Consider the following 57,671-nt stretch of genomic DNA (forward strand, 5'->3'; position numbering starts at 1 on the left):
AATAATGAATGGGTCAACAGCACTGAACTTGTGGATGCCTTATTTTTGTACAGACTGGATAATCATGATGTTACGCATGCCAATTACCTGGATCTGGTATTCAAATCCAATATCTCCAATGGAGCATCGACACTTGACATCTGTTTTATATTTGAATTCTCAGATATTGTAATATCTGCTGATGGAAAGTTTGAGATTGCTGATACCGACCTCTCTGCAAGATATGTCTGTGGTGTTAATTACAATGATTTATACGGAAAAGTTATATTGAGCAAGGAAGATTCTTATGCAATATCACAAATAATAGTCCCTTAACGATTGAATATTTTGTGATTATGTAATATAATTTTAATATTATGAAAGATTGGCCGGAGTGCCGGCAGAAAGAGGGAGCATGAATTACAGGAAAAAGATCAGACTGGGCGACGTTCTGATGAGCAGAGGACTTATCAACCAGAATCAGCTTAATATGGCACTTAAAGAGCAAAAAGAAAAGGGACGCATGCTCGGTGAGATGCTCGTTGAGCTTGGATATGTGACGCAGGAAAAGATTAATGATATCCTTTGTGAGATGCTTAATATCGAATTCATTGATCTGCAGGTTGAGGAACCGGAAGAGAATGTAAGGGATCTTATACCGGAAGAAGTTATGCGTAAGTATACACTTGTTCCAATGAGATATGACAAGAATAATGCCGGTGTTATCCAGGTTGCAATGGCCGACCCTATGAATATCCTTGCGATGGATGATATTAACATTATTACGGGCAAGCAGGTTGCACCTTATCTTGCTAATGCTTCTGACATAAGAGCATATTTTGACCGTGTATTCGGTAAGAAACAGGCACAGAATATTGCTGAGATGTATAAGAAGGAGCAGGGACTTGTTCAGGAGGAAAGCGAAGAAGAGAAGCTCCGTAAGGAAGATGTCGAGAATGCACCTATTGTACAGCTTGTTAACAGCATTATCGAACAGGCTGCAAGACAGAGGGCATCCGATATACATATCGAACCGTTTGAGGAGTCTATACGTGTCAGATACCGTGTCGACGGTGTGCTCAGGGAAGTAATTGAATATGATAAGTCCCTTCTCGGAGCCATTACTGCACGACTTAAGATTATGTCGGGAATGGATATTTCCGAAAAGCGTAAGCCTCAGGATGGTCGTATCACCATAATTGTAGATAACAGAGAGTATGATATCCGAGTTTCTAACCTGCCTACAGTATATGGCGAGAAAGTCGTTATGAGACTTGCATCCAAGGAAGGCTTCAAGAAGCAGAAGAGTGATCTTGGACTTACACCTACTGATCTTGTCAAGTTTGATAACATACTTAAGAACCCGCATGGAATTATCCTTGTAACAGGACCTACAGGTAGTGGTAAGTCTACAACACTTTATACGGCTTTAAGTTCACTTAATAGTGAAGAAGTTAATATTATAACAGTAGAAGACCCTGTCGAGGCTAATATAGATGGAATTAACCAGGTACAGGTTAATAATAAGGCAGACATGACATTTGCCAATGCACTTCGTTCAATTCTCCGACAGGATCCTGATATCATCATGATTGGTGAGATTCGAGATTCAGAAACAGCAGAGATTGCCGTAAGAGCATCTATCACAGGTCACCTTGTTGTAAGTACACTTCATACAAACAGTACTGCCAATTCTATTTCGAGACTTGCAGATATGGGTGTTGAGCCATATCTTATCGCAGACTCACTTGTTGGTATTATCGCACAGCGTCTTGTCAGACGACTGTGTGAGTGTAAGAAGCCAAGACTTGCAACTGCTGAAGAGAAGGAGGAGCTTGCGGTAGATCCTTCAGAAGATATTGTACTTTATGAGCCATGTGGATGTAAGATGTGTGATAATACGGGCTATAAGGGACGTATAGGTATCTATGAGATAATGACTATCACACCAAAGATAAAGTCGATGATAGCCAGGGGTAAGTCTGCTGATGAGATTAAGGAGCAGGCAATTGAGGAAGGCATGAGTACCCTTAAGGCGTCTGCTGCCAAGTATGTTCTTGACGGAACAACATCAATGTCAGAGATGGTTAAGGTAACATACGAGGTTGAGAAGTAATAACTGCCTGGAATAAGACTATAAATGAGCAATTAGATTATGCATAGGAATGGAGAGTAAGATAAAATGGTTGTAGATTTAGCGACAGTTGAGCAGGTGCTCAACAAAGGAAAAGATATGGGGGCATCTGATATTCATATAACAGTCGGTATTCCTCCGATGGTTCGAGTTAACGGTTCGCTTATTCCGCTTGACTATCCGGAGCTTAGTCCCGAGGATACACAGCGTATGGTGTATAGCCTTATGAATGACAAGCAGAGAGCTGCATACGAAGAGAGAGGAGAGATTGACTTTTCATTCGCACTAGGAAGCACAGGACGATTCCGTGTTAATGCATATAAGCAGAAGGGTGCGTGTGCGTGTGCTCTCCGTATTGTAGGAATGCAGATTCCAAAGCCGGAGCAGCTTGGTCTTTCAGAGGATGTTATTGAACTTTACAAGAAAAAGAGAGGTCTTATTCTTGTAACAGGGCCTACAGGTAGTGGTAAGTCTACAACACTTGCATCAATAATTGATAAGATTAATGATTCAAGGGACGCGCATATAATTACACTTGAGGATCCTATCGAGTACCTTCACAACCACAGGAAATCCATGATTAACCAGCGAGAGATCGGACTTGATACACTTTCATATGCAGCGGCACTAAGAGCTGCGCTCCGTGAAGATCCTGATGTAATCCTTGTAGGTGAGATGCGAGACCTTGAGACTATTTCAACAGCAATAACAGCTGCCGAAACAGGACATCTGGTTCTTTCAACACTGCATACAATCGGAGCGGCAGCCACAATTGACCGTATCATAGACGTATTCCCGCCTCATCAGCAGCAGCAGATAAGAGTCCAGCTTGCCATGGTTCTCGAAGCGGTTATATCTCAGCAGCTTATGCCAACTGCTGACAGAAGAGCCAGAGTTGCAGCATTTGAAGTAATGTTTGCCAATTCTGCCATCCGCAATCTTATACGTGAATCAAAGACACCACAGATTATGAGTATTATCCAGACTAACCGTAAGGATGGCATGATTACCATGGATGATGCAATATATGATCTGTATCAGAGAGGACTTGTGACAAGGGATGATGCAATTACATTTGCACAGGATTCGGCATTCATGATGCGTAAGATTCCGGGTGGAAGCATGTATTAATCTGCATACTGATGATAAAAATAAAGCTTACATATCCGGCAATATATTGCCTGAATATGTAAGCTTTTTACATTACAAATTTTCAATAGACATTGCAATTCTCAGTTGTCATACTGCTTAAGATCAACAGTAGTACCGCCTTTGACTTCAACCACATGAGTGTCGTTTATAATGAGCCATGCAGATGCAGCGGACGGGTTATAAACAAAGCTTAAGTTTGCGGCAAACTGTAGTCTGTCAAACACATCCATGTAATCAACAATCTCAATATTGGTTGCATACCATATATCATCCTGACCGCCTATGAGTGAACAGAACTCATCCATGAGATTCCAGTTGTTGTCATTCTCAAATTCATAGCTATGTCCCCATACATACATCATATAGAGATACTGTTTTTTATACAATGCCTTAAAGTTCTCGCCAAACTTCATAAGGTTATGCTTATGGTGGCACGTTGCTTTCCATTCCATGAAGTCAGACGGAAGAGAAAAGCCTGTCTCATCACCTACAGGAACAGGACCCTGTGCATCATTATTGGCGAGCTCAGTTGCATGAACCATTGCGTATGAATCACCTACAGCACGGCCATATACATAGCCGATGCTTCTGGCAATGCTTCCGATGCGCTTGCTGTATGAACCGTTAGGATATGCTATGCCACGGATAGGATAGCCCATTACGCTCTCAAGAAACTTGCGGTCCTCAAGAAGTTCCTGAACAATCTCGACAGAAGGGCATCTGTCAATAGTAGGATGCGTGAGTGTGTGTGCAGCAACCTCATGTCCTTTATATAATTCACGCCATTCTGACGGGTCAATACGCTTGCCGTCATTATATAAGCCTGAATTTAGATTGAATGTTCCTTTTATGCCATATTTATTAAAAATATCAATAAGCTTACGGTCTGCAAACTTGCCGTCATCATAACTCATTGTAAGTACTTTATGCTTTCCTCCCGGAAATGCTTTGTATATCTTTATCATGTCCAAGCGTCCTTTCAAAATTCTTTTTCATATTATATTATACAGCTAATGATTTTTCAATAGTTCATAAGCGTGAAGTATAACAGTATTTTCCTTACACAGAAAATATAATCAATTTTTGTGCAATTGCCGCGTGCATATATCGGAAGACTGGCAGTTAATGAATCGTTAATATAGATGTCTGCACTTCCGACGATATCTTTGTCATTTACGGGAGCTTTAATCGTACCCGGGAGATTGTATGTAACATTTACCACATCTGTATCGGCAATCAGCATAGAAAGACTGTCGGGTATATATGTTTCCACATATTCGGTTGTGCCGTCAGAAACGCATATATTGCGATAATCATCAATGGGAACAAAAATATCCCTGTAGTAATAAGAAGCTTTTGCATACTCGAGGATTTTGCGTGTATCTTTCCATTTATAGGTTTTGTTGCCGGGCCATCCGCAGGCAAGTACAACGCTCACAAAACGTCTTCCGTCGCTTGCGTATGCACATGTATAGCAGTAGCCGGCATTGCCGGTGAATCCGGTCTTGCCACATATTACACCATCCATCATATCAAGAAAAGCATTAGTATTGTGCACACTGCGTGTGGCGGTATTGTCCAGATTGTTAAATGAATAATTCCTGGTTCTTGTTATATGTATAAACTCTTCATTCTGTATACAGACTGCAAGTATTCTTGCAAGATCAACAGCAGATATAGAATGAGGGCCATTTTCATCCTCTGCATCAAGCCCGTTGGGTGTGACAAAATGTGCACTTGAACATCCGATTGCAGCTGCGCGTTCATTCATTGCAGCTGCAAATATCTGCACAAGTCTGCGGCTTTCTTCAGATGAACGGCTTGCTGCATCAGAGTGGTATGAACCGCCATCAAGATATGATGAAGCTATGTGCTCTGCAATTGCCACGGCACTGTCATTGTGTGACTGCAGCATAAGTGAGTAGAGAAGGTCATTCAGCCTGTAGTGTTCGCCTTTTTTGATATTAAGCTGTACATCGGGCATAGAGGCAGCATACGAAGATACGGTAACAACATCATCCGGATTACCGAGCTCTAATGCAAGCAGGCATGTCATTATTTTGGTTGTGCTTGCATTGGGAGCTGCTTCATACCCATTTTTTTCAAACAACACGCGACCGCTGTCGGCATCAATGAGTGCGGCGTAACGTGCATATAACTGTGACAGGGCAGCCGGTGTGCGGGTTGCTGCAGCGTATATACGGTATTGGAACGGTATTGTAAATGACAGAAGAGCTGCCATAATTACTATGAGTAACCTTTTAATAACGGACATCGGACATAATTTCCAATCTGTAGCATTATTTAAAACTATGTGTAAATATTTTACTTTATGTACACAAAATATAAAATAATAATAAATTGAAGATAAATTTTGAAAAATTTGTCAATTTAGTGTTTAATTTCAAAAACAAATGTGTTATAATTTTAACAGTTTAAAGGTAAGACTTATTTCAAGGAGGTATATATTCATGAATCGTTTTATTCTTAATGAGACATCTTATCACGGAGCAGGCGCAATCAGCGCAATTCCAACAGAGACCAAGGGACGTGGATTAAAGAAGGCATTTGTATGTTCTGACCCTGACCTTGTTAAGTTCGGAGTAACGAAGAAGGTTCTTGACGAACTTGACAAAGCAGGTCTTGCATATGAATTGTATTCCAACATCAAGCCTAATCCGACAATTGAGAATGTGCAGTCAGGTGTAGAGGCTTATAAGAAGGCAGAAGCTGATTACATTATTGCAATTGGCGGTGGTTCATCAATGGATACAGCTAAGGCTGTCGGAATCATAATTGCCAACCCTGAGCACGCAGATGTAATAAGTCTTGAGGGTGCAGTTGATACTAAGAATAAGGCAGTGCCTATATTTGCAGTTCCGACAACAGCAGGTACAGCTGCAGAAGTTACAATCAACTATGTAATCACAGATACTCAGAAGAATCGTAAGATGGTATGTGTTGATCCACATGATATTCCTGTAGTTGCATTTATCGACCCTGACATGATGTCATCAATGCCTAAGGGACTTACAGCCGCAACAGGAATGGATGCACTTACACATGCAATTGAAGGCTACATAACAGCAGGAGCATGGGAACTCTCAGATATGTTCCATCTTAAGGCAATCGAGATTATCTCAAGATCACTCAGAGGTGCAGTTGCCAATACACCTGAAGGACGTGAAGGAATGGCTCTCGGTCAGTATGTGGCAGGTATGGGCTTCTCTAATGTAGGTCTTGGTATCGTTCATTCAATGGCACATCCGCTTGGTGCTCTCTATGATACACCTCATGGAATCGCCAATGCCATCATTCTTCCTACTGTAATGGAATATAATGCAGAAGCAACAGGTGAGAAGTATCGTGACATTGCTAAGGCAATGGGCGTTGAAGGAACAGAGAACATGACTCAGGAAGAATATCGTAAGGCAGCTGTCGATGCTGTAAGAAAGCTTGCTGAAGATGTTGGTATTCCTAAGAATCTTAAGGATATCGTTAAGAGAGAAGATATACCTTTCCTTGCACAGTCAGCATATGATGATGCATGCCGTCCTGGTAACCCTAAGGAGACAAGTGTTGCAGATATCACTAAGCTTTACGAGTCACTTATCTGATGTGCATCTGATAATAATTGACTAATAAGATTAGCTGTGATACAATTAGGCACCATGCAGATGAGTCCTGCATGGTGCCTTTTTCAGAACATATTGGCGGTTCTGTAATTATAATCAGAGCGGCACTGCGGTGCTGCGTAATGGGAGATTAACATATGGCAACAGTAAAGCTTGGTAAGACGGGAATAGTTACGGATAAGAATGGTTTTGGTGCGCTTCCTATACAGCGTGTATCAGATGACGAAGCTGTAAGAATTCTTCAGAAGGCTTATGACGGCGGTGTTACATTCTTTGATACTGCAAGATTCTATACAGACAGTGAGCATAAGCTTGGACTTGCATTCAAGGGGATGCGCGACAAAGTTATTATTGCGACAAAGACAGCTGCAAAGAATGCAGATGAATTCCGGAAGGATATAAGAACAAGTCTTGATAATCTTCAGACAGATTATATCGACATATATCAGTTTCACAATCCGTCATTCTGCCCTAAGCCGGGAGATGGTACAGGTCTTTATGAGGCTATGCTTGAAGCAAAGCAGAATGGCATGATAAAGCATATCGGCATAACGAATCACCGCCTCAAGGTAGCTCATGAGGCAATTGATTCCGGTCTTTATGAGACATTGCAGTTTCCGTTCTGTTATCTTGCGTCGGATGAAGATATAGAACTTGTCACAAAATGCAAACAGGCAGATATGGGATTTATTGCAATGAAAGCGCTGTCAGGCGGTCTTATAACGGATTCAAGGGCTGCATATGCATTTGAAGCTGAGTTCGATAATGTTCTGCCGATATGGGGCGTCCAGAGAGAAAGTGAACTCGACGAGTTTCTTTCATATGTAACTAATCCACCTGCAATGACAGATGACATAAGAGCGTTGATTGATAATGACAGAAAGCAGCTTCAGGGAGATTTCTGCCGTGGCTGCGGATATTGCATGCCATGTCCGGCAGGAATAGAGATAAATAACTGTGCAAGAATGTCACTCCTTCTCAGACGTTCACCGTCAGAACTCCAGCTTACGCCGGAGGTGCAGGCAAAGATGATGAAGATAGAGGATTGTATGCACTGTGGCCACTGCAGGTCAATGTGCCCATATCATCTTGATACACCGGCACTGCTTGCAAAAAATCTTGAAGATTATAAAAATGTACTTTCTGGAAAAGTAAAAGTGTGTTGATATTTTTGGGGAAGTAGCATATAATATAAACATCAGGAAGTGCTTGATGATATGTTTCCTGGGGTGTTCGCCAACCCACTATTTTGAACCTACATTTATTGACAGGGATTCTTATATCTGTAATCTAATGTCAGGCCTCCGGTGACATAATTGTCACGGTGCGCATTAGCGCATCAGTCAGTGGAAGGCAGCGGATTGCATGCGGTTACCCACCTAGCTTTGCTAGGCGTCGAGATCGTGGGAAACGGCATTTTGGGAGCATTTTAAAAGAAGCTTGAGCCTTAGGGTTCGGGCTTCTTTTAGTATAGTGCATATTATGGCAGTCTGATGATTATATATATTTTATGTAATATATTTGGAAATGGGGGTATCAGATGCATACATCAGGATGGTTTCACGGAAAGAAACTTAAGCTTATAACCATGGCGGCAGTATTTGCGGCGCTTGTTGCAGTGTGTGTGCTGTTGTATTTTGTTATGTTTGCGGACAGGAAAGATAAGGGAATTACAAGAGCTGAGGCAGCCAAGCTTATAGCCGGTGCATGTGTTACGGATGATGAGATGGCAGCCTTTAATACATATGACGCTGCTTCCGGGTGGTATACGGGATATGTACAGTATGCTGTTAATAACGGATATATATCAAATGATAATCCAAATGGTTATGTTACTGAGAAGGACTTTAAAAGATTCGCTGCAAAGTGCGGTTCTGATGCAGAAGCTGTCGGAATAAGCCTTACAGGGAAAGACAATGCGGTAATTAAAAAGAATGACTTTGTAAATGCATACATACGACTTCTGAAATATATGCCTAACGGAAACAGTGTGACAAGTATAACCACAACAGTTGTAGGTACACCGTCCAATGTCGGCAACGCATCGGAATGGCAGGCATACACTGATGACGGTATAATGCATTTTGCAGGAATAGCCCTTGATTACGCTATCGACAGAAGTGCAACATTAATTGTACGTGGCAAAGAGATTCTGTGTGTGCAGAAGACGGAGGACAAGACTACTCTGCGCAATGCATGGGTGATATATGGAAACGGCAATACGCTGTCAGTATTTGTAGGCGGCGTAAAACGTGAATACAAAGTCAGTAAGCTGTCTCAGAATATTGACAATGTAATGGCCGATATTAATCTTGAACAGGGCAGGGTTACGGCAGTCAATACCAAGACGGACACGATAAGCGGCAAGGTTCTTTCTGCCGATAAGGATTACATAGAGATTGAAGGCTATGGCAAGGTGCCTCTTGATGATAGATACAGAATATACAGAACCTATGGAGAGCTTTCACTAAAAGATTATGGCGCACTCATAGTAGGTTATGACCTTTCGAATTTTATTGTGGCAGATGGGAAAATCTGCGGTGCAGCAATAACAAAGCCTCTTAATGCGGATAATGTAAGAGTACTCCTTAAGACGGACAATTTTGCTTCGCTCTATCATGCACGGGCAGAATTAACGTGCAGCAGTGCATTTACAATTGTATACGGAAGCAGGGAGGATTCTTCCGAGCGCCATGAAGCCGGCGATATAATAAATGCCGATGCATCATCGGTATATCTTACCAATGGCAGAATGAAGGTAGTTCCCGATAACGGCGGTAAGGTGATACTTAAGTCAGTCAGCCGTGCCTATGGCAATCCCGAGTACGACGGAACAATCGAGATATCCTCCGAGGAAGGCGGACTTGTAATCATTAATGAAGTTCCGATTGAACAGTATCTTAAAAGGGTTGTCCCGAGTGAGATGCCTGTAAGTTACGGAACAGAAGCGCTCAAGGTTCAGGCTGTATGTGCAAGAAGCTATGTATACAGGGAGCTTGATAATAATAATTATGTGTCACTTGGAGCACATCTTGATGACAGTACACTATATCAGGTATACAACAACGTGACTGACAGTGCTGCATCCAACGAAGCAATAGAGCAGACTGAGGGTGAGATACTTACATATAATGATGAACCTGTCCAGACCTATTATTATTCAACCTCATGTGGTGTAACAACGGATGTAAGCCTTTGGGGAAGCGAGCCGGATGATTATCCATACTTTGTATCGCAGGCGGTCGGAAGTGAGCCTGTGAATATGGATCTTACGGTTGAGGATAACTTCAGGGCATTTATCAAGAACACAAAATATAAGGATTATGACAGACGTTCAGAACTGTACAGATGGGAGCTTAATGTAACAGCCAAAGAACTTTCGGACAGCTTCAACAGCAAGCTTGCAGGAAGAATAGCCGCTTATCCGGATAAGATTCTTGTGCGCAGTGATTCGGGAGATTACATAAAGAAAAGCATATCAACGGTAGGTACAATCAACAATATAACAGTTGAGAAGCGTGTGGCAGGCGGAGCTGTCGTATCAGTGATAGTTGCGGGAAGCAATGCAACAGTAAGAATATCAGGCGAGAATAATATCAGATATATGTTCGGTGTTGCTGACGTTCCGCTTGTGACTGCTGAAGGAAACTTCAGGAATATGTCAAATCTTCCAAGCGCATTCTGTATATTTGAGCCTGCGGACAACGGTGCAGGCTTTAAGATAACAGGCGGAGGCTACGGACACGGAATTGGAATGAGCCAGAATGCAGTCTATATGATGGTAAACAGTGCTATGAGCTATTCGGATGTACTGGAATTCTTCTATCCGGGTACGAAGCTTAAGACAGCGGAATAGTGTATTAAACTAATATGTGCAAAGAAAGAGGCAGATATGTGGAATGTAAAGTATTCCATATGTCTGTTTTTTGCATATATTGTAGCAATAATTGGCATAAACTGTGCACTGCATGTCCACTTGGGAACGGAAAAGTACCACTTGGGAAAAACGTATTGTAAAAATGTCATAATAATTATATATTATTGGCGAAGGTAATAAATATGGTCTGGCCGGCAAAATCTATTTTTACCTCAAAAATTAAAATACAAATATAGAGGAGAATGACAGTATGAAAATTAGAAAATTAATTTTAAATACTTTATTTTGTTGTGCTATTACATTGTTGAGCATGTTTGTTACGGTCAGTGCATATGCCAGAGATAATTCAGATTACATTGATAGTGCAGCGGAAGAGTATGTTGCAGAAAATGGTATTACATATCAGGTTATTAATGATTCTTTTTCGGCAAAAGGCGAAATAAAAAATTATATTGTCCGTGTGGACTATTCATCATTTGATACGGCAGCAATCTGTCTCGTAAGGACAGGCAAGTCAGATGCAGAAATGACTGTAACCGATTCTTCAGGAAATAAAGTTGCAAGTCTCACATCAAATTCAACATATGCCAGAAGTTGGAAATTTGTAGACAAACCAACTGACGCAGCATTTGAAGACTATACGATTATGGTCAAATCTACAACATACAACTCAACTCAGAATAGTTTCAGAATATGTATCGGAAATAAAGCAGATACAGAGACGATGCTTAGCGGTAAAGAGAATGCGGTATGGCTTAACAGATATACAGAAAGCAGTCGAAATATGTTTATGACACATTATACACCAAATACAGGGGAAAGCTGGTACAGATTTACGGCTGGAGGCGATACTGTAATTACACTCATGTCGCATCATCCGCAGGTGAGATTTAAGTTAATTGAGAGTGGAGATTCTGATAATACTTATTATAACTCTATTAAGGATAATACTGCTCATAGAAGGAAATTCTGCTTATCTTATGGTTATGCAGAAAAGAAAAAAATCACATTAAAATCAGGAACAGATTATTATATGGTTATATATACGCCTGATGCAATAAATGGTGGTGAATTCATTGATGATACAATGAACCTGTGCGTAGGCAAAGCTGCAATGGCCCCGGGTTCTGTTACTGTATATTCAGGAACAGGAATATATGTCAGACAATCAGATTATTCAGTACCTGTAGATATTAAGGTTGGAGATAAAGGTAACAAAATTCCTTTGACAGCTGTAGCAGAAAGTGTCAGCCTGAAAACAACAACATCAGGAATCAGATTATCAATGATAGGTGGCTGGCGTGTAAAGGCACCGGATACAAATGCATGGAGAACTTCAACATCATCAAGATCATCAATTGATATGGGATATGTAAAAGATTCAACCGGAAATCATAATGTAAATGGAACCTGGCAGATTAGTGTGAAAGCATCCTCATCATCATTCAGTTTTATTCCGGGTATGACGATATACTATTATTATGAGCTGGGAGATTAAAAAAGTAATGTTATAACAAATACCTCTATGCATGGATATGATATCCGTGCATAGAGGAGAATTACGAGGTGGCAGATATGCAGATTAACAGGGTAAAGAATAGCAGTGAAGAGAACCAGTACATGATATCGGAAAATTATAGTAGAACAACATATACAGATATATATAATACAAATGTGGGCAAGGAAGATGCCGGTGTTGACACACTGGAATTATCAGGTGATGATAATACACCTATTATATCTGATAATTACAGCAATGCTTCAAAAAGTGTAATTTCTGAGGCTAAAGTGAGAAATTTTCTATGTGAAGAAGACACTAAAATTATATATTTAATGGATGCTTACAGCAGGAACGAGGTTACTGAAACAGATGTGAAAAACTGTATGTATTCAGAATTCTATAACATAAAAAGTTTCTACAGCAATCCGGATTATTTAAAGGATCATGAATGTAAGACAGATTCACAGATATTAGGCAGAGTGTATGAGCGCATGCAAAAGTACAATGCAGTTTTTATGGCACAGACATGTATGCTTGAAGGAGATAAGCTAGCAGAGATGTATGGGCTTGGAGATAATAAGAGGAACGTCTATTATGACTCATATTACTATAACAGATGCCAGGAGACAAGGCGGCTGTTGCGCGAAACTGCTGATGAGATAGCAGAGCAGTTTGGAATCAAAAGTCCTGATTATGACGATATAGAAAAGAACAGTCCGCTTGTCCTTGATGGCGGGCTTGATTTTAACAGCTGCTGGAATCATCAGGCAGTAAATCGTTCGATATGCATACTCAATCCTGACTGGTCAATAAAGCCGGGAGATAACTTCACATTTTTTTATAGCAGATATGCAAGTAAGCTGACAGATAATCTGAGTCCGCTTGAAAGCCAGAAAGGCATATGCATCATAGGGTATAATGGGAACACATGGACAATCGGTGTGCCATTTAATGATTCAACATCGCTCGGACCTCTGGCAGATAATTTTAACGTGAAAGAACTGATGCTAAGGACAGGCACTGCAATTGATGCGACACTTCTTGCGTATCTTGATAATTTTAACGTGCATACCAGGGCATTCAGTTTTGAAAAGGAGATGAGCGGAAATATGTTTACACTCTGAATGGCATAAATCTGCTTTTCAGTGCTTAATACGCTGGGCTGACACATAATCATGGCTGATGAGAGAATTGAATTCAGCTCCGAAGAAAAGAATCATCATGCATGAGTAAAGCCATACCAGCGCAAGGATAAGTGTTCCAAGACCGCCAAACATAGCAGTATAGGTGTTGTTATTAACATATACAGCATATATGAGCGAGAAGCCATACCAGCCGACAGATGATATAACAGCACCCGGAAGCTGTGCAAACAGCGGCAGACGCCTGCTTGGAATAAATTTAAACATAAAAAGGAATGCAAGTGTAAGCAGTACCGGAAAGAACAGCCACTTAATGTCTATTACTGCTTCTATGATAATCGCAAGATAAGGAAAATATCTTGATGTAAATCCAAGCAGCTTATTACCGAATACGACAAATATAAGCAGTGCGGCAATTATTATTATAAATAAGAGTGTCTGGACAGACGAAATAGACCTTCTTACGATAAAATTACGGTCTTCAGCTATGCCATGTATTGCATTAAAGCCTTTCATAAGGGACATAAATCCGCGTCCGGCAGCCCAGAGTGTCACTATTGCCGAAAAACCAGTGAAAGATATCGAAGAAGAATTGTACAGACCTCCGACAAAGGATACTGCAGCTTCCTTAAAATATGCCGGAATGATATCATTAAGAACCTGCATGAGGACATCATATTCCAGCGGCAGATAATGAATCAGCGACAAAAGCAGCGTGATAAACGGAAAAAAACTGAGCAGTATAAAGTAACTTGACTGCGCAGCGTATCCCGGGAGATCATCATTTTTAATTTTATTGATTATCTGAAATGGTTTTAATTTTACTTTCATAACTATAGTATTATATGTCATGATTCCTGTGTTGGCAATCAGAAAAATTTTTCACTGCGCGTATAACAGATATTTTACTGCACATATAACTATTGAGACTGCATAAAGGTGAATCCGGAATAAATCCACATCTGTATGCAGTCTCTTTTTTGTTGGACATTTATATGTAATTGATATATAATAGGAAAGCATGGCTTTAGCCTTGTGCTATAGCAGCGTGATGAATGGAGTTATGTATGGGAATACCGGTTAAGCTTCAGGTGTTTGAAGGTCCGCTGGATCTGCTTCTGCACCTGATAGATAAGAATAAAGTTAATATATATGATATTCCGATTGCCATGATTGCTGAACAGTACATGGAATATGTTAATCAGATGGACAAGGAAGACCTTAATGTTGTGAGCGAATTCCTTGTGATGGCTGCAACGCTTCTTGACATAAAGTCGAGAATGCTTCTGCCAAAGGAGGTTAACGGGGATGGAGAGGAAGAGGACCCAAGACAGGAGCTTGTTGAACAGCTTTTACAGTATAAGATGTTCAAATATGCCTCGCTTGAGCTTAAGGACAGGCAGGTTGACGCACAGAGGTCTATGTACAGGCCGTCCACGCTTCCACCTGAGGTTGCAGGCTACAGACCTCCGGTTAATCTTGAGGAGCTTGTCGGTGATATGACACTTGCCAGGCTTAACAGCATTTTTCAGGATGTCATGAAGCGTCAGGAGGAAAAGATTGATCCTATCCGAAGTAAGTTCGGCAGGATTAAGAAGGAAGAGGTGTCTGTAGAGGACAGGCTTGTTGAGGTTAAGTCATTTCTTATGAAGCATGAGAAGTTCAGTTTCAGACAGCTTCTTACGGACAGACCCGGAAAGATATCAACGATTGTTACGTTTCTCGTTGTGCTTGAGCTTATCAAGACAGGGTTTCTGTCTGTTGAACAGGACGGAATAATGTCAGATATTCAGCTTACTGTTAAGAATGACCCTGCCATGATTGGCAGCATGGAGGATGAAGATGGATTTGGAGAGAATTGAAGCTGCGATTGAGGCGGTTCTGTTTACAATGGGAGAATCTGTTGAGGTTGATAAGATTGCGGCTGCAATTGAACAGGATGCGGAGACTACAAAGCGGATTATTCATAATATGATGGATAAATATGACGCTGCTGACCGCGGTATTAAGATAATAGAGCTTGAGAACAGCTTTCAGATGTGTACCAAGGCTGAATATTACGATGCTCTGATTAAAGTTGCTTCCCAGCCAAGAAAATATGTTTTAACTGATGCACTTTTGGAGACACTGTCAATAATAGCATACAAGCAGCCCGTAACAAAGCTTGAGATTGAGAAGATACGTGGAGTTAACAGCGATCATGCTGTAAGCAGACTCGTTGAATACGGGCTGGCATGTGAGGTAGGCCGCCTTGATGCTCCGGGACGTCCGATGCTGCTTGGAACAACAGAGGATTTCTTAAGGACATTCGGTGTCCAGTCACTTGATGAGCTGCCTGAGATAAGTGCTGAACTTATGGAAAACTTTAAAGAAGAAGCTGAGATTGAGGCAGGTATGGAAGAGATTGATGACCAGATTGACGGTCAGATGTCTCTTGATATAGATGTATAAGCAGATATATAAGGCAATTATGTTATGCCCATTAACCGGGCAGGAATGGAGGATTATCATGGAAAGATCAAATGCATGGGAAAAGTATTCTAAGACTGACCTTGAGAAGGTATTTACATTTGCGGAAGATTACCGTAAGTTCATCAGCCTGTGTAAGACAGAGCGTGAGTGCGTTAAGCGTTCTGTAGAGATTGCAGAAGAGGCCGGCTACAAGAATCTTGAGGATATTGTGCGTAAAGGTAAGAAGCTCAAAGCCGGAGACAGAGTATATGCTGTTAATATGGGCAAGGCTGTTGTTCTGTTCAATATCGGCAAGGAGCCTATCGAGGATGGCATGAATATTCTCGGTGCCCATATAGATTCACCAAGACTTGATCTTAAGCAGAATCCTATGTATGAGGACAGTGACCTTGTCCTTCTTGATACACATTATTACGGCGGAATCAAGAAATATCAGTGGGTTACGGTTCCTCTTGCACTTCATGGTGTTGTTGCGCTTAAGGACGGCTCAGTTGTTGATGTAAGCATCGGTGAGGATGAGAATGATGCTGTTGTCGGCATCTCAGATCTTCTTATCCATCTTTCACAGGAGCAGCTCGAGAAGAAGGGCAATAAGGTCGTAGAGGGCGAGGACCTTAACATTCTTGTCGGCAGTATGCCTGCAACAGATGCTGCACTCGAATTTGGCAATGTTACAGCAGATAATGATGATGATGAAGATGATAAGAAGCACAAGGTTAAGAAATATATCCTTGCACTCCTTAAGGATAAGTATGGAATTGAAGAAGAAGATTTTCTCTCAGCAGAGATTGAGGCTGTTCCTGCGGGTCCGGCAAGGGATTATGGCATTGACAGAAGTATGATTATAGGCTACGGACATGATGACAGAGTATGTGCATATCCTTCACTTATAGCATGTATCAATTCTAAGAAGCCTAAGAAGACTGGTGTATGTATTCTTGTAGACAAGGAAGAGATTGGCAGTGTGGGAGCAACAGGTATGCAGTCAAAGTTCTTTGAATATGCGGTTGCTGAGGTCATGGACAGATGCGGTCAGTATTCTGAGCTCGGACTTAAGAGAGCACTCCGCAATTCACAGATGCTATCTTCGGATGTAAGTGCTGCATATGATCCTAATTACGCAAGTGTTAATGAGAAGAAGAACAGTGCTTATTTCGGACGCGGCATGGTATTCAACAAGTATACGGGTTCACGCGGCAAGAGCGGTTCTAATGATACAAGTGCTGAATTCATGGCTAAGATGCGAAAGGTCATGGGTGATGCAGATGTCGCATTTCAGACAGCAGAGCTTGGCAGGGTAGACCTTGGCGGCGGCGGAACTATCGCATATATACTTGCCAATTACGGAATGAACGTAATCGACAGCGGTGTAGCCGTACAGAATATGCACGCACCGCATGAGGTAATAAGCAAGGCAGATCTGTATGAGGCACTTAAGGGCTACGAAGCATTTTTAAAATGTAACTAAATAAATCAGGTAACTGTAAAGATATTTATACCGAAAGGGATTATACACCTATGAAATGGAACAGATATACTATTGATACTACAACGGCAGCAGTGGATGTCGTGAGCAGCTGTCTCGGAGACTGTGGTATTGAGGGAATTGAGATTGAAGATAATGTGCAGCTCAGCCAGAAGGACATTAAGACAATGTTCGTGGATTTTATACCGGATCTTCCGCCTGATGACGGCTCAGCCAGAGTAAGCTTCTATCTTGATGCCGATGAAGATAATGATGAGATGCTTAAGAAGGTTAAGGAAGAGCTTGAGGACATGAAGTCATTCATGGATATCGGACCTGCAACAATAACCATCTCACAGACAGAGGATAAGGACTGGATTAATAACTGGAAGCAGTATTTCCACCCGTTCAGTGTAGGCGACCTTATTATTAAGCCTACATGGGAGGAATATACAGATGAAATGAAAGACCATCTTGTGATAAATATTGATCCTGGTACTGCATTCGGAACGGGTTCGCATGAGACAACGCAGCTTGTAATCAGACAGCTCCAGAAGTATTGTAAAAAGGGCGATAAGGTTCTTGATGTCGGCTGCGGAAGCGGTATTCTTTCAGTAGTTGCCATAATGCTCGGCGCAGAATCTGCGCTCGGAACAGACCTTGACCCTAATGCCATTATAGCCACTAAGGAGAATGCAGAAGTCAACAAGATAGAGAATGGAAGAATTGAAGTCATTGAGGGCAATATCATTGATGATAAAGCAGTTCAGGATAAGGCAGGTTATGAATGCTATGACATCGTGTGTGCCAATATTCTTGCCGATGTGCTTGAGCCTCTTTCAGAGGAGATTACAAGGCATATGAAGCACGGCGCAATATTCATGACCTCAGGAATTATTGACATGAAGGAAGAAGAGGTTGTTAATAAGTTCAGGGAGAATCCTGAGCTTGAGATTCTTGAGATTAACCATAACGGCGAGTGGGTTAATGTAACAGCAAGAAGAATCTGATAATACGGAGGTCTGATATATGTATCATTTTTTTGCCAGACAGGAAAATATATATGACGACCATATTCTCATAGATGGTGCAGATGTCAATCATCTTAAGAACGTCCTGCGCATTAAATGCGGAGAGAAGATAATATTAAGCAGCGGCGATAATGTTGATTATTACTGTACGATATCTGAGATTAATGACGATTCGGTCATAGCTTCGATAGATGAGACAGATACAAGGGGAAGAGAGCTTCCTTCCAGGATATACCTGTTTCAGGGGCTGCCAAAGGGTGATAAGATGGAGCTTATAATACAGAAGGCAGTTGAACTCGGAGCATACGGGATAATCCCTGTTGCAATGAAACGCTCTGTCATGAAGCTTGACAGTAAGAAGGCGGAATCAAAGGTTAAGCGCTGGAATGCCATATCGGAAAGCGCTGCAAAGCAGAGCAAACGAAGCATTATACCTGCCGTGCATGACGTTATGACATTTGCACAGGCAGCTGAGTATGCCAAGACACTTGACATGGTGCTTCTTCCGTATGAATGTGCAGACGGAATGCAGGCAACTAAGGATAAGCTGTCATCAATAAAACCGGGAAGCAGTATTGGTATATTTATCGGTCCTGAAGGCGGCTTTGACGGCTCGGAGCTTACAATCGCACATGATGCAGGTTTTGATGTGATAACTCTCGGAAGAAGAATTTTAAGGACAGAGACGGCAGGAATGATGCTTCTGTCTGTTCTTATGTACCAGCTTGAGGATTAGATATAATAGTTTGGAGTTTATGGAATAATGGAAGCATATCTTGATAATTCGGCAACAACCAGAACCGCAAAAGAGGTTGTTGATATAATGACTGAGGCGATGCTTGACAATTACGGCAATCCTTCGTCAAAGCACATGTATGGAGTAAATGCAGAAAAGTATGTTAAGGATGCAGCGAAGATAATTGCCGGCGTGCTTAAGTGTCAGGAAAAGGAGATTCTGTTCACATCAGGCGGAACTGAATCCAATAACACAGTGATTATCGGCGGTGCAATGGCTAACCGGCGAAGAGGAAAGCATGTTATAGTCTCAAGCGTTGAACATTCATCTGTAAAAGAACCTTTCAGATATCTTGCCGAGAATGGTTTTGATGTAACATACCTTCCGGTGGATAAGGATGGAATAATTAATCCGGAGGATGTGAAAAAAGCTCTCCGTGATGATACAATCCTTGTATCTGTCATGATGGTCAATAATGAAATCGGTGCAGTTGAGCCGGTTGAAGAGCTTGGAAGCATAGTTCATGAATTTAATAAGGACATCATATTCCATGTGGATGCAATACAGTCTTTTGGCAAATACAGAATCATCCCGAAGAAGATGAATATAGATGCCCTGTCAGTAAGCGGACATAAGATTCACGGACCTAAGGGAACGGGCTTTTTGTATATGAGGGATAAAGTTAAGATAAAACCTCTTATTCTTGGCGGCGGGCAGCAGAAGGGAATGCGTTCGGGAACAGAGAATGTTCCGGGAATAGCCGGACTTGGAATGGCTGTAAAGCTTGCATATACTGATTTTGATGAAAAGATTGCCCGGATGAGACAGATAAAGAATGAATTTGTTGAGGGTGTAAGCCGCATAGAAGGTACTCAGATAAACGGACGCACAGATGAGACATCCGCTCCGCATATTGTAAGCGTAAGCTTTCCGGGAGTGCGAGCAGAGGTGCTTCTTCATGCACTTGAGGAGCGTGGAATATATGTGTCATCAGGCTCTGCATGTTCTTCAAACCGCCCTGAATTAAGTTCTACACTTCAGGCAATCGGGCTTGATAGGAGCCTTCTTGATTCAACACTGCGCTTCAGCTTCTGCTATGAGACAACATCAGAGGAGATTCAATACACGCTTGAAGAGCTTGCCAGGCTTCTGCCGGTTCTCAGAAGATATACGGCACACTGATAAAAAATAAGCATGTGACTACATGCAATTATAACGGATGGAGGTAGTAATGTTTAAAGCATTTCTTATAAAATACGGAGAAATAGGTGTTAAAGGCAAGAACAGATATCTGTTCGAGGATGCACTTGTAAATCAGATTAAGTTTGCACTTAAAGAGGTTGAAGGTGAATTCGCCGTTACCAAGGTTGACGGAAGAATATATGTGCAGGCACAGTCAGAGTTTGATTATGATGAGACTGTTGATGCGCTTAAGAGGGTATTTGGTATTATAGGAATATGTCCTATGGTACAGATTGAGGATAATGGCTTTGATGACCTTGCTGCAACTGTAGTTGAGTATTTTAAGCAGACATATAAGAATATGAACTTTACGTTCAAGGTCAATGCAAGAAGAGCAAGAAAGAATTATCCGCTTGATTCAATGCAGCTTAATGCAGAGCTCGGTCATGTTCTTCTTGAGGCATTCCCGGAGCTTAAGGTTGATGTACACAAGCCTGATGTGCTTCTTCAGGTTGAGATACGCCAGCAGATTAACATTTATTCAATAGAGATACCGGGACCGGGTGGAATGCCTGTCGGAACTAACGGTAAAGCAATGCTTCTTCTCTCGGGCGGAATCGACAGCCCTGTTGCCGGATACATGATTGCCAAGAGAGGAGTTAAGATCGATGCAACATATTTCCATGCACCTCCATATACAAGTGAGCGCGCAAAGCAGAAGGTTGTTGACCTTGCAAAGCTTGTTGCAAGATATTCAGGTCCTATAACTCTCAATGTTGTTGATTTTACTGAGATTCAGCTCTACATATATGATCAGTGCCCACATGATGAGCTTACGATTATCATGAGAAGATACATGATGAAGATTGCGGAGGAGCTTGCCAACCGGTCAGACTGCCAGGGGCTTATTACGGGAGAGAGCATAGGTCAGGTTGCCAGCCAGACAATAAAGAGTATGTACTGCACCAATGAGGTATGTACAATGCCTGTATTCCGCCCGGTTATCGGCTTTGATAAGCAGGAGATTGTAGACCTTTCAGAAAAGATTGGTACATATGAGACTTCAATACAGCCATTTGAGGACTGCTGTACAATATTCGTTGCAAAACATCCTGTAACCAAGCCTAACCTTAATGTAATCAGGAAGTCAGAGCTTAAGCTTGCGGAGAAGATTGACGATATGGTCAGAAAAGCAATTGACACTGTAGAGAAGATAGAGATTAATTAATTCCGGAGGACAATTTTAATGCGAAAGTTATCACGGCTTCTGTGTCTTATGCTCGCGTGCTCACTTATGGCCGGCATATTCATCGGATGCGGAAAAGACAGACAGGACAATAGTAACAGCAATGGGCAGACGACATTCACGGTCGGATTTGATGCGGAATTTCCTCCATACGGCTATAAGGATGATAATGGAGAATATGTAGGCTTTGACCTTGATCTTGCACAGGAAGTATGCAACCGTCAGGGCTGGAATCTTGTTAAGCAGCCAATAGACTGGGATTCCAAGGATATGGAGCTTAATTCAGGTACGATAAGCTGTATCTGGAACGGATTCACTATGGACGGACGAGTTGATGATTACACATGGTCATCAGCATATATAGACAATTCCCAGGTAGTGGTTGTTAAGAGCGATTCATCAGTTAAGACGCTTGCTGACCTTGCAGGCAGGGTTATGGTAGTTCAGGCTGATTCTTCTGCACTTGCAGCATTTACGGGAGAAGAGGCAGAAGATAAGAATAAAGAGCTCTGCGCTTCATTTGCATCTTTGCAGCAGGTATCAGACTACAACAGTGCATTCATGAATCTTGAGGCAGGATCAGTAGATGCGATTTGTATGGATATAGGTGTTGCAAGCTACGAGATTAAGGCGCGCTCAGGCAAGTTCAGAATGCTTGATGAGCATGTATCATCGGAGCAGTACGGTATCGGTTTTAAGAAAGGCAATACACAGCTGCGTGATGAGGTTCAGGAGACACTCAATGAGATGCTTGCCGATGGTACATTTAATAAGATTGCAGAAAAATGGGGCCTTGAGGATTCAATATGTCTCGGTAAGGAAGGCGCAGATGCCGTTATGAAGTCTGAAACCCAGGCACAGGCATCACAGTCAGCAGCACAGCAGTTCTTTAAGGTAGTCGGGCAGCTTTCATCAGGTATGGCTGCTTCACTCGGAATATTCGTGCTCACGCTTGTATTCTCACTTCCACTCGGACTTCTGATTATGTTTATCAGAATGTCCAACCTTAAGATATTGCGTGCAATATCCAAGATTTATATATCAATCATGCGTGGAACACCTCTTATGCTGCAGCTACTTGTGGTGTTCTTCGGACCATATTATCTGTTTGGTGTGTCACTTTCATACTCTTACAGATTCTATGCGGTAATCATAGGCTTCTCGCTGAATTATGCCGCATACTTTGCAGAGATTTACCGTGCCGGAATAGAGGCTGTACCTGCAGGACAGCGCGAAGCTGCATCAGTGCTTGGATATACGGGCGTACAGACATTTACCAGAATTGTATTTCCACAGATGGTTAAGCGTGTGCTTCCGCCTGTAACGAACGAGGTTATTACTCTTGTTAAGGATACATCTCTTGCATTTGCGCTTGCATATACAGAGATGTTCACTCTTGCCAAGCAGGTTGCTGCGGCACAGGCAAGTATTATGCCGCTGTTTGTTGCCGGACTGTTCTACTACATTTTCAATTTTGTTGTAGCGTGGTTCATGGAAAAACTTGAGCTTAAGCTTGGTTACTATAAATAAATCGTTGCTGCAGCCGTGCGGTATTGCAGGCAGAATGAGAGGTAAATGTGAAACTTTTAGAAATGAGCCACGTCAAGAAGTCTTTTGGTGAACTTGACGTGCTTAAGGATATATCACTTAATGTTGAGGAAGGTGAAGTTGTTGCTATAATCGGTCCGTCAGGTTCCGGTAAGTCAACACTTCTGAGATGTGCAACGCTTCTTGAGACGATGGATGAAGGCAGTCTTACATATTGCGGACAGAATGCTGCTGTTAATGAGAATGGCAGGTCAAGGTATGCTTCCAAAAAAGAGCTGCATGACATAAAGGAGAACTTTGGACTTGTTTTCCAGAATTTTAATCTTTTTCCACATTACTCTGTGCTTAAGAATATAACCGATGCACCGGTTCACGTCCAGAAGCGGGACAGGGATGAGGTTACCGCTGAGGCTAAGAAGCTTCTTGCCAAGGTTGGACTTGAGGGCAGGGAGAGCAGTTATCCGTGGCAGCTTTCAGGCGGACAGCAGCAGAGAGTTGCAATTGCAAGAGCTCTTGCAATGAATCCTAAGATGCTTTTCTTTGATGAGCCGACTTCTGCACTTGACCCTGAGATTACAGCCGGAATATTAAAGCTGATGCGTCAGCTTGCAAGCGAGAAGATGACAATGGTAATTGTTACTCATGAGATTTCATTTGCAAGAAATGTTGCAGACAGAGTTATCTTTATGGACGGCGGTGTCATTGTTGAAGAGGGTACGCCTGAGGATGTTATAGACAACCCTAAGAGTGAAAGAACACGTGCTTTCCTTCAGAAAATAGAAAAAGGCTGATAAAAAAATATCCGTCCGGTATATACCGGACGGATATCATGCTGTCAGTTTGTATATACAATGTATATTATGATACAATGTATGGCGCAAGAACTGAAAGGATTGTGTCAAGGTTCTCATCTGCATGGATGTTCAGGTCGATTGGCTTTGAAAGGTCAAGACTGAAGATACCCATGATTGACTTTGCATCGATTACGTATCTTCCTGATACAAGATCAAAATCAGAATCAAACTTTGTTATGTCATTAACAAATGACTTTACCTTATCGATTGAGTTCAATGAAATCTTAATTGTCTTCATGATAATTACCTCCTTGGGTTAATAAGTAAAATCTTCAAAATTTATATTATATTCTGACGTGCAATATGTCAAGTGACAAAATCAATAATAATAAGCAAAAAATCAATAAATTGTTATACAATATTTAAAATATTTACAAAATAGTATTAGAAAGTGTTGGAAAAATATGAAAGCAGCATTACATAATCTGGGGTGTAAAGTAAATTCATACGAAACTGAAGCAATGGAGCAGATGCTTATTGCTGCCGGTTATGAGATAGTTCCATTCTGTGAGGACGAAAAGGCAGACGTGTATGTTATTAATACCTGCTCAGTAACTAATATTGCAGACCGTAAGTCAAGACAGATGCTACACAAAGCGAAGAAACAGAATCCCAATGCAATCGTTGTTGCTGCCGGCTGCTATGTCCAGGCAAGGGGAGATGAGCTTGCCGCTGACGATATGGTTGATATAGTTATAGGCAACAACCGGAAAAACAGGCTTGTTGAGATAATAAATGACTACATTGGGAATAACAGCAATAACGAAGCTGTTGTTGATATAGCAAAAACGCATGAATACGAGGAACTTAACATATATGATGTGTGTGAGCATACAAGGGCATATATAAAGGTTCAGGATGGCTGCAACCAGTTCTGCTCATATTGCATAATCCCTTATACACGTGGACGTGTAAGAAGCAGACGTCCCGAGGATGTTACGGCAGAAGTCAGGAGACTTGTTGAAAAAGGTTATAAGGAATTCATACTTGCCGGCATTCATCTGAGTTCGTACGGAATAGATTTTGAAGCTCCGTGCGATGAGGCTGTAGACTACAGGGCAGCCAATATGCCGGGTTCAAGGCTTCTTGAGCTTATTGAAGCTGTCTGTTCGGTAGAAGGTGTTAAGCGGCTGCGTCTTGGTTCGTTTGAGCCAAGGATACTTACCGAAGCCTTTGTGAAGCGCATGGCTGAACTTGAACCGGTATGTCCGCATTTTCATATATCACTGCAGAGCGGATGTGATGCGACTCTTAAGAGAATGAACAGACGTTATACCGCAGATGAATATGAGGAGAGCTGTAAGCTTCTCAGAAAATATTTCCCCAATGCCGCAATTACAACTGATGTTATTGTGGGATTCCCGCAGGAGACTGACGAAGAGTTCGCCATTACTAAAGAATATCTTGAACGCATTCATTTTTATGAGATGCATGTATTCAAATATTCACGACGAAAGGGAACTGCTGCGGACAGAATGGACGGGCAGGTACCTGAGCCTGTGAAGACCGCAAGGAGTGCCGGACTTCTTGAACTTGAAAAACGCATGTCACGTGAATACAGGGAGTCGGCGCTTGGAAGCATACAGGAAGTGTTGTTTGAGGAAGTTGCAGGCACATGTGATGATTGTGGAACTTCAGTGATTACAGGGCACACAAAAACATATATCAATGTTCATGTTAAGCTTCCGGCCGACATGTCTTTGGAATATATCAATAAGATATGCAATGTAAAGCTTGAACATCTGAGTGATGACGGGGAATGGGTTAATGGAACATTATGCGGTTGATAAATCCGGATAACTTTGTTATAATATAGTCAATAAATAGGCGCATACAACTGCGCAGCGGAGGTACATCAATGGAAACTAATATATTAATGGAAAGTGGTACCAACGAGGTAGAGATTCTTGAGTTTATGATTGGCAATAACCACTATGGTATTAATGTAGCTAAGATTAAGGAGATTGTGACATATCAGAAGATTACTCCTGTCCCGGTTGCCAAGCCCGAGGTAGAAGGTATATTCATGCCGAGAGATACAATGATTACGGTTATAGACCTTGCCCGGGTATTAAATCTTCCGGCATCAGACAATATCAATAGTGATATGTTTATCATAACTAATTTTAATAAGCTTAATGTAGCATTCCACGTACATAAAGTAATCGGAATCCACCGTGTATCATGGGCTGATATTATTACTCCGGACTCAACAATAAGTTCTGCAGATCAGGGAATTGCAACAGGCATCATTAAGATTGATTCTAATCTTATTGTTATTCTTGACTTTGAGAGAATAGTGTCTGACATAAGTCCTGAGACAGGTCTTAAGGTATCTGAAGTTGAGAAGCTCGGACATAGGGAACGCAATGATTCACCTATCCTTATTGCCGAGGATTCACCTCTTCTTATGAGACTTATATCCGACTCACTTCATAAGTCAGGTTATACGAATGTAACTCTTTGCAAGAATGGTCAGGAAGCATGGGATAATCTCTGCCACTACAAGGCTGTCGGAGATATTGACCGTTATGTTGCATGCGTAATAACCGATCTGGAGATGCCGCTTATGGATGGACACAGGCTTACTAAGCTTATTAAGTCAGATTCAGACCTTAATCATATCCCTGTAGTCATATTCTCTTCACTTATTAATGAGGATATGAAGCGTAAGGGCGAGAGCCTTGGTGCTGACGCACAGCTTTCAAAGCCTGAGATCGGAATGCTTGTATCTGCAATAGACAAGCTTCTTGAGGAAGGCGTGAAGCATCCTGATGCTTTAGAGGCAAAAGACTGATATAACCGTAAGTCAGTTATGTAAGTCGGTTATAATATAAGACGATATGACAGGGCTGTCCATATTTTTTGGACAGCCTTTTCACACATATGGAATAGAATTGGAGATTGACATGGATAATAACGGGATTATCAGCAGATTTAAGAATGATATTGAGGATTGTGATATGCTTCTTATAGGGCTTGGAAGTGAGTGGAAGTCTGCAGATACGGGTGACTACGCGGCTCTTGATAAGCTTCTGGCAAAGCATAATTACTTCGTAGTAACATCATGCGATGATGGCGCAATAATGAACAGCACAATTAATACTAAAAGAATAACGGCTCCTTTCTTTGAACAGGATGATGGTGAAGCACAATGGAACCTCTATAACAAATGGCTCCAGTCAACACTTAACAAAAAACTGGTTATTGTTGAGCTTGGTGAAGGATTTGCATCACCTAATTTTATGAGATGGCCGTTTGAAAATATAACATTTATAAACAATAAAGCTTTCTTCTACAGGGTCAATGAAAAGCTTCCTAATGTTCCTGAGAATATAAAGGACAAGTCATGTCCGATAAAGGAAAATTCAGTTGAATTTGTAAGGAACCTGCTGTAAAATGTTATTAATAATGATATTTATAAAATAGGAGTCTAATGTGAACGAAGAATATCTTGATGAACTGCTCAATTCGGGAGCAGATCCTAATAAGACGGAAGATAATATGCTTGATATGGTAGAGCAGGCTAAGAAAGCTGCTGCTGATGACAATGCCGGAAGAGCGAATGGGGACGTTGAACTCAATGATGAAGATAAGGAATTGCTTGGTGCAGACAAGCTTGATGATATTCCGGACGAGTCTGATGCCAGACTTACCGACAGTGATATGCAGAGACTGTCTGATATGGAGAATGCAGCCAAAGATGACGAGCCTGCAGAAGCACATGAAGACAGTATATCAATAGAGGATTTGTTCGGTGGCGCAGATGAAACGTCTGATTCATCCGGCAATTCGGCTGAGGATTCCATTAATGCAGCGGCTAATACAGCAGCACCGGATGCAGGGCAGAGTTCTGATTCGGAAGCACAGGGGGATGGTAATGATACTCCTCCTGTCCCTGAGAACAGGGAAGGCAAAGGATTATTTGCACTGATTAAGAGAATTTTCTTTGAGGATACCAAAAAGCATCAGGAAGAAGAGCATGAAGGAGAAGAACCGAAAGATGAGAATGAGAAGCTTCTCCAGGAGATGTATGGTGATGACATAGAAGACGGAGAACTCCTTGAAGATAAGAACCGTAAGGGCAAGGGTCCGTTTGCAAAGCTTGCTGAGAATCTTAGGGCACGCCGTGCCAAGGCTGCGGAAGAAGACCGTCTTGAAGAAGAGGCTATAGAAGCCGAGGCCGCTGAGAAGAAACGCAAAAAAGAAGAAAAGAAGCAGGCTGCCAAAGCTAAGAAAGATGCAGCAAAGAACGATAAGGCTGATAAGGCAAAAAAAGCAAAAGAGAAAAAATCTGCTAAGCCTAAGAAAGAGAAGAAAGCAAAGCCTAAAAAGGAAAAGAAGCCCAAGGCTCCCGTAGATCCTAAGGACATTCTGAAGATTAAGCCATTATCCGTTGTTATGCTTCTTATGTTTGTAGCCGGATTTGTAATAATGGTACAGCTTTTCAGTGGATTGTTTGATTACTCTAATAACATTTCGCGTGCTAAGGAATTCATGCAGAACGGCAATTACACATCTGCATATGATATTGTACATGGAATGTCACTTAGCAAAGCAGATTCCAATATCCAGAACCAGCTTGATGTAATTATGCTTGTCGAAAGACAGTATGAGTCATATGAGAATTACAGGAAGCTTGGTATGAATGTAGATGCACTTAATGCACTTATTAAGGGGCTTGTGCAGTATAATACATATAAGGAGCAGGGTGAGTCGCTCGGTGTTATTGAACCGATGAATCAATACAGACAGGCAATCCTTGAGAAGCTGCTGTCCGATTATAAGATTGATGAGAAGCTTGCTAACGATCTTGTAACACTCTTTGGCAGTGACTTCACCAAATATTACAGATCTATCGAGACATATGGAGGAGCTAAGTAATGATAGCTATACTTGACTATGACGCCGGCAACATCCGCAGCGTTGAAAAGGCTGTTGAAGCCCTTGGCGAGAAGACAGTGGTAACACGTGACAGGCACAGTATTCTCTCGGCTGACAAAGTAATTCTTCCGGGCGTTGGCGCATTCGGAGATGCGATGGCAAGACTTAAGGAATATGATCTTGTTGATACTATACATGAAGTTGTCGATAAGAATACTCCGTTTCTTGGAATCTGCCTCGGATTACAGCTTATGTTTGAGAGCAGCGATGAGACTCCCGGAGTTGAAGGTCTTGGAATACTTCCGGGTAAGATTTTAAGAATACCCGACTGTGAGGGGCTTAAGATTCCTCACATGGGTTGGAATTCTCTTGATATCAAGCCTGATCAGCCTTTGTTTGCAGGTATTCCTGACCAGTCATATGTATACTTTGTTCATTCATATTATCTTAAGGCTGCTAACGAAGAAGATGTTGCAGCCTCAACTGAATATTCAACACATATTCATGCATCTGTTGCTCACAATAATATATTTGCATGTCAGTTTCATCCGGAGAAGAGCGGAAGTGTCGGACTTAAGATATTAAAGAATTTTATCGATTTGTAATCAGCTTGTAGTATATACGAATTGAATAAGATATTCAGACTATAACTGTGAAAGGGTATTTCAATGTTTACTAAAAGAATTATACCATGTCTTGACTGTAATAATGGAAGAGTAGTAAAGGGCACTAATTTTGTCAATCTCAGGGATGCCGGCGATCCTGTGGAAGTCGCTGCAATGTATGACAAGTCAGGAGCTGACGAACTTGTGTTTCTTGATATAACAGCTTCGAGTGACGGCCGTAATACAACTGTTGACCTCGTAAGGAGGGTAGCTGAGAAGGTATTTATTCCGTTTACTGTTGGCGGAGGCATCCGCTCTGTTGATGATTTTAAGGCACTTTTAAGAGAGGGCGCTGATAAGATTTCAATTAATTCATCAGCTATAATGAATCCTTCCCTAATCAGTGAAGCAGCTGATAAGTTCGGAAGCCAGTGTGTTGTTGTTGCAATTGATGCCAAGAGACGCGAGGACGGCAACGGTTGGGAGATATACAAGAATGGCGGAAGAGTTAATATGCACATGGATGCCGTCGAGTGGGCAATGAAAGCATGCGAACTCGGTGCCGGAGAGATTCTCCTTACAAGCATGGACTGCGATGGAACAAAAGCAGGCTATGATACAGAGCTTACCAGAATGGTTTCGGACAATGTTTCTATCCCGGTAATAGCATCTGGTGGAGCCGGAACGAAAGAACATTTTAAAGATGCGTTTGAACTTGGAGGTGCAGATGCTGCATTGGCTGCATCATTGTTTCACTACAAAGAGCTTGACATAATGGATCTCAAAAAATATCTTCGCGACAATAATATTTCTGTGAGAATGTAAGGAGATTGTAATGGCACCAATTAGTGGACAGTGGTTTGATGCATTGAAACCGGAGTTTGACAAGCCATATTATAAGAAGCTGTATGACAGGGTTTCGGCTGAATATAACAGTGATTATGAGATATATCCTCCTGCGGATGATATATTTAATGCGTTTGACTTTACTCCTCTCGATAAGGTAAAGTGTGTGATATTAGGACAGGATCCATACCATGAGCCTAATCAGGCACACGGTCTGTGTTTCTCAGTGAAGCCGGAGGTTGGCATTCCACCTTCACTTGTCAATATTTACAAGGAATTAAAGGATGATATCGGCTGCTATATACCGGATAACGGCTATCTTGAAAAATGGGCACGTCAGGGAATACTAATGCTCAACACAGTTCTTACCGTGCGTGCACATCAGGCTAATTCACATAAAGATATCGGCTGGGAACAGTTTACAGATGCTGCAATCAGAGTTCTCAATACTATAGACAGACCTATTGTATTTATATTATGGGGCGCTCCTGCACAGCGCAAGGAGAGTATGCTGAACAATCCAAAGCATCTTATTCTGAAGGCACCGCATCCAAGTCCGCTCTCAGCATACCGCGGATTTTTCGGCAGCAAGCCTTTCAGTAAGACGAATGAATTCCTTATTGCTAATGGTATTGAACCGATTGACTGGCAGATTGAGAATGTACGTGGTTAGACACTGCTGATAATCAGATATAATAAAAAGCTTCTGCATGATGATTATATTACACCATGCAGAAGCTTTTTATTGTCCAAATCTTACCTGATCTGATTAATTAAAGATTGAATCCAAAGTACTTAACTGCGTTGTTGTATGAGATACCCTCAACAATCTCCTTGAGAGCCTTCATATCTGCAGGATACTCACCGTTCTCAACCCATCCACCGATAAGCTCACACATAATTCTTCTGAAGTACTCATGTCTTGTGTAAGACAGGAAGCTTCTTGAATCTGTAAGCATACCGATGAAGTTGCCAAGAAGGCTTAAGTTAGCAAGTGATGTCATCTGATTAGTCATTCCAACCTTATGATCATTGAACCACCATGCTGAACCCTGCTGAATCTTACCAACAGCCTTTGAATCCTGGAAGCATCCGATAACAGTACCGATTGCTGCATTAACTGATGGATTCAGTGAGTAGATAATTGTCTTAGGAAGCTCATCTGTAATGTTAAGAGCATTAAGGAACTGAGCCATCTCCTGTGAACAGTCATATGTGTTGATGCAGTCATATCCTGTATCAGGACCAAGCTGGTTATAACGGAGTGTGTTGTTATCACGGATTGTGCCATAGTGAAGCTGCATAGCCCATCCAAGCTTATTGTATTCCTTGCCTACTGAGATCATGAATGCTGTCTTGAACTGGTTCTTCTCAAGCTCTGTAAGAGTCTCACCCTTAAGTCTCTTAGCAAAAATAGCTTCAACTTCTGCTTCTGTAGCAGGCTTGTACATTACATACTCAAGAGCGTGATCTGAAGCACGGCATCCGTAAGAATCAAAGAATGCCATTCTCTTGCGGAGAGCATCCATAAGTCCCTTGAATGAATTAACTTCTACGTTGCTTACTTCTGAAAGCTTAGCAATGTAATCAAGATATTCCGGCTTCTCAATATTCATAGCCTTGTCAGGTCTCCATGCAGGAAGTACCTGTACGTCAAATGTAGGATCCTCAGCAATCTGCTTATGGTACTCAAGAGTATCAATAGGATCATCTGTTGTACAGATAAGAGTAACATTTGACTGCTTAATAAGATTACGTACTGTCATTGAGTCTTCCTGAAGCTTTGCGTTGCAAAGATTCCATACTTCCTCAGCTGTATCACCGTTAAGAATTCCGTGATATCCAAAATATCTCTGGAGTTCAAGATGGCTCCAGTGGTACAGTGGGTTACCGATAGCCTTTGTAAGAGTCTCAGCCCACTTCTGGAACTTTTCTCTGTCAGGTGCATCACCTGTAATATAGTATTCGTCTACTCCGTTTGTACGCATCTGGCGCCACTTATAATGGTCACCGCCAAGCCATACCTGAGTAATATTCTCGAACTTTCTGTCCTCTGCAATCTCCTTTGGATTGATGTGGCAGTGATAGTCAAGAATTGGCATCTTCTCAGCATACTCGTGGAAGAGTGTCTGAGCTGTTGGTGTTGAAAGTAAGAAATCCTTGTCCATGAACTGTTTCATGTTTTGAAATCCTCCTGTCTTAATTATTCTTTATTATAATGTTAATTATAATACAAATATTATTAAATGCAATTATAGAAATAACTAAAAATCAGTAGTCCCGCGCTTTACCAGATTGGCAGGTATTACAGTCTCGCCTGACTCAGATTCGCTGCCGGAAAATACCTTCATAAGCCTGTCAACAGCAGTAGTGCAAAGCTCCTCGAGCCTTGTGTCAATAGATGTTATCTCAGGCTCGGTACATATTGCGAGCATCGAATCATTATAACCCACAATCGACAGTTCGTCAGGAATGCTTATGCGGCTTGCCAGCGCATACTTGACTGCACCTACAGCAAGCGAATCATCTGATGTAATAACAGCATCAAAATCCTCTCCACTGTCATGAAGATGCGTCAGATATTCCTTCGCCCGTATAATATTCTTAGTACACAGATGTATAAAATTAGGACGAACCTCAATATCATTGGCGCTAAGGGCATCTTTGTATCCCATAAGCTTATTGAGACCGCTGTGGGATGTGCTTGTATATAGATATACAATGTCAGTACGTCCGCTCTTTATCATCTCGGATGTCACGGAATATACGGCAGCGTAGTCGTTGCATATTATAGAATAAATATTATGTCCTGCCAGATGTCCGTTTATAAGAAATATCGGAAGCGAAGCCGCTGCGTCGGTTATATATCTGTTATCGTCAGAATCCGGATTGCTGCTCAGGAACTTGGAACCGACTATTATAATTGCATCAACGCGTTTTGACATAAGCAGTTCGAGCGACTGCTGCTTGCTCGAAAGGTTGCCTCCGGTACAGCACAGCATGGAATCATAACCATTGTTTCTTAATTCCCTCTGAAGATAGAAAATTGCATTGGCAATATACATATCTGATGAATCAGTGCACATTATGCCGATTGTCTTCATGGTATTAAGTCCGAGACCGCGTGCAAATACATTGGGCGTATAACCAAGCTCGTCCATAACACGTAAGACCTTGTCACGGGTCTTTGCGCTTACACTCTGATTACCGTTAAGGACACGTGATACGGTTGCAATTGAAACGCCGGCTTTGGCCGATACATCATATATGTTCATAGTATCATATCCTTTCATCAGAGTACCGTAAGTATTAAATGTAAGTGCTTACATTTAAGTCTATTATACTATGTCATCAGGCATGTTACAAGAAATTTTTTATTTTATTGCATTAATAACGCTGTTATGGCATAATAAATATTAATGTGAAATTAATAAAATTAAATTTCCATAAAATTCAAACGGAGGATAGTATAATGATTATTAAGGAAAGAAATCTTGCAGTTGCAATTATTCTTACGATTGTAACATGTGGTATCTATGGTCTTTATTGGTTTGTAAAGCTTACAGATGAGACTAAGTATCTTACGGGAACAGACGGTGCTGACGGAATTACAGCACTCCTTCTGACTATTGTAACATGCGGAATATACGGATTGTATTGGAATTACAAGCTTGGAGAGAAAGTAGATATGCTTAAAAGGAACAGAGGCCAGGATTCAACAAGCTCATCTGTACTTTTCATCATCCTTGCAATCTTCGGACTTACCATTGTTAATTACGTAATTGCACAGAGCGAGCTTAACTGCTACGCCAACGCATAAGCAGATATAATAAACATGACAAATATGGGTAGCAGATTGTTAAAAATAATAAGAATGTATATAATTCTGGCACTTATTGCTGCAGCATATTACATATTCTACACATGGTCGGGGTATGGAATTCCTTGTCTTTTCAGGACAATTACGGGGTTTTCATGCCCCGGTTGTGGTATAAGCCGGATGTTTGCTGCACTTTTTAAAGGCAATATAAAAGAAGCTTTTGAATATAACCAGTTTGTCTTTGCCATGCTTCCGGCCGCCATATTGCATGCTATTCGATATACATACTATTATGTGCGTGATGGAAGATGTCGTGACGGGCGTATAATGACATGCATTGAGTGGGGTGTTGCCACAGCATTTATCATATTTGGCGTAATACGTAATATTGTATTGTAATTTGAGATTTATGATGATAAAATTAAATAAATAAAATTTTCGTTGACTTATTGCAGCTATGATTGTAATATATCAATGTAAGCGCTTACATTATGCGAAAGTGCATTACAATTTTCCGCGCAACAGTGAACGGAGTTAATTAAGGGGACAACCCCTATAAGAAAAAGGAGAATAAAATGCAGAGATTAAACAAATCAATCACACATGCAGTTGACAGACCTGTTAAGGTTATGCAGTTTGGTGAGGGTAACTTCCTGAGAGCATTCGTTGATTACATCTTTGATGTAACAAATGAGAAGACAGATTTCAATGGCGGCGTTGTTATTGTTAAGCCTATTGAATTCGGTAATCTGGATCGTTTCCATGATCAGGAGTGCCAGTATACTCTTCAGTTAAGAGGATTTGAGAACGGACAGCCTAAGAAGATTACACGTGTTATTACTTCTGTTGTTGATGCTGTTGCAGCTATTGAAGACTATGACAAGTATATGGAGTATGGTCTTTGCGACACATTAAGATTCATCGTTTCTAATACAACAGAGGCAGGAATCGTATTTGATGAGACTGACAAGTTTGATGCCATGCCACCAAAGACATATCCTGGTAAGCTTACTAAGCTTCTCTATGAGAGATATAAGAAGTTTGACGGTGCTAAGGATAAGGGTATCATCCTTATTCCATGTGAGCTTATTGCTGATAATGGTATCGAGCTTAAGAAGTGCATCGATAAGTTCATCGATCTTTGGAATCTTGAAGACGGATTCAAGAAGTGGATTGATGAGGCATGTTCATTCTGCCCAACACTCGTTGACCGTATCGTTCCTGGTTACCCAAGAGATGAGGCTGAGGAACTTTGCAAGGAGTTCGGTTATGAAGATCAGCTTATCGATACAGCAGAGACATTTGGTCTTTGGGTAATCGAGAGTGACCCTAACCTTCCACTTGATCAGCTTCGCAAAGAGCTTCCATTCGAGAAGGCAGGCCTTAATGTAGTATTTACTAAGGATCATCACCCATATAAGGAAAGAAAGGTTAGAATCCTTAACGGCTCACATACATCATTTGTTCTTGCATCATATCTTGCAGGCAATGACATTGTTAAGCAGTCAATGGATGACCCAACGATCCGTAAGTACATGGAGGAGACACTCTTTAACGAGGTTATTCCTACACTTTCACTTCCGGAAGATGAGTGTAAGACATTTGCTAACGCTGTAATCGAGAGATTCCAGAATCCATTTGTTAAGCATAAGCTTCTTGATATTTCACTTAACTCAGTATCTAAGTGGGAAGCACGCTGCTTACCTTCATTCCTTGGTTATGTAGATAAGTTTGGTAAGCTTCCTAAGTACCTTACATTCTCTATTGCAGCACTTATGAGCTTCTACTCAACAACAGAAGTCGGTGAAGTTAATGGTGGACGTTGCCTTATCGGTGACCGCAACGGAGAGAAGTACAACATCCGCGATGATCAGTTCGTACTTGACTTCTTCATCGAGAATTCTACAAAGTCACCTAAGGAATTTGCTCAGGCTTACCTTAGCAATACAAAGTTCTTCGGTGGTAAGGATCTTTCAAAGGTTGATGGTCTTGTTGAGACTGTTGCTGAATACATCACAGACATTCGCGAAAGAGGAATGCGTGCTGTAGTTACAGACCTTGTTAATGCATAATTAACAGCGGATTGCTTATTTTGATTTAAAAGTGAAAAGTGAAAAGATTATCTTTTTGCTTTTCACTTTTTTAATAAGCTGTTATATGTAACGAAAGACCAATATTTCATGAATGGAGACCTATATGCAGGATTTTATTAAGATTAACGTTAATGATAATGTTGCTGTTGCCCTCAAGCCAATCGCCAAGGGAACAACTGTTGATGTTGCAGGAACAACAGTAACTATGGTAGAAGATATTCCTCAGGGACATAAGTTTGTAATTAAGGCTATTAAAAAAGGTGACCCTGTAATAAAGTACGGTTTCAGAATCGGATTTGCACAGGCAGACATTCCTGTCGGAGCATGGGTTCATACTCATAATCTTAAGACAGGTCTTGGAGAACTCCTCGAATATACTTATGAACCGGAAGGACATAAGGATGTTGAGCCTACAGAAGCTGCTTACTTTGACGGATACATGAGAGAGAACGGCAAGGTTGGTGTGCGTAATGAAGTATGGATTATCCCTACAGTTGGATGTGTTAACTCTATTGCAAGAGCAATCGAAGCAACAGCAAGAGCAGAAAAGCCGGAAGGTGTTGATGAGGTTGTAGCATTTACACATCCTTACGGATGTTCACAGACAACAGAGGATCAGGAGAATACACGTAAGGTGCTTGCTGATCTTATTAATCATCCTAACGCAGGTGCAGTACTGGTTCTTGGACTTGGATGCGAGAACAGCAGAATAGAAGTGCTCAAGGATTATATCGGAGAAGTTAATCCTGACAGAGTTAAGTTCCTTCAGGTTCAGGATGTTGCCAATGAGCAGGAAGAAGCTGCAAAGATTATGAAGGAGCTTATGGCTTATGCAGCTAACTTCAAGAGAGAAAAGGTTAATGCCAAGGAGCTTATCATTGGTATGAAGTGCGGCGGCTCTGATGGACTTTCAGGCATTACAGCTAACCCTACAGTAGGTCTTTTCTCAGATATGCTTGTATCAAAGGGTGGTACAACAATTCTTACTGAGGTTCCTGAGATGTTTGGTGCAGAGACAATTCTTATGAACAGATGTGCCAACAAAGAACTCTTCGAGAAGACTGTTCACCTCATCAATGATTTCAAGGAATACTTCATTAAGAATGGACAGGAGATATATGAGAACCCATCACCGGGTAACAAGGATGGTGGTATCACAACTCTTGAAGATAAGTCACTCGGCTGTACACAGAAGTCAGGAAGCTCTCTTGTAAAGGGTGTTCTTGCTTATGCAGAACCTGTTAATACTAAGGGACTTAACCTCCTCAGCGCACCTGGCAACGATCTTGTTGCAGCTACAGCATGCGCTGCATCAGGAGCGCAGATGGTTCTGTTTACAACAGGACGTGGAACACCATTTGCTTCACCTGTTCCTACAGTCAAGATTGCTACTAACTCAAGACTTGCAGGTAACAAGAGCAATTGGATCGATTTCAATGCAGGAAGAATCGTTACAGATGATCTTCCACTTGAGGATGCAGCCAAGGAGCTGTTCCAGCTTGTACTTGATGTTGCATCAGGCAAGAAGGTTAAGGCTGAGATAGCAGGATTCCATGACCTTGCAATCTTTAAGCAGGGTGTAACTCTGTAATTACATAACTCTGTAATTATATATTCGTAAAGAAAAACGGGCAGATGAACTTAACCATCTGTCCGTTTTTTCTGTTATACAGTCATTAGAATATGAAAATATAAAAACAGGCTGCAGTCAAAGGAAATTCCCGTATCTGCAGCCTGTCCGTCTGGAATATCTTAATTATCTGGAATCAGATGATTATCTCTGAACTCTTGCGCCAGCTCCACCCATGATAGCTTCAACTTCCTTCTTAGAAGCCATTGTTGTATCACCAGGAGTTGTCATAGCAAGTGCGCCGTGAGCTGCACCATAGTTAACAGCTGTCTCAGCATCACCTGTTGTCATAAGACCATAGATAAGACCTGAAGCGAATGAATCACCACCGCCAACACGGTCCATAATCTCAAGTCCGTCATACTGCTTAGCCTTGTAGATCTCTCCACCTGCCCAGCAAAGAGCTGACCAGTCATTAACTGTAGCAGTCTTAACTGTACGAAGAGTAGTAGCAACAGCCTTGAAGTTAGGGTATGTCTTAACAGCCTCGTTGATCATCTTCTTGTATCCCTCGATGTTAAGAGACTTAAGGTTCTCATCGTTACCCTCAATCTGGAAACCAAGGCATGCTGTGAAGTCTTCCTCGTTACCGATCATGACATCAACATACTTAGCGATTTCCTTGTTAACTTCCTGAGCCTTCTCAAGTCCGCCGATAGCTGACCACATTGAAGGACGGTAGTTAAGGTCGTAAGATACGATTGTTCCGTACTTCTTAGCTGTCTTGATAGCAGCGAGAACTGTCTCGCATGACTGCTCTGAAAGTGCAGCGTAGATACCGCCTGTATGTAACCAGCGAACACCTAAGCCACCGTCGCTCTTGTTCTTGAAGATGTAATCAAAATCGAAATCTTCCGGAGTAGCCTGTGAAATAGCTGTGTTAGCACGGTCTGAGCAACCTACAGCACCACGGATACCGAATCCTCTCTCTGTAAAGTTGATACCGTTTCTGCAAAGACGTCCGATACCATCTGTCTTCTTCCAGCAGATAAGAGATGTATCAACACCGCCCTGAAGGATGAAGTCTTCCATAAGCTTACCTACTTCGTTATCAGCAAATGCAGTAAGGACTGCAGTCTTTAAGCCGAAGCATCTGCGAAGTCCACGAACAACGTTGTATTCTCCGCCGCCTTCCCATGCTCTGAAGCTTCTTGCTGTACGAATTCTGCCTTCGCCCGGATCAAGACGAAGCATAACCTCACCTAAAGATACGGCATCAAATGTGCACTCTTCAGCTGGTCTTAAATTTAATTCCATTTTTTAGATACCTCCAAAAATTTTATTACTTATTTATTCTATCATACTAATTAAATTTAATCCATCATTTTTTGAACAATGTTTGACAAAATATTACCGCAGTCCTATAATATTTAATAGTAATTTTTATTAATAAATTTAAGGAGAACGTATAATGAACAAAGTAATTGAAGAACTTGGTAAAATTGGTATCGTTCCTGTAATTGCACTTGATGACGCAAAGGATGCTGAGCCACTTGCAAAGGCACTTATTGAAGGCGGACTTCCATGTGCAGAGGTTACATTCAGAACAGCTGCTGCAGAAGAGTCAATCAGAATAATGGCAGATAAGTTCCCTGAACTTATCGTAGGTGCAGGTACTGTCCTCACTCCTGAGCAGGCTGACAGAGCAATGAATGCAGGTGCTAAGTTTATCGTAAGCCCAGGCCTTAATCCAAAGGTTGTTAAGCACTGTATCGACAAGGGATATCCTATTGTTCCCGGCACAAGCAATCCTTCAGATGTTGAGACTGCTATTGAGCTTGGTCTCGATGTCGTTAAGTTCTTCCCTGCAGAAGCAGCAGGTGGTCTTAAGATGATTAAGGCAATGTCTGCTCCATATACTAATATGAAGTTCATGCCTACAGGCGGAATTAATGCAGATAATCTTAAGTCATATCTTGACTTTAATAAGATTGTATGCTGTGGCGGTTCATGGATGGTTAAAAAGGACATGGTTGCTGCAGGTGATTTTGAAGGAATTAAGAATCTTACAACACAGGCTGTAGATACAATGCTCGGATTTGAAGTAAGACATGTAGGTGTCAACCTTACAAGCGGAGAAGAAGCAGAAGAGCTTGCTGATACATTTAACAAGATGTTCAGCTTCGAGAAGAAGGTTGGTAACAGCTCAGTATTCTCTGGTACAGGCTTTGAACTCATGAAGAAGCAGGGACGCGGAACACACGGACATATTGCAATTGCTACCAACTATATTGAGAGAGCCGTATATCACCTTGAGAAGAGAGGCTTTGAGATTGATAAGGATTCAGCCGTTATTAAGGAAGGAAGACTTAAGGCAATCTACTTCAAGGGCGAGTTTGGCGGATTTGCTATTCACCTTGTACAGAAGTAATTATTTTCAGGATAATAATGATTTTTGGGATGGTTCCGGACATGGTTTATTCTGTACCCGGAACCATTTTTAATATTGACAAATCTGCTACGCTGTTATAGAATGTTGCACAAAGCTATGACGAAGAGAAGTAGTTTCAGTTATCGCTTACAGCGAGCCGGTGGCGGTGGGAGTCCGGCAGAGTGAACTGGGATGAATAACACTTCAGCAGCTGCAATCTGAAAGCTTTATCAGATTATAAGGAATTATAATCCTGCAATTAGGTGCGCCGTGTGTTTTACGTTACAGGACAGGTCATGAAGGTGGCTGTCAGAATAATCTGGCAGTAAGTCAGGTGGTACCGCGGATATTTAACTGTTCGTCCTGAGTTTTGCTCAGGCTGGGCAGTTTTTTTATTATTATTTATTTTAATAACGTGCATGTATGCAGATGCACTATAATAAGGAGGAAGAGATGTCAGACTTATATCGCAGTAAGACCATGAATCAGGTAAGTGAGAATGATATCGGCAAGGAGATGAAGCTTGCTGGCTGGGTCGAGAATATACGTGACCACGGCGGAGTTTCATTTGTTGATTTGCGTGATATGTATGGTGTTGTCCAGGTTGTATTCAGAGATACACAGCTTCTTAAAGGAATCAGAAAAGAGCAGTGTATCAGCGTTGCAGGTGTAATAATGCAGCGAGATGAGGAGACCTATAACCCTAAGATTGCAACGGGTACAGTAGAGCTTGAAGCTCATGAAGTTAATATTCTTGGCAAGGTATACAGAGACCTTCCGTTTGAGGTTCCTACATCCAAGGAAATCAGAGAGGATGTAAGGCTTAAGTATCGTTATCTTGATCTTAGGAATCAGAAGGTTAAGGATAATATTCTTTTCCGTTCCAATGTAATCACATACCTCAGACAGAAGATGAATGATATGGGATTTGTAGAGATACAGACTCCAATTCTTTGCGCATCATCACCTGAGGGTGCAAGAGACTACATTGTGCCTTCACGTGTCCATAAGGGCAAGTTCTATGCGCTTCCACAGGCTCCGCAGCAGTTCAAGCAGCTCCTTATGGCATCAGGCTTTGATAAATATTTCCAGATCGCACCATGTTTCAGAGATGAGGATGCAAGAGCTGACCGTTCACCGGGTGAGTTTTATCAGCTTGACTTTGAGATGAGTTTTGCCACACAGGAAGATGTATTTGCAGTAGGTGAAGAGGTTCTCACATCAACATTTGAAAAGTTTGCACCTGAAGGATATGAAGTTACCAAGGCTCCATTCCCAATCATAAGCTATAAGCAGGCTATGCTTGAGTTCGGTTCTGATAAGCCTGACCTTCGTAACCCGCTTAGGATAATCGATGTTACTGAATTCTTCCAGAGATGTACATTCAAGCCTTTCCATGGCAAGACTGTAAGAGCACTTAAGGTTCATGCTAACCTTTCTAAGGGATTCCATGAGAAACTTCTTAAGTTCGCCCAGTCAATCGGTATGAAAGGACTTGGATACCTCGAGGTTAATGAGGATATGTCATACAAGGGACCTATCGATAAGTTTATCCCTGACGATATGAAGGCTGAACTTGCACAGCAGGCCGGTCTTGTAAGCGGAGATGTTATCTTTTTCATTGCTGATACGGAAGAAGCTGCTTCAAAGTATGCTGGCCAGATTCGTAATGAACTCGGTGCAAGACTTGACCTTATTGAGAAGAATGCATACCGTTTCTGCTATGTTAATGACTTCCCAATGTATGAGCTCGACGAGGAGACTAAGCAGATTGGATTCACACATAATCCGTTCTCAATGCCACAGGGCGGTCTTGAAGCACTTAACACAAAGAATCCTCTTGATATTCTTGCATACCAGTATGATATCGTATGTAACGGAATTGAGCTCTCATCAGGTGCTGTAAGAAATCACGATATTGACATCATGGTTAAGGCATTTGAGATTGCAGGATATGATGAGGAGACTCTTAAGGCTAAGTTCGGGGCGCTCTACAATGCATTCCAGTTCGGAGCACCGCCGCATGCAGGTATGGCTCCGGGTGTTGACCGTATGATTATGCTTCTTCGCAATGAAGAGAATATCAGAGAGGTTATTGCATTCCCAATGAACAGTACTGCACAGGATCTTATGACAGGCGCACCTAACGAAGTATCTGAGAAACAGCTTCGTGAAGCACACATTAAGGTAAGAGACTAATCTTAGTGTATTGTTATTAACAGATTCTGTTCGTTAAAACATATAATTTCAAAACAGGCCGGAGCACATGCTGCATGATTGTTCCGGCTTGTTTTACGTTTTGTATGATTTAAGGAAAGATTAAGGAAAGATTTGTGAAAAAATATTGAAATTTTCCGCATGTTAGTATAATATTAAGATATTAATGAAATTATGTATATTTGCGCGTTTTAGTGCGGAAATGAGGGTATATAATGAACAAGATTAACGTAAGAAAGTTAAAGCACATGCTTAATAAGTACAAAAAAGCAGCAATTTTTGTTGCGATGCTTGCTGTAGTGGGGATAGGCATCGGCGTTGCGCATGTCCTTGCCGTATCGGTAGCAATTAAATGTGCGAATCTGGAACTCAGTAAGAATGGTTTCTACAATATTGGTGATGAAGGCAATAAGTACACATTCAATGCTGAAGTATCAGGCCTTACGGTTGGCGGTGATGTTACAAAGGACCAGTTCTCATGGGACACTGACAGATCAACTCTTATATCTGTTGTCCCTGATACATCATCTAACATGAAGTTCCAGGCTGACGTAACAGCAAAGGCTGCCGGTTTTGCCAATGTTAATGTGACATTTACTCCAAAAGATGGTTCTGCCACACAGACTGCATCACAGGGTGTGTATGTACCACTTAAGTCAACTCTTAAGGAATCGACAAGCGGCGCTGCAACTAATGATAATAATATATACAGTGCCGGAACGACATTTACCCTTACAAGCAGTAATGTTGCTGAATCCAATGCTTTACGCGTTGTTGTTTACAGATATGACGGAACTGAACTTATTAATACTAATGGTCTTGGTACCGATGTTGTTGTATCAACAGTTGACTATAAGACAATATCAATTACTATTAATAAGTCAGGTGTATATAAGATTCAGGCATGTACGGATGACTACCTTAAGAATACTGATGCACAGAAGGTCGACAGACTTATGAATGAGTATCAGATTAATACTAAGGTATTGTTCCAGGAAGGAACACCAGCAGCTGCAGAGGGTAACTTCCTTACAATTAATAAGACAACAGATGGTAAGAAGTATTGCGTAATACCTGATATCAATTCTTCATATGCCCTTATGACGAACGCTTCATCTAACGGTACTCCTAAGCAGTACGGTATCAGATGGAATTCATATAATACAGACACTGCAACTCTTGTTGATCCGGACAAGAGTGTATACAACATGATTAAAGGTAAGTATGCAGGTATCTCTAAGATTACAGCCGGTCTTTCATCAACTGACGTAAGCGGTTCCAATTTCTTTAAGGCTAACTCGACGGATGACTGTTATGCTGTTGTGCCTTTTGTATGGGGGATGGAAGGCTTTACGACAACAAATGGTGTTGCGGACAAGACTGTAACAATGAATGTCAATGATTCGTATACACTTACTACATCCGGTAAGCCTTCAGCAGTTACATGGGGACTTACAGATACAAGTTCGGCTAACGTAACTAATGGTGTATTCTCTGCTTCCAAGGAAGGTGATTACGTTGTATATGCAACACTCGCCCAGAGCCAGTTTGTCGGCGACAGCCCGGAGCTTGTCAGCCTTATGGGTAAGCAGACTATACAGATTACAATACATGTAATTGATTCATTTGGAATAAGTGAAGACAAGCATACTCTTTATGTCGGAGACAGTTTTGTACTTAAGGCAGTTACAACTGATCCTGACACTCCTGTAACATTTACATATAAGAATCTTCCTCCTGTAACAGGCGGAGATGTTCCTAAGGACAAGCTTGTTTCACTTACTGATTATAAGGAAGAAGGTTCTAATGTAGTTACCGGAACAACCATAAAAGGTTTAAAAGCAGGTATTGTTGAGATAACAGCAACACAGGTTGTCAATAATGTTACTAAGACAGCAACGTGTATCGTGTATGTAATTGATAAGCCTATCGAAGTAACATCTCTGGCAATTGACCCATCATCAATTCAGATTGACAAGGGTTCTAATGCAATTCTTAATGTAGTATTCAACAAGAATGCATCAACTCCTGAGAATATGAATGTATTCTGGAGCTCATCAGATACAGATATTGTTACTGTAGAGGGCAATGGCAATCTGCATACAGCTACAATCACCGGTAAAAAAGGTGGTACGGCAGTAGTCATGGTAGTCAGTCAGGACGGACTTTACAGTGCGACATGTACCGTAAGTGTACGTGAACCTGTAACCGGAGTTACTCTTAATGAGACTTCGATAACTGCATCTTTATCACAGAAGCAGTTCCAGCTCGTTCCTACAGTACTTCCTGCAGGTGATGGAGTTAACCGTAATGTAACATGGTCATCAACAGACCCATCTGTACTTACAGTTGATAAGAATGGTCTTGTAACATATAAGGGAACCGGATATGCATCTGTAATATGTACAACAGATGATGGCGGATATCAGGCATTCTGTAACTTCTATGTCAATATACCGGTCGAATCTCTTAAGCTCGACTATACTGATGAGATAATGTCAATAGGTGGTCAGTTAAGAATTACAGCTGAGGTTCTTCCTCTTAACGCATCACAGAGGACGGTATCATGGGAGTCATCCGATACTTCTGTATGTACCGTAGATACTAACGGTCTTGTCAAAGCGACAGGTGTCGGCTTTGCGACAATTCTCTGTAAGACAATTGATGGCAGTGACCTTACTGCTATGTGTAAGATATATGTAAAGCAGCCTGTAACATCGGTAGTACTTAACACTAAGGAGATAGAAGTACGTAAGGGAACAGTATTCTGGCTTAATGCCACATGCCTTCCTGAAAACGCCGATAATAAGCTCTGTGCATGGACAACAAGTGATAAGGACGTATGTACCGTAGATAATGATGGCAAGGTTACAGCTGTTGGAAGCGGTACATGTAACATTGTTGTTACGAATGTAGATACAGGTATTTCCGACTACTGTGTTGTAACAGTAACGCAGCCTGTAACAGGCATTACACTTAATTCAGACTACCAGTCAATGTGGGTTGGTTCTAAGTATGCGATTATACCTAATGTGCAGCCTGTTGACGCAGACAACAAGAAAGTAACATATCAGTCAAGTGATACTTCTGTTGCAACTGTTGATGCGGATGGAGTTGTAACAGCCGTTAAGGGTGGTACATGTGTAATTATAGTTACTACAGACGAGCTCCAGCTCAAGGCAAGCGTAACAATTGATGTAAAGGAATATGTTTCATCTATCAAGCTGAGTGAGAATAATAAGTATCTGAACATTGGTGCAACAGGAACACTTACGGCAACCGTAGGCTCAGATACCGCAACTAACAAGGCAATTGTATGGAGCTCATCTAATTCAGGTGTATGTGCTGTAGTTGATGGCACACTTTACGGAATGTATCCGGGTGTTGCGGTTATTACAGCAACCGCAGCAGATGGAAGCGGTGTTTCTGATACATGTATTGTCAATGTTGTTAATCCTGTAACATCTGTATCCATCGAACCTGAAGAGGTACGAATACTTGTTGGCGATTATTATAAGCTTAAAGCTAACGTAGAACCTGCGGATGCTACTGTACAGGAACTCAGATGGGAATCATCTGACGAATCAATTGCCACAGTAGATTCAGATGGTGAGGTGTTAGGTATAGCTGTTGGTAAGTGTAGGATTACTGCATATTCAACAGATGGTAATGAAGTTAAGGGTTCATGTTCAGTATATGTATCTCCTGTAGTTAAGATTAGTTCCCTTAAGATTAACTCAAGTGAGATAACAATGCTCGTTGGTAAGACACGTAAGCTCAGTTCTTATGTAACACCGACTAACACTACGGAATCTGTTAACTGGTACTCAACCGATACATCTATAGTAGCTGTCGATTCTGAAGGAACAATAACAACAGTGGGACCTGGTATTGCTGATGTTGTAGTATATGGCGGTACAACGAATGTGTCTACAGCATGTAAGGTTCATGCACTTGCACTCAGCAAGACAAGCATTAACCTTGGTCAATATGATATATTCGATCTCGCGGTTGATGGTTCTGATGGTTTCCAGGTAGCATGGAGAACATCTAATCCAAGAGTAGCAACTGTTGATAATACCGGTCATGTAGTTGCACGAATGAGAGGTACAACTACAATTACTGCAACTGTAGATAATAAGACGCTTACATGTGTTGTTAATGTAGGGGCATTATATTAATATAATCTAAAATGTGATTTCATATTTATTTCATAAAGTGTACACAGAATGAACACGAAATCCCATTATAGTATGTTACAGATAGTTAAGAGAGATTCTTACTATCTCCCCCCTCATATTTTATTTTAGAACAATGCCAATCTTCTTTATTGAAGGTTGGCATTGTTTTATTTGATTATTTTTTGCATTTATGATAAAATTTATAGGGATTTTTATTTATGCGGACAATTAATCGGGAGGACCAGATGAACAACGACGACAGATTCAACAGCAGCGATGAATTGGATGAAGAAATTGCAAAATCAGTCGAAAAGCTTGTAGATGAGGAGACAAGTGTTGCCAGAGCCTTCGTGAATCGTGATGCGGGCAGCTCGGTCAATACAGATATATATACTAATAATAATCATGATATTGCAGGGAATCCGGACAATGATGTTCTTGGCAGGACACAGATGATTCCTGATATTGGTAAGACGCAGGTTATTCCTGATGTAACGAAGACACAGATTATACCTGATATAAAGGATGCAGCTAAGTATCAGTCAGACGGGAATACCCGGAATAGCAGAAGTACCAGGAACATCCCTGACAGGAATACTCCACCAAAGCCTGAATCTCCAAAGCATAATGATAAAAAGAATAATAAGACTGCAATAATGCTTGTATCAGGAATTGTTGGAGCAGCAATTATAGTTTTTCTCATTATTGCACTTGTCATTAACAGTAATAAGAAGAATTCATATGAATATAATTATTCAACAGGGCTCTCTTTTTATAATGCCGGTAATTATTCCGATGCACTGACTTATTGGGAGAAGGCCTCCAAAGATGCTCAGGGACGTAAGAACATAGAACTGAAGCTTAAGATGTACGAATGCTACATTGCAGCCGGCAAGCGTGATCAGGCTGTAGACATATTGAAAGATGTGCTTTCCTACGATAAGTATAACCAGAAAGCACTCACTTCACTTGCACAGTATTACGTTAATCAGAAAGACGGCACAGCGCTTACCGAACTGCTCAGAAAGTACAAAGGAACCGATGGTGAAAAGCATCTGAAAGAATATGAAGTATCAATGCCATCGGCTTCTGAAGCATCAGGTAAGTATGATAAAGTACTTGAACTTGAACTTAAGTCAGAGAATTCATATAAGATTTATTACACAACTGACGGTCTGGCTGTAACAACAAAAAGTACTGAATATACACAGCCGGTAAGAATAGAAAGCGGCAAGACTACTGTTAAGGCTGTTGCTGTAGATAATATCGGTACAATGAGTTACGAACTTGAACTTAAATTTGATGTTGATTACAAGGGGCCGGATGCGCCTGCTGTAACCCCTGTAACCGGCACGTATGATGCAGGTACCAGAATAGAGATAACTAATATTCCCGATGGAGCAAGTGCTTATTACACGCTCGACGGCAAGACACCTACCAGGGATTCCACGCTCTACACCGAGGCAGTAAGCATGCCTGAAGGTAATACTGTGTTCTCGGCAATAATAATAGATCAGTATAATATGTCCAGTTCTGTCACAAAGCGTAATTATAATGTCGGAGTATCAACTAAGTACACATTCGATGAGGCTGTTGACAGACTTAAAGTTGCCATGACAGCCAGACATGACCTTAACAAAGACGGTACATCTGCCGATGGAGGTCAGGCAAAGTTCACATATTACAAAAAGACCTCAATTGCCAATGTAGAGATGTATATTACATTTTATGACATTGTAAAGAATGGTGTCACAACGAGACAGACTTATTACTTTGGAATAGATGTGGCTACAGGAAAGTGTTACAAGGTATATGACCAGAACGGAACTCTTATTGCCACAGAATACTAATCAGTTATATACGCTAAGGCAATGGCCGGCGTTATTATAAATTACGAAAGGAGTACTGTGTATGTACAAGATTCTTAAGGCTGAAAAGCTGGCAGACAAAATTTTTCTTATGGATGTTGAAGCTCCAAGAATTGCAAAGCATTGCCAGCCGGGACAGTTCATTATCGCTAAAATTGATGAGAGAGGAGAGCGAATTCCATTAACTATCTGTGATTATGACAGAGATAACGGAATAATCACAATTGTATTCCAGATAGTAGGTGCATCTACATATAAGATGTCACAGCTTCAGACCGGTGACTCATTTGCTGATTTTGTAGGTCCACTTGGACAGTCAAGTGAGTGGATTCATGAAGATCTTGAGACACTTAAGAATAAGAAGATGCTTTTTGTAGCCGGCGGTGTTGGTACTGCACCTGTATATCCTCAGGTAAAGTGGCTTCATGAGCATGGCATTGATGCTGATGTAATAGTTGGCTCCAAGACAAAGGATCTCCTTATCCTTGAAGACAAGATGAGGGAAGTTGCCGGTAACCTCTATGTTACAACCGATGACGGAAGCTATGAGCGCAAGGGCATGGTAACAGAAGTAATAAAAGACCTTGTTCAGAATCAGGGTAACAAATATGATGTATGTATTGCAATCGGGCCTATGATTATGATGAAGTTTGTATGTCTCCTTACAAAAGAGCTGGAGATTCCGACAATTGTATCCATGAATCCTATTATGGTAGATGGAACCGGAATGTGTGGTGCATGCCGTCTCAGCGTTGGCGGTGAAATAAAGTTTGCATGTGTTGACGGACCTGAGTTTGATGGTCATAAGGTAGATTTTGATCAGGCGATGAAGCGCCAGCAGCAGTATAAGACCGCTGAAGGCAGGGCGATGCTTGCAGCTCAGGAAGGCGACACACACCATGGCGGCTGTGGTCAGTGCAACTAATCGATTGAATATTATTAAGCGATAAAGTAACGCAGAAATGAGGATAAAATGGACGTATTAAAGAAAGTTCCGGTCAGAGAGCAGGCTCCTGATGTCAGAAATCATAATTTTGAAGAAGTATGCCTTGGATATAACAAAGAAGAGGCAGTGGAGGAAGCAGCAAGATGTCTTAACTGCAAGAATGCACAGTGCGTAAAAGGATGTCCTGTATCAATTAATATTCCTGAATTTATTCATAATGTCAAGGAAGGCAATATTGAGGAAGCTTACAGGGTAATCGGTCAGTCTTCAGCACTTCCTGCAATCTGTGGACGTGTCTGCCCTCAGGAGAGCCAGTGCGAAGGCAAATGTATCAGAGGAATCAAAGGCGAAGCTGTATCAATCGGTAAGCTTGAGCGATTTGTTGCTGACTGGGCACGCGAGAATGATATCAAGCCTGAAAAGGCAGCATCAAAGAATGGCAAGCGCGTAGCTGTAATAGGTTCAGGTCCTTCAGGACTTACATGTGCCGGCGATCTTGCAAAGCTTGGATATGACGTAACAATATTTGAGGCGCTCCATGAGGCCGGCGGTGTTCTTGTATATGGTATACCTGAATTCCGTCTCCCTAAGGATACCGTGGTTAAGCATGAGATTGAGAATGTTAAGAGCCTTGGTGTCGAGATTGACACTAATGTTGTAATCGGAAAGTCTGTAACAATCGACCAGCTTCTTGATGAAGAAGGATTTGACGCTGTATTTATCGGTTCAGGTGCAGGTCTTCCAAGATTCATGGGAATTCCTGGTGAGAATGCCAATGGTGTATTCTCTGCTAACGAGTACCTTACACGTAACAACCTTATGAAAGCATTCAAGACAGATTATGATACACCTATTGCTGCCGGTACAAAGGTAGCTGTAGTAGGCGGTGGTAATGTTGCCATGGATGCAGCAAGAACAGCATTAAGACTTGGTGCAGAAGTACATATTGTATACAGAAGAAGTGAAGCCGAGCTTCCTGCAAGAGCAGAAGAAGTACATCACGCTAAGGAAGAGGGTATTGTATTTGATCTTCTTACTAATCCTACAGAGATTCTTGTTGACGAGAACGGCTGGGTTAAAGGCATGAAGTGTATAAGAATGGAGCTTGGTGAGCCTGATGCATCAGGAAGAAGAAGACCTGTCGAGATTGAAGGCTCAGAATTCGAGCTTGACCTTGATACAGTAATCATGGCACTCGGTACATCACCTAACCCGTTGATTTCATCAACAACTAAGGGACTTGAGACTAATAAGAGAGCATGTATAGTTGCTGACGAAGAATTCGGAAGGACAAGTAAGGAAGGCGTATTCGCCGGCGGTGATGCAGTTACAGGTGCCGCCACAGTAATACTTGCCATGGGTGCAGGTAAAGCTGCTGCCAAGGGTATTCACGAATATCTTTCAAATAAGTAATTTTAATTGCGGGGTGTATCCGTATATGGGTACATCCCTTTTTTCGTTTCATTGAATGATGTTTTTATTTCATGGATATATTTTTACAGACAGGAATTATTTATAATGTATACAAACCATATTGTTGTAATAGGTGCGGGTGCATCAGGTCTTATGGCCGCAATATCAGCTGCAGGCAGATTGCGTGAGACTGCTTCATCCACTGATGTTATACTGCTTGAACATAATGATCGTGCCGGGCGCAAGATACTCCAGACCGGCAATGGAAGATGTAATCTGACTAATACTTATATTAATCCAAAATGCTATCAGAATGATAATACAGATTTTGTAATGAATATAATCAGGGAATTTACTCCCGATAATACTATAGAATTTTTTAATACAATCGGTGTGCTTACCAGGATACGGTCTATGAGTTCAAAAGACGCCAATCCGGCTGCTGGATATGTCTATCCCCACTCAGATCAGGCTTCTACAGTTGCTGATTCTCTGACAAGAGAAGCACAACGGCTTGGTGTTGTTATTATATATGAGGCTGATGTCACAGGAATATCTGCTGCGGGAGATAGTGGCTCTGCCGGTTTATGGGAAGTAAGCTACAAGCTTAATGATGAATTGCGCAGCATAAGAGCTTCAAAAGTAATAATTGCTGCCGGTTCCAAGGCTTCACCCAAGTCAGGCTCCGATGGGAGCGGATACAGGCTTGCCAGGCAGCTTGGTCATCGTATAATCCGTCCTCTTCCGGCACTTGTACAGCTTGAATCATCCTGCCAGCTATGCAAAAATATTGCAGGTGTGAGGCAGGATGCCGCTATACGGCTTGAATCTGATTCCGGCGTGACTGCCAAAGCCAGAGGTGAGATACAGTTCACTGATTACGGATGTTCCGGAATACCCGTGTTTCAGGTAAGCAGACACGCTGTCAGAGCTTTGTCTGAAGGCAGGGAGGTAACTGCATGTATAGATCTGCTGCCTGACATGACAACAGAACATATTAATGCTTTTATCCGTGCATCAGCTGCCCATAATTCTCAAAGCACACTGCTTGATGCAATTGCGGGAATGTTGAACATGAAGCTTGCAAAAGCGATGCTGGACAGCCTTGGAATAAAGTACCGCTTTTTGGCATGCAATTGCAATGAAAGGGATATTAACGTAATATCGCATCTTATAAAGGAATTCCGGATGCAGCTTACCGGATACAAATCATTTGAAAATGCGCAGATCTGCATTGGTGGTGTCAGTCTTGAAGATGTCAACGGACGTACTCTCGAATCAAAGCTCGCACATGGAATATATTTTTGCGGAGAGATACTTGATGTTGATGGGATATGCGGAGGATATAATCTTCAATGGGCGTGGAGTTCAGGACATCTTGCAGGAATAATGGCTGCACAGGACCAACTGCGAACAGAAAGGCGGAATCAGTAGTGATTAGAATTAACAATATACGTCTTAGGCCAGGACATGATGAAAGAGCTCTTTATAATGCTGTGGCAAAACAGCTTCACAAAGACATACATGATATAGCAGCAATAACAATAGCAAGGCGTTCTATCGATGCAAGGCGCCACCCTGACATATTTTACATATATTCAGTCAACGCTGAACTCAAAAAAAAGAAAGACGAACAGGCAATTCTTGCACGCGCAGCCAAAAGACGCGGACAGACAGACATTACGGCTGCTGATGAAGCAGAGTATGTATTCCCGCTTACACAGGATGACTTTACAGGAGCCGGATACAAAAGACCCGTCATTGCCGGATTTGGACCGGCCGGAATGTTTGCAGGCCTTATGCTTGCACGCTGCGGGTTGAAACCGATTATTCTTGAACGCGGGCAGGCTGTTGAAGAACGTCAGAAAACAGTTGAAGAGTTCTGGGCATCCGGCAGACTTGACACAGAATCCAATGTTCAGTTTGGTGAGGGCGGTGCCGGTACATTCTCAGACGGCAAACTTAATACTTCAGTAAAAGACGCCGGACACAGAATGAAAGAAGTTCTTAAAACATTTGCGGATATGGGTGCCGATGAATCGGTAACATATGTAAACAAGCCGCATATCGGCACCGATGTACTATGCAGGGTAGTCCGTAACATCCGTGAAGAGATAATACGCCTTGGCGGGGAAGTGCGTTTTAATACATTTTTTGAGAATTTTGAATGTGCCGACGGATATCTCAGCTCCGTCAGTACACGCAACGTACGTACGGGGCAGTGTGAGCGTATAGATACCGATCATCTGATAATTGCACTCGGACACAGTTCACGCGATACATTCAGAATGCTGTATGAGCGCAATATTGTCATGATTCCGAAAGCATTTGCGGTAGGCGTCAGGATAGAACATCCACAGAGCCTTATCGACCATAATGCCTATGGAGATACCGGCTACAGACTTCCGGCGGCTGACTACAAACTCACACATCAGACTGACAAAGGGCGCGGAGTGTATTCTTTCTGCATGTGCCCGGGAGGATATGTTGTGAATGCATCCTCAGAAGATGGCATGACTGCAGTCAACGGCATGAGCTATTCGGGACGTGACAGCAGCAATGCCAACAGTGCGATTATCGTAACCGTGACGCCTGATGATTACAGATTTCCCGGTCATGAACTGTCACCTCTTGATGGCGTTGAATTCCAGAGAAATCTTGAACGCGCTGCTTATGAAGCAGGAGGAGGATTGGTACCTGTGCAGCTTCTCGGAGATTTTATCAGTAATGTTGAATCTACTGAGCTGGGAAGTGTTACTCCTAATATAAAAGGCTGTTACAGACTTGCCAATGTCCGCAAAGTGCTACCGGCTTTTGTCGGTGATTCAATTGCAGAGAGCATTCCGGCTTTTGCACGTTCCATACACGGATACGACATGGCGGATGCCGTTGTATCCGGTGTTGAGAGCAGGACTTCGAGTCCATTGAGAATCATCCGCAATAACGACACGTTTGAGTCTAATATACACGGTATATATCCATGCGGAGAAGGCGCAGGTTACGCAGGCGGCATAACTTCGGCAGCAATGGACGGAATAAAAGTTGCTGAAAAATGCGCTCTAAGTATCTATTCCAAAATAAGAATATAGTGACTTGATTAAGTAATTGTGTTATAATGGTTTTCGTAAAATTTTGCATAATGGAGCTTACAATGAGTACTTACAGGGAATCTTTAAAAGACAGAAAGAGAATAGTTGTTAAGATAGGATCATCATCACTAATGCATCCCGAGACAGGCAAGCTTGATCTTGTTAAGATAGAAAAGCTTATAAGAATACTTTGCGATATCCGCAATTCAGGCAAAGATGTCGTTCTTGTATCTTCGGGTGCAATTGCTGTTGGCAGAATGGCGATAGGCCTTAATGAACGTCCGGATGAACTTCCGGTTAAACAGGCTTGTGCTGCGATAGGACAGGCGCGCCTTATGATGGTATACCAGAAGATATTTGCGGAATACAGCCAGATTACTGCACAGGTACTTATGACAAAATATTCAATAATTAACGGAGTAAGCCGTCAGAATGCAGAGAATACATTCAAAGAACTTCTCAGTCTCGGAGTAATTCCGGTTGTTAACGAGAATGATACCGTGTCAACTGACGAGATTCAGCATGTACAGACATTCGGTGATAATGACAGGCTGTCAGCAATTGTATCTTATCTTATAGGCGCTGACCTTCTTATACTCCTCTCAGATATCGACGGATTATATACAGACGACCCAAAAGTCAATAAAGATGCAAAGTTCATAGAAGAGATTGACAAAGTCGATGACAGTCTGTTTACAATGGGCAAGTCATCTTCAGGCAGTTCAGTAGGCACAGGCGGCATGTCTGCAAAGCTCGTTGCTGCCAAGATTGCTACATATTCGGGTGCAGACATGGTTATAACCAATGCGGACAATATTGGCAATATTGAGAAGATTATTCATGGCGGCAATGTCGGAACATTGTTCCATTCAGATAAGAAAGACAGTTTTGACCTGCTTAAAATGATAGAATAAGATTGGAGTTAATGCGTGGATATTAAGCTGATTCGCAATTACAACGGCGACAAATGCATACCGGTCGAAGACAGTATGGTGCTTATGATTTCAGATGCAGGCTACCGTCTTAATGAGTTCACAGGCATGCAGTATATGCTTGTAGATGTAGACAGTAATGCCAAGCAGGAAATCATGCCCGGCACCGACAAATTCGACATATATCAGTTCACGGATGTAACGGGTACACACGATTATATTTACTTTACGACAGCAGTACGCAATTCATCAGATGGAGTTACTGTTGATATTATACGATACGATATAAGAAGTGGCGAAGGTGTCCCGATACATTCACAGAATTATTTTCTGTCAGAGCTGGTTCACAAGAAAATCAAAGTCATAGTTGCTGACGAAGAATATCTGATAGTACAGACACAGCATGAAGTATCATCCAGGTCAGACACATCATGCACCAAGATGGAAGATATCTATCTTTACAGTATATCAACGGGCCGGAGAACGCAGATATCAGATCCTGTATTATCAGCATCAGGTATAGAATCGATTATACCGCTTGATGGCAATATATGTGCAATTAAGATAGGAATATCCAATCTGGAGTATAAGCTCTACGGAGTTCATGATGACAAATGCAATGAACGTGAGATAATCGGAACTGTTAATTTCAGACAGTTTTTATCTGACCTGGTTCTGAAAAAAGAACAGATGGCTATAGATATACTTGACGAAAACAGTGATGATACAACGATTCCCCACATGAAAGTAATGAATGGATGCGTCATCTATTCAAAAGTTGAATTGTCAAGCCAGAAGGAAGAGATTATCGCATTTGATTACTCAGGCGGCGTAACGAGAGTACGTGTAAATGATTCTGTCCGTGTATTTGAAGAATGGCAGATATATCTTATAAATGATACATTATACTCACTGCAGACAGATGACCGATACACCCGTTTTGTTAATCTTGATACACAGAAATGTGAATGGAAACTTGGCAGTGAATACAAAGTGATATATATAATGAATGATATAATAGTTGTGTCACGTCACACAGACAAAAAGCTTTTTCTCAAGGAATCTGATTATATTCTTGTCTATCGTTTTCCTGATACAGACAGATATGTTCTTAGTGAAAAAGCGTGCTGTCAGGGCTGTGTGGTTACCACGGATGATAATCTGCTCATATTCTGCGGTTAGCATCTGACCTGTCTTCATAGCCGTACAACATATACATTCTTATACAAAAATAAATGGAGAACTGATATATGATAACACAAAAAGACATAGACAGAATCAACGAGTTATACCGCAAGTCCAAGGCAGAAGGACTTACAGAAGATGAGGCTTTAGAACAGAAAGCCTTAAGGAAAGCTTACGTTACAGCTTTCCGTGATAATCTGCGAGGAACTCTTGAGACAATTAAGATTCAGAATCCCGACGGAAGCATTATTGATGTAAAAGAACGCCATGAAGAAAAAATGAAAAAAGAGGCAGAAGAAGCATTTGAAAAAGGCAATTAACAGTGATAAGTCTGATATAAGAAAGTACATCAAAAAGATCCGCAATGCGATACCTCAGGAATATTCAGATATGGCGCAGCAGACCATTTTTAACAGAATATCACATATCACCGGGCTGGCAGAAAAGACGCATATATTATGCTACGTCAGCTATAGCAGTGAAGTCAGCACACTCAGATTTATTGATGAAGCACTTCATTGTAACGGAAAACACATATATGTCCCAAGAGTAGAAGGTAATCATATTATGAACTTTTATGAGATTCATGATATGTCAACCGGACTTGTCCCCGGAGCATACGGAATACCTGAACCTGTGGCCTCAGCTACAAAATTTCCGGATAATGTGCCGGATAGAGAAGCACTTATGATAGTACCGGGACTTGCATTTGATGCAGATTGTAACCGGATAGGATATGGTGGAGGATTCTATGATACATACCTGGCCATGCATCCTGACATGCTGAAGGTTGCGGTTGCATTTGACTGTCAGATAATTGACAGCTGCCCGGATGTTGAAGTAACAGACATAAAACCTGATATCATTGTCACAGAAAAGCGGGTTATTGAGCGGAGGTAATAATGGACGAATTAGAAAGCATCGGTATTAAAGCAAAAGAAGCATCCAGATGGATTGGGAGCCTGGGCACTAACGAAAAGAATGCAATATTAAAGCATGTTGCAATGCAGATTAAAGATAATGCTGAATATATAATCAGTGAGAATAACAAAGATTACGATATTGCAAAGGCCAACGGAATGTCTCCTGCAATGCTTGACCGTCTTCAGCTTACAATGAAGCGTATTGACGGAATGACAGAAGGTCTGCTTCAGGTTGTTGACCTTGAAGATCCTATTGGTGAAGTTACATCTATGAAGAGACGGCCTAATGGCCTTCAGATTGGACAAATGACTGTGCCGCTCGGAGTTATTGCAATAATATATGAGTCAAGACCTAATGTGACTGCTGATGCATTCGGCCTTTGCTTTAAAGCCGGTAATGCTGTTATATTAAGGGGTGGAAGTGATTCAATATTATCCAACAAGGCTATTGTAAAAGTCATACGTGATGCCATTGAAAGCATGGGTGGATGTGCAGATACTATACAGCTTATAACAGATACAACACACGAATCTGTCAACAGGCTGATGAAGATGAATGATTATGTTGATGTCATAATTCCAAGAGGCGGTGCAGGACTTATTAAAAATGTAGTCAATAACAGCACTGTCCCTGTAATAGAGACAGGTACCGGCAATTGTCACATCTATGTTGATCAAAGTGCCGATATTGATATGGCAGCAAATATAATTAAT

The 57,671-nt window shown here is 41.5% G+C and carries 48 protein-coding genes, 1 other RNA gene, 1 pseudogene and 1 other annotated feature (2 of these 51 running past the window's edge); of the genes and pseudogenes, 43 read left to right on the plus strand and 7 right to left on the minus strand.

Annotation, left to right across the window (positions count from 1 at the left end; translation table 11 throughout):
- The 3 genes from NQ488_06815 to NQ488_06825 all read left to right on the plus strand — a co-directional run.
- Positions 1-315, plus strand: partial view of a hypothetical protein gene (locus NQ488_06815; GenBank protein UWN97006.1) — the end only. The gene continues 825 nt to the left of window position 1, outside the view; 315 of the gene's 1,140 nt are visible here — the last part of the coding sequence; its start codon lies beyond the left edge, outside the window; it ends in the stop codon at positions 313-315.
- A 79-nt stretch (positions 316-394) separates the two neighbouring features.
- On the plus strand, positions 395-2,095 hold the full coding sequence (locus tag NQ488_06820) for an ATPase, T2SS/T4P/T4SS family (protein ID UWN97007.1): 1,701 nt from the start codon (positions 395-397) through the stop codon (positions 2,093-2,095).
- A 66-nt stretch (positions 2,096-2,161) separates the two neighbouring features.
- Complete coding sequence (locus NQ488_06825; GenBank protein UWN97008.1) at positions 2,162-3,244, plus strand: type IV pilus twitching motility protein PilT; 1,083 nt, start codon at positions 2,162-2,164, stop codon at positions 3,242-3,244.
- Positions 3,245-3,345: 101 nt separating this feature from the next.
- Here the strand turns inward: NQ488_06825 and NQ488_06830 are convergent, their stop codons facing one another.
- Together NQ488_06830 and NQ488_06835 are read right to left on the minus strand one after the other, a co-directional pair.
- Entirely contained in the window at positions 3,346-4,230 is an 885-nt protein-coding gene (locus tag NQ488_06830) for a polysaccharide deacetylase family protein (protein ID UWN97009.1), read from the minus strand.
- A 56-nt stretch (positions 4,231-4,286) separates the two neighbouring features.
- Positions 4,287-5,540, minus strand: coding sequence for a D-alanyl-D-alanine carboxypeptidase (locus NQ488_06835; GenBank protein UWN97010.1), 1,254 nt, complete (start codon positions 5,538-5,540; stop codon positions 4,287-4,289).
- Between the two features lie 196 nt (positions 5,541-5,736).
- Here NQ488_06835 and fucO point away from each other — a divergent pair, with 196 nt between their 5' ends.
- The 6 genes from fucO to NQ488_06865 all read left to right on the plus strand — a co-directional run bounded on the left by fucO (position 5,737) and on the right by NQ488_06865 (position 13,402).
- Positions 5,737-6,882, plus strand: a complete 1,146-nt coding sequence (gene fucO, locus NQ488_06840; protein UWN97011.1) for a lactaldehyde reductase — start codon at positions 5,737-5,739, stop codon at positions 6,880-6,882.
- A gap of 155 nt (positions 6,883-7,037) precedes the next feature.
- Positions 7,038-8,066, plus strand: coding sequence for an aldo/keto reductase (locus NQ488_06845; GenBank protein ID UWN97012.1), 1,029 nt, complete (start codon positions 7,038-7,040; stop codon positions 8,064-8,066).
- A 52-nt stretch (positions 8,067-8,118) separates the two neighbouring features.
- Positions 8,119-8,329, plus strand: a non-coding RNA gene (ssrS, locus tag NQ488_06850) — 6S RNA.
- 111 nt (positions 8,330-8,440) lie between these two features.
- The gene (locus tag NQ488_06855; protein UWN97013.1) at positions 8,441-10,756 is read left to right on the plus strand and encodes a SpoIID/LytB domain-containing protein; all 2,316 of its coding nucleotides are present in this window, start codon (positions 8,441-8,443) and stop codon (positions 10,754-10,756) included.
- A gap of 271 nt (positions 10,757-11,027) precedes the next feature.
- On the plus strand, positions 11,028-12,275 hold the full coding sequence (locus NQ488_06860) for a hypothetical protein (GenBank protein UWN97014.1): 1,248 nt from the start codon (positions 11,028-11,030) through the stop codon (positions 12,273-12,275).
- Positions 12,276-12,343: 68 nt separating this feature from the next.
- Positions 12,344-13,402: a hypothetical protein gene (locus NQ488_06865; protein ID UWN97015.1), complete on the plus strand. Its 1,059-nt coding sequence runs from the start codon at positions 12,344-12,346 to the stop codon at positions 13,400-13,402.
- An 18-nt stretch (positions 13,403-13,420) separates the two neighbouring features.
- Here NQ488_06865 and NQ488_06870 read toward each other — a convergent pair whose 3' ends face one another.
- Complete coding sequence (locus tag NQ488_06870; protein UWN97016.1) at positions 13,421-14,272, minus strand: YihY/virulence factor BrkB family protein; 852 nt, start codon at positions 14,270-14,272, stop codon at positions 13,421-13,423.
- Between the two features lie 215 nt (positions 14,273-14,487).
- On the opposite strand from NQ488_06870, the gene NQ488_06875 reads away from it, so the two are divergent.
- The 10 genes and pseudogenes from NQ488_06875 to NQ488_06920 all read left to right on the plus strand — a co-directional run bounded on the left by NQ488_06875 (position 14,488) and on the right by NQ488_06920 (position 23,891).
- Positions 14,488-15,282: a segregation/condensation protein A gene (locus NQ488_06875; protein UWN97017.1), complete on the plus strand. Its 795-nt coding sequence runs from the start codon at positions 14,488-14,490 to the stop codon at positions 15,280-15,282.
- Entirely contained in the window at positions 15,263-15,871 is a 609-nt protein-coding gene (gene scpB / locus NQ488_06880; protein ID UWN97018.1) for an SMC-Scp complex subunit ScpB, read from the plus strand. The genes NQ488_06875 and scpB overlap by 20 nt, the downstream gene beginning before the upstream one ends.
- Before the next feature lie 58 nt (positions 15,872-15,929).
- Positions 15,930-17,360, plus strand: coding sequence for an aminopeptidase (locus NQ488_06885; GenBank protein ID UWN97019.1), 1,431 nt, complete (start codon positions 15,930-15,932; stop codon positions 17,358-17,360).
- Positions 17,361-17,410: 50 nt separating this feature from the next.
- Positions 17,411-18,367, plus strand: coding sequence for a 50S ribosomal protein L11 methyltransferase (prmA, locus tag NQ488_06890; GenBank protein ID UWN97020.1), 957 nt, complete (start codon positions 17,411-17,413; stop codon positions 18,365-18,367).
- A 19-nt stretch (positions 18,368-18,386) separates the two neighbouring features.
- Positions 18,387-19,124, plus strand: a complete 738-nt coding sequence (locus tag NQ488_06895; protein ID UWN97021.1) for a 16S rRNA (uracil(1498)-N(3))-methyltransferase — start codon at positions 18,387-18,389, stop codon at positions 19,122-19,124.
- 27 nt (positions 19,125-19,151) lie between these two features.
- Positions 19,152-20,306, plus strand: a complete 1,155-nt coding sequence (locus NQ488_06900; GenBank protein UWN97022.1) for a cysteine desulfurase — start codon at positions 19,152-19,154, stop codon at positions 20,304-20,306.
- A gap of 49 nt (positions 20,307-20,355) precedes the next feature.
- Positions 20,356-21,534 (plus strand): tRNA 4-thiouridine(8) synthase ThiI, encoded by a 1,179-nt coding sequence (gene thiI, locus NQ488_06905; GenBank protein ID UWN97023.1) that lies wholly within the window; start codon positions 20,356-20,358, stop codon positions 21,532-21,534.
- 18 nt (positions 21,535-21,552) lie between these two features.
- A pseudogene (locus NQ488_06910) lies at positions 21,553-22,371 on the plus strand (amino acid ABC transporter substrate-binding protein).
- Positions 22,372-22,470: 99 nt separating this feature from the next.
- Positions 22,471-23,082, plus strand: a complete 612-nt coding sequence (locus tag NQ488_06915) for an amino acid ABC transporter permease (protein ID UWN97118.1) — start codon at positions 22,471-22,473, stop codon at positions 23,080-23,082.
- Between the two features lie 62 nt (positions 23,083-23,144).
- Positions 23,145-23,891, plus strand: coding sequence for an amino acid ABC transporter ATP-binding protein (locus tag NQ488_06920; protein UWN97119.1), 747 nt, complete (start codon positions 23,145-23,147; stop codon positions 23,889-23,891).
- 67 nt (positions 23,892-23,958) lie between these two features.
- On the opposite strand, the gene NQ488_06925 is transcribed toward NQ488_06920, so the two are convergent.
- Complete coding sequence (locus NQ488_06925) at positions 23,959-24,192, minus strand: HPr family phosphocarrier protein (GenBank protein ID UWN97024.1); 234 nt, start codon at positions 24,190-24,192, stop codon at positions 23,959-23,961.
- 166 nt (positions 24,193-24,358) lie between these two features.
- On the opposite strand from NQ488_06925, the gene mtaB reads away from it, so the two are divergent.
- The 7 genes from mtaB to ung all read left to right on the plus strand — a co-directional run bounded on the left by mtaB (position 24,359) and on the right by ung (position 30,962).
- Positions 24,359-25,741: a tRNA (N(6)-L-threonylcarbamoyladenosine(37)-C(2))-methylthiotransferase MtaB gene (gene mtaB / locus NQ488_06930; protein UWN97025.1), complete on the plus strand. Its 1,383-nt coding sequence runs from the start codon at positions 24,359-24,361 to the stop codon at positions 25,739-25,741.
- A 71-nt stretch (positions 25,742-25,812) separates the two neighbouring features.
- Positions 25,813-26,751, plus strand: coding sequence for a chemotaxis protein (locus NQ488_06935; GenBank protein ID UWN97026.1), 939 nt, complete (start codon positions 25,813-25,815; stop codon positions 26,749-26,751).
- Positions 26,752-26,863: 112 nt separating this feature from the next.
- Complete coding sequence (locus NQ488_06940; protein ID UWN97027.1) at positions 26,864-27,352, plus strand: hypothetical protein; 489 nt, start codon at positions 26,864-26,866, stop codon at positions 27,350-27,352.
- Between the two features lie 40 nt (positions 27,353-27,392).
- Positions 27,393-28,838, plus strand: a complete 1,446-nt coding sequence (locus NQ488_06945; protein UWN97028.1) for a hypothetical protein — start codon at positions 27,393-27,395, stop codon at positions 28,836-28,838.
- Positions 28,838-29,443: an imidazole glycerol phosphate synthase subunit HisH gene (gene hisH / locus NQ488_06950; GenBank protein UWN97029.1), complete on the plus strand. Its 606-nt coding sequence runs from the start codon at positions 28,838-28,840 to the stop codon at positions 29,441-29,443. Before NQ488_06945 ends, hisH begins: the two co-directional genes overlap by 1 nt.
- Before the next feature lie 63 nt (positions 29,444-29,506).
- Positions 29,507-30,268 carry an imidazole glycerol phosphate synthase subunit HisF gene (gene hisF, locus NQ488_06955; GenBank protein UWN97030.1) on the plus strand — a complete coding sequence of 254 codons (762 nt, stop codon included), beginning with the start codon at positions 29,507-29,509 and terminating at the stop codon, positions 30,266-30,268.
- Positions 30,269-30,278: 10 nt separating this feature from the next.
- Positions 30,279-30,962 (plus strand): uracil-DNA glycosylase, encoded by a 684-nt coding sequence (ung, locus tag NQ488_06960; protein UWN97031.1) that lies wholly within the window; start codon positions 30,279-30,281, stop codon positions 30,960-30,962.
- 100 nt (positions 30,963-31,062) lie between these two features.
- On the opposite strand, the gene uxaC is transcribed toward ung, so the two are convergent.
- Together uxaC and NQ488_06970 are read right to left on the minus strand one after the other, a co-directional pair.
- The gene (gene uxaC, locus NQ488_06965; GenBank protein ID UWN97032.1) at positions 31,063-32,469 is read right to left on the minus strand and encodes a glucuronate isomerase; all 1,407 of its coding nucleotides are present in this window, start codon (positions 32,467-32,469) and stop codon (positions 31,063-31,065) included.
- An 84-nt stretch (positions 32,470-32,553) separates the two neighbouring features.
- Entirely contained in the window at positions 32,554-33,564 is a 1,011-nt protein-coding gene (locus NQ488_06970) for a LacI family transcriptional regulator (protein ID UWN97033.1), read from the minus strand.
- 197 nt (positions 33,565-33,761) lie between these two features.
- On the opposite strand from NQ488_06970, the gene NQ488_06975 reads away from it, so the two are divergent.
- The 4 genes from NQ488_06975 to NQ488_06990 all read left to right on the plus strand — a co-directional run bounded on the left by NQ488_06975 (position 33,762) and on the right by NQ488_06990 (position 37,793).
- Positions 33,762-34,109 carry a DUF4234 domain-containing protein gene (locus NQ488_06975; protein UWN97034.1) on the plus strand — a complete coding sequence of 116 codons (348 nt, stop codon included), beginning with the start codon at positions 33,762-33,764 and terminating at the stop codon, positions 34,107-34,109.
- A 15-nt stretch (positions 34,110-34,124) separates the two neighbouring features.
- Positions 34,125-34,508 carry a DUF2752 domain-containing protein gene (locus NQ488_06980; protein UWN97035.1) on the plus strand — a complete coding sequence of 128 codons (384 nt, stop codon included), beginning with the start codon at positions 34,125-34,127 and terminating at the stop codon, positions 34,506-34,508.
- A 176-nt stretch (positions 34,509-34,684) separates the two neighbouring features.
- Positions 34,685-36,181, plus strand: a complete 1,497-nt coding sequence (locus tag NQ488_06985; protein ID UWN97036.1) for a tagaturonate reductase — start codon at positions 34,685-34,687, stop codon at positions 36,179-36,181.
- 124 nt (positions 36,182-36,305) lie between these two features.
- The gene (locus NQ488_06990; protein ID UWN97037.1) at positions 36,306-37,793 is read left to right on the plus strand and encodes an altronate dehydratase family protein; all 1,488 of its coding nucleotides are present in this window, start codon (positions 36,306-36,308) and stop codon (positions 37,791-37,793) included.
- Positions 37,794-37,976: 183 nt separating this feature from the next.
- On the opposite strand, the gene NQ488_06995 is transcribed toward NQ488_06990, so the two are convergent.
- Positions 37,977-39,089 (minus strand): sugar kinase, encoded by a 1,113-nt coding sequence (locus NQ488_06995; GenBank protein ID UWN97038.1) that lies wholly within the window; start codon positions 39,087-39,089, stop codon positions 37,977-37,979.
- A 154-nt stretch (positions 39,090-39,243) separates the two neighbouring features.
- Here NQ488_06995 and NQ488_07000 point away from each other — a divergent pair, with 154 nt between their 5' ends.
- The 13 genes from NQ488_07000 to NQ488_07060 all read left to right on the plus strand — a co-directional run.
- Positions 39,244-40,203, plus strand: a complete 960-nt coding sequence (locus NQ488_07000; protein UWN97039.1) for a bifunctional 4-hydroxy-2-oxoglutarate aldolase/2-dehydro-3-deoxy-phosphogluconate aldolase — start codon at positions 39,244-39,246, stop codon at positions 40,201-40,203.
- Positions 40,204-40,311: 108 nt separating this feature from the next.
- Positions 40,312-40,572: a binding site (T-box leader), on the plus strand.
- 84 nt (positions 40,573-40,656) lie between these two features.
- A complete protein-coding gene (gene aspS / locus NQ488_07005) occupies positions 40,657-42,402 on the plus strand; it encodes an aspartate--tRNA ligase (protein ID UWN97040.1) in 1,746 nt (581 codons plus the stop codon).
- A gap of 233 nt (positions 42,403-42,635) precedes the next feature.
- Positions 42,636-46,601: an Ig-like domain-containing protein gene (locus tag NQ488_07010; protein UWN97041.1), complete on the plus strand. Its 3,966-nt coding sequence runs from the start codon at positions 42,636-42,638 to the stop codon at positions 46,599-46,601.
- A 245-nt stretch (positions 46,602-46,846) separates the two neighbouring features.
- Positions 46,847-48,451, plus strand: coding sequence for a chitobiase/beta-hexosaminidase C-terminal domain-containing protein (locus tag NQ488_07015; protein UWN97042.1), 1,605 nt, complete (start codon positions 46,847-46,849; stop codon positions 48,449-48,451).
- Between the two features lie 61 nt (positions 48,452-48,512).
- Positions 48,513-49,394, plus strand: coding sequence for a sulfide/dihydroorotate dehydrogenase-like FAD/NAD-binding protein (locus tag NQ488_07020; protein UWN97043.1), 882 nt, complete (start codon positions 48,513-48,515; stop codon positions 49,392-49,394).
- 48 nt (positions 49,395-49,442) lie between these two features.
- The gene (gene gltA, locus NQ488_07025; protein UWN97044.1) at positions 49,443-50,828 is read left to right on the plus strand and encodes an NADPH-dependent glutamate synthase; all 1,386 of its coding nucleotides are present in this window, start codon (positions 49,443-49,445) and stop codon (positions 50,826-50,828) included.
- A gap of 105 nt (positions 50,829-50,933) precedes the next feature.
- Entirely contained in the window at positions 50,934-52,262 is a 1,329-nt protein-coding gene (locus NQ488_07030; protein UWN97045.1) for an NAD(P)/FAD-dependent oxidoreductase, read from the plus strand.
- On the plus strand, positions 52,262-53,917 hold the full coding sequence (locus NQ488_07035) for an FAD-dependent oxidoreductase (protein ID UWN97046.1): 1,656 nt from the start codon (positions 52,262-52,264) through the stop codon (positions 53,915-53,917). Before NQ488_07030 ends, NQ488_07035 begins: the two co-directional genes overlap by 1 nt.
- 62 nt (positions 53,918-53,979) lie before the next feature.
- Entirely contained in the window at positions 53,980-54,831 is an 852-nt protein-coding gene (gene proB, locus NQ488_07040; GenBank protein UWN97047.1) for a glutamate 5-kinase, read from the plus strand.
- 15 nt (positions 54,832-54,846) lie between these two features.
- Entirely contained in the window at positions 54,847-56,031 is a 1,185-nt protein-coding gene (locus NQ488_07045) for a hypothetical protein (protein ID UWN97048.1), read from the plus strand.
- A gap of 68 nt (positions 56,032-56,099) precedes the next feature.
- A complete protein-coding gene (locus NQ488_07050) occupies positions 56,100-56,354 on the plus strand; it encodes a DUF896 domain-containing protein (GenBank protein UWN97049.1) in 255 nt (84 codons plus the stop codon).
- Complete coding sequence (locus NQ488_07055) at positions 56,338-56,934, plus strand: 5-formyltetrahydrofolate cyclo-ligase (protein UWN97050.1); 597 nt, start codon at positions 56,338-56,340, stop codon at positions 56,932-56,934. The genes NQ488_07050 and NQ488_07055 overlap by 17 nt, the downstream gene beginning before the upstream one ends.
- Positions 56,935-56,936: 2 nt before the next feature.
- Positions 56,937-57,671, plus strand: the 5' portion of a protein-coding gene (locus NQ488_07060; GenBank protein ID UWN97051.1) for a glutamate-5-semialdehyde dehydrogenase. Its footprint extends 510 nt past the window's final position; 735 of the gene's 1,245 nt are visible here — the first part of the coding sequence; it begins with the start codon at positions 56,937-56,939; its stop codon lies beyond the right edge, outside the window.

Origin of the sequence: [Bacteroides] pectinophilus (assembly GCA_025146925.1) — a bacterium.
GTDB lineage: Bacteria > Bacillota > Clostridia > Lachnospirales > Lachnospiraceae > Bacteroides_F > Bacteroides_F pectinophilus.

Excerpts from the sequence above, each read along its gene's own strand:
- NQ488_06820 (UWN97007.1), top strand. The coding sequence starts at position 395 with ATGAATTACAGGAAAAAGATCAGACTGGGCGACGTTCTGATGAGCAGA.
- NQ488_06825 (UWN97008.1), top strand. The coding sequence starts at position 2,162 with ATGGTTGTAGATTTAGCGACAGTTGAGCAGGTGCTCAACAAAGGAAAA.
- NQ488_06830 (UWN97009.1), bottom strand. The coding sequence starts at position 4,230 with ATGATAAAGATATACAAAGCATTTCCGGGAGGAAAGCATAAAGTACTT.
- NQ488_06835 (UWN97010.1), bottom strand. The coding sequence starts at position 5,540 with ATGTCCGTTATTAAAAGGTTACTCATAGTAATTATGGCAGCTCTTCTG.
- fucO (UWN97011.1), top strand. The coding sequence starts at position 5,737 with ATGAATCGTTTTATTCTTAATGAGACATCTTATCACGGAGCAGGCGCA.
- NQ488_06845 (UWN97012.1), top strand. The coding sequence starts at position 7,038 with ATGGCAACAGTAAAGCTTGGTAAGACGGGAATAGTTACGGATAAGAAT.
- NQ488_06855 (UWN97013.1), top strand. The coding sequence starts at position 8,441 with ATGCATACATCAGGATGGTTTCACGGAAAGAAACTTAAGCTTATAACC.
- NQ488_06860 (UWN97014.1), top strand. The coding sequence starts at position 11,028 with ATGAAAATTAGAAAATTAATTTTAAATACTTTATTTTGTTGTGCTATT.
- NQ488_06870 (UWN97016.1), bottom strand. The coding sequence starts at position 14,272 with ATGACATATAATACTATAGTTATGAAAGTAAAATTAAAACCATTTCAG.
- NQ488_06875 (UWN97017.1), top strand. The coding sequence starts at position 14,488 with ATGGGAATACCGGTTAAGCTTCAGGTGTTTGAAGGTCCGCTGGATCTG.
- scpB (UWN97018.1), top strand. The coding sequence starts at position 15,263 with ATGGATTTGGAGAGAATTGAAGCTGCGATTGAGGCGGTTCTGTTTACA.
- NQ488_06885 (UWN97019.1), top strand. The coding sequence starts at position 15,930 with ATGGAAAGATCAAATGCATGGGAAAAGTATTCTAAGACTGACCTTGAG.
- prmA (UWN97020.1), top strand. The coding sequence starts at position 17,411 with ATGAAATGGAACAGATATACTATTGATACTACAACGGCAGCAGTGGAT.
- NQ488_06895 (UWN97021.1), top strand. The coding sequence starts at position 18,387 with ATGTATCATTTTTTTGCCAGACAGGAAAATATATATGACGACCATATT.
- NQ488_06900 (UWN97022.1), top strand. The coding sequence starts at position 19,152 with ATGGAAGCATATCTTGATAATTCGGCAACAACCAGAACCGCAAAAGAG.
- thiI (UWN97023.1), top strand. The coding sequence starts at position 20,356 with ATGTTTAAAGCATTTCTTATAAAATACGGAGAAATAGGTGTTAAAGGC.
- NQ488_06915 (UWN97118.1), top strand. The coding sequence starts at position 22,471 with ATGGCTGCTTCACTCGGAATATTCGTGCTCACGCTTGTATTCTCACTT.
- NQ488_06920 (UWN97119.1), top strand. The coding sequence starts at position 23,145 with ATGAGCCACGTCAAGAAGTCTTTTGGTGAACTTGACGTGCTTAAGGAT.
- NQ488_06925 (UWN97024.1), bottom strand. The coding sequence starts at position 24,192 with ATGAAGACAATTAAGATTTCATTGAACTCAATCGATAAGGTAAAGTCA.
- mtaB (UWN97025.1), top strand. The coding sequence starts at position 24,359 with ATGAAAGCAGCATTACATAATCTGGGGTGTAAAGTAAATTCATACGAA.
- NQ488_06935 (UWN97026.1), top strand. The coding sequence starts at position 25,813 with ATGGAAACTAATATATTAATGGAAAGTGGTACCAACGAGGTAGAGATT.
- NQ488_06940 (UWN97027.1), top strand. The coding sequence starts at position 26,864 with ATGGATAATAACGGGATTATCAGCAGATTTAAGAATGATATTGAGGAT.
- hisH (UWN97029.1), top strand. The coding sequence starts at position 28,838 with ATGATAGCTATACTTGACTATGACGCCGGCAACATCCGCAGCGTTGAA.
- hisF (UWN97030.1), top strand. The coding sequence starts at position 29,507 with ATGTTTACTAAAAGAATTATACCATGTCTTGACTGTAATAATGGAAGA.
- ung (UWN97031.1), top strand. The coding sequence starts at position 30,279 with ATGGCACCAATTAGTGGACAGTGGTTTGATGCATTGAAACCGGAGTTT.
- uxaC (UWN97032.1), bottom strand. The coding sequence starts at position 32,469 with ATGAAACAGTTCATGGACAAGGATTTCTTACTTTCAACACCAACAGCT.
- NQ488_06970 (UWN97033.1), bottom strand. The coding sequence starts at position 33,564 with ATGAACATATATGATGTATCGGCCAAAGCCGGCGTTTCAATTGCAACC.
- NQ488_06975 (UWN97034.1), top strand. The coding sequence starts at position 33,762 with ATGATTATTAAGGAAAGAAATCTTGCAGTTGCAATTATTCTTACGATT.
- NQ488_06980 (UWN97035.1), top strand. The coding sequence starts at position 34,125 with ATGACAAATATGGGTAGCAGATTGTTAAAAATAATAAGAATGTATATA.
- NQ488_06985 (UWN97036.1), top strand. The coding sequence starts at position 34,685 with ATGCAGAGATTAAACAAATCAATCACACATGCAGTTGACAGACCTGTT.
- NQ488_06990 (UWN97037.1), top strand. The coding sequence starts at position 36,306 with ATGCAGGATTTTATTAAGATTAACGTTAATGATAATGTTGCTGTTGCC.
- NQ488_06995 (UWN97038.1), bottom strand. The coding sequence starts at position 39,089 with ATGGAATTAAATTTAAGACCAGCTGAAGAGTGCACATTTGATGCCGTA.
- NQ488_07000 (UWN97039.1), top strand. The coding sequence starts at position 39,244 with ATGAACAAAGTAATTGAAGAACTTGGTAAAATTGGTATCGTTCCTGTA.
- aspS (UWN97040.1), top strand. The coding sequence starts at position 40,657 with ATGTCAGACTTATATCGCAGTAAGACCATGAATCAGGTAAGTGAGAAT.
- NQ488_07010 (UWN97041.1), top strand. The coding sequence starts at position 42,636 with ATGAACAAGATTAACGTAAGAAAGTTAAAGCACATGCTTAATAAGTAC.
- NQ488_07015 (UWN97042.1), top strand. The coding sequence starts at position 46,847 with ATGAACAACGACGACAGATTCAACAGCAGCGATGAATTGGATGAAGAA.
- NQ488_07020 (UWN97043.1), top strand. The coding sequence starts at position 48,513 with ATGTACAAGATTCTTAAGGCTGAAAAGCTGGCAGACAAAATTTTTCTT.
- gltA (UWN97044.1), top strand. The coding sequence starts at position 49,443 with ATGGACGTATTAAAGAAAGTTCCGGTCAGAGAGCAGGCTCCTGATGTC.
- NQ488_07030 (UWN97045.1), top strand. The coding sequence starts at position 50,934 with ATGTATACAAACCATATTGTTGTAATAGGTGCGGGTGCATCAGGTCTT.
- proB (UWN97047.1), top strand. The coding sequence starts at position 53,980 with ATGAGTACTTACAGGGAATCTTTAAAAGACAGAAAGAGAATAGTTGTT.
- NQ488_07050 (UWN97049.1), top strand. The coding sequence starts at position 56,100 with ATGATAACACAAAAAGACATAGACAGAATCAACGAGTTATACCGCAAG.